This window comes from Clostridium neuense (assembly GCF_045310695.1).
Lineage (GTDB): Bacteria > Bacillota > Clostridia > Clostridiales > Clostridiaceae > Clostridium_S > Clostridium_S neuense.
Genome location: NZ_JBJIAA010000002.1, coordinates 273,497 through 331,167 on the forward strand (window position 1 = coordinate 273,497; position 57,671 = coordinate 331,167).

52 protein-coding genes and 1 pseudogene (1 of these 53 cut by a window edge) are annotated in these 57,671 nt (G+C 30.6%); 14 read left to right on the forward strand and 39 right to left on the reverse strand.

The window, feature by feature from the left end; translation table 11 throughout:
- Window positions 1–411: 411 nt before the first annotated feature.
- From ACJDT4_RS03595 to ACJDT4_RS03605, 3 genes are all read right to left on the reverse strand, one after another.
- Entirely contained in the window at window positions 412–1,773 is a 1,362-nt protein-coding gene (locus ACJDT4_RS03595; protein ID WP_406786160.1) for a PTS galactitol transporter subunit IIC, read from the reverse strand.
- 131 nt (window positions 1,774–1,904) lie between these two features.
- Window positions 1,905–2,195 (reverse strand): PTS sugar transporter subunit IIB, encoded by a 291-nt coding sequence (locus tag ACJDT4_RS03600; RefSeq protein WP_406786161.1) that lies wholly within the window; start codon window positions 2,193–2,195, stop codon window positions 1,905–1,907.
- Window positions 2,196–2,234: 39 nt separating this feature from the next.
- Window positions 2,235–2,702 (reverse strand): PTS sugar transporter subunit IIA, encoded by a 468-nt coding sequence (locus tag ACJDT4_RS03605; RefSeq protein WP_406786162.1) that lies wholly within the window; start codon window positions 2,700–2,702, stop codon window positions 2,235–2,237.
- 691 nt (window positions 2,703–3,393) lie between these two features.
- On the opposite strand from ACJDT4_RS03605, the gene ACJDT4_RS03610 reads away from it, so the two are divergent.
- Window positions 3,394–6,213 (forward strand): sigma-54-dependent transcriptional regulator, encoded by a 2,820-nt coding sequence (locus tag ACJDT4_RS03610; RefSeq protein ID WP_406786163.1) that lies wholly within the window; start codon window positions 3,394–3,396, stop codon window positions 6,211–6,213.
- A 39-nt stretch (window positions 6,214–6,252) separates the two neighbouring features.
- Here the strand turns inward: ACJDT4_RS03610 and ACJDT4_RS03615 are convergent, their stop codons facing one another.
- The 3 genes from ACJDT4_RS03615 to ACJDT4_RS03625 form a co-directional block, all read right to left on the reverse strand.
- Window positions 6,253–6,984 carry an HAD-IA family hydrolase gene (locus ACJDT4_RS03615; protein WP_406786164.1) on the reverse strand — a complete coding sequence of 244 codons (732 nt, stop codon included), beginning with the start codon at window positions 6,982–6,984 and terminating at the stop codon, window positions 6,253–6,255.
- A 20-nt stretch (window positions 6,985–7,004) separates the two neighbouring features.
- Window positions 7,005–7,814, reverse strand: coding sequence for a lipid II flippase Amj family protein (locus ACJDT4_RS03620; RefSeq protein WP_406786165.1), 810 nt, complete (start codon window positions 7,812–7,814; stop codon window positions 7,005–7,007).
- A 114-nt stretch (window positions 7,815–7,928) separates the two neighbouring features.
- The gene (locus ACJDT4_RS03625; protein ID WP_406786166.1) at window positions 7,929–8,756 is read right to left on the reverse strand and encodes an aminoglycoside adenylyltransferase domain-containing protein; all 828 of its coding nucleotides are present in this window, start codon (window positions 8,754–8,756) and stop codon (window positions 7,929–7,931) included.
- Between the two features lie 222 nt (window positions 8,757–8,978).
- On the opposite strand from ACJDT4_RS03625, the gene ACJDT4_RS03630 reads away from it, so the two are divergent.
- Together ACJDT4_RS03630 and ACJDT4_RS03635 are read left to right on the forward strand one after the other, a co-directional pair.
- Window positions 8,979–9,755, forward strand: a complete 777-nt coding sequence (locus ACJDT4_RS03630; protein WP_406786167.1) for a helix-turn-helix domain-containing protein — start codon at window positions 8,979–8,981, stop codon at window positions 9,753–9,755.
- An 18-nt stretch (window positions 9,756–9,773) separates the two neighbouring features.
- Complete coding sequence (locus tag ACJDT4_RS03635) at window positions 9,774–11,663, forward strand: sigma 54-interacting transcriptional regulator (protein WP_406786168.1); 1,890 nt, start codon at window positions 9,774–9,776, stop codon at window positions 11,661–11,663.
- Between the two features lie 351 nt (window positions 11,664–12,014).
- Here ACJDT4_RS03635 and ACJDT4_RS03640 read toward each other — a convergent pair whose 3' ends face one another.
- The 3 genes from ACJDT4_RS03640 to aiiA all read right to left on the reverse strand — a co-directional run bounded on the left by ACJDT4_RS03640 (window position 12,015) and on the right by aiiA (window position 14,507).
- Window positions 12,015–12,191 (reverse strand): hypothetical protein, encoded by a 177-nt coding sequence (locus tag ACJDT4_RS03640; RefSeq protein ID WP_406786169.1) that lies wholly within the window; start codon window positions 12,189–12,191, stop codon window positions 12,015–12,017.
- Window positions 12,192–12,412: 221 nt separating this feature from the next.
- On the reverse strand, window positions 12,413–13,735 hold the full coding sequence (locus ACJDT4_RS03645) for an MFS transporter (protein WP_406786170.1): 1,323 nt from the start codon (window positions 13,733–13,735) through the stop codon (window positions 12,413–12,415).
- Between the two features lie 13 nt (window positions 13,736–13,748).
- Window positions 13,749–14,507: a quorum-quenching N-acyl homoserine lactonase AiiA gene (aiiA, locus tag ACJDT4_RS03650; protein ID WP_406786171.1), complete on the reverse strand. Its 759-nt coding sequence runs from the start codon at window positions 14,505–14,507 to the stop codon at window positions 13,749–13,751.
- A gap of 261 nt (window positions 14,508–14,768) precedes the next feature.
- On the opposite strand from aiiA, the gene ACJDT4_RS03655 reads away from it, so the two are divergent.
- Window positions 14,769–15,371 carry a TetR/AcrR family transcriptional regulator gene (locus ACJDT4_RS03655; RefSeq protein ID WP_406786172.1) on the forward strand — a complete coding sequence of 201 codons (603 nt, stop codon included), beginning with the start codon at window positions 14,769–14,771 and terminating at the stop codon, window positions 15,369–15,371.
- A 506-nt stretch (window positions 15,372–15,877) separates the two neighbouring features.
- On the opposite strand, the gene ACJDT4_RS03660 is transcribed toward ACJDT4_RS03655, so the two are convergent.
- Window positions 15,878–16,408 (reverse strand): 2'-5' RNA ligase family protein, encoded by a 531-nt coding sequence (locus tag ACJDT4_RS03660; protein ID WP_406786173.1) that lies wholly within the window; start codon window positions 16,406–16,408, stop codon window positions 15,878–15,880.
- A gap of 372 nt (window positions 16,409–16,780) precedes the next feature.
- On the opposite strand from ACJDT4_RS03660, the gene ACJDT4_RS03665 reads away from it, so the two are divergent.
- Window positions 16,781–18,019 carry an MFS transporter gene (locus ACJDT4_RS03665; protein WP_406786174.1) on the forward strand — a complete coding sequence of 413 codons (1,239 nt, stop codon included), beginning with the start codon at window positions 16,781–16,783 and terminating at the stop codon, window positions 18,017–18,019.
- 147 nt (window positions 18,020–18,166) lie between these two features.
- Here ACJDT4_RS03665 and ACJDT4_RS03670 read toward each other — a convergent pair whose 3' ends face one another.
- The 5 genes from ACJDT4_RS03670 to ACJDT4_RS03690 form a co-directional block, all read right to left on the reverse strand.
- Window positions 18,167–19,195 carry an SGNH/GDSL hydrolase family protein gene (locus ACJDT4_RS03670; protein WP_406786175.1) on the reverse strand — a complete coding sequence of 343 codons (1,029 nt, stop codon included), beginning with the start codon at window positions 19,193–19,195 and terminating at the stop codon, window positions 18,167–18,169.
- Between the two features lie 206 nt (window positions 19,196–19,401).
- A complete protein-coding gene (locus ACJDT4_RS03675; RefSeq protein WP_406786176.1) occupies window positions 19,402–20,499 on the reverse strand; it encodes an SGNH/GDSL hydrolase family protein in 1,098 nt (365 codons plus the stop codon).
- Window positions 20,500–20,692: 193 nt separating this feature from the next.
- Window positions 20,693–21,889, reverse strand: a complete 1,197-nt coding sequence (gene fabV, locus ACJDT4_RS03680; protein ID WP_406786177.1) for an enoyl-ACP reductase FabV — start codon at window positions 21,887–21,889, stop codon at window positions 20,693–20,695.
- Between the two features lie 4 nt (window positions 21,890–21,893).
- Window positions 21,894–22,394: a peptide deformylase gene (locus ACJDT4_RS03685; RefSeq protein WP_406786178.1), complete on the reverse strand. Its 501-nt coding sequence runs from the start codon at window positions 22,392–22,394 to the stop codon at window positions 21,894–21,896.
- Window positions 22,395–22,521: 127 nt separating this feature from the next.
- Window positions 22,522–23,841, reverse strand: a complete 1,320-nt coding sequence (locus ACJDT4_RS03690) for a hemolysin family protein (RefSeq protein ID WP_406786179.1) — start codon at window positions 23,839–23,841, stop codon at window positions 22,522–22,524.
- 177 nt (window positions 23,842–24,018) lie between these two features.
- Here ACJDT4_RS03690 and ACJDT4_RS03695 point away from each other — a divergent pair, with 177 nt between their 5' ends.
- Together ACJDT4_RS03695 and ACJDT4_RS03700 are read left to right on the forward strand one after the other, a co-directional pair.
- Window positions 24,019–24,459, forward strand: coding sequence for a MarR family winged helix-turn-helix transcriptional regulator (locus ACJDT4_RS03695; protein ID WP_406786180.1), 441 nt, complete (start codon window positions 24,019–24,021; stop codon window positions 24,457–24,459).
- Entirely contained in the window at window positions 24,459–25,895 is a 1,437-nt protein-coding gene (locus ACJDT4_RS03700; protein WP_406786181.1) for an MDR family MFS transporter, read from the forward strand. Before ACJDT4_RS03695 ends, ACJDT4_RS03700 begins: the two co-directional genes overlap by 1 nt.
- Window positions 25,896–26,070: 175 nt before the next feature.
- Here the strand turns inward: ACJDT4_RS03700 and ACJDT4_RS03705 are convergent, their stop codons facing one another.
- From ACJDT4_RS03705 to ACJDT4_RS03730, 6 genes and pseudogenes are all read right to left on the reverse strand, one after another.
- Entirely contained in the window at window positions 26,071–26,580 is a 510-nt protein-coding gene (locus ACJDT4_RS03705) for a GNAT family N-acetyltransferase (protein ID WP_406786182.1), read from the reverse strand.
- Window positions 26,581–26,591: 11 nt separating this feature from the next.
- Window positions 26,592–27,125 carry a GNAT family N-acetyltransferase gene (locus ACJDT4_RS03710; RefSeq protein ID WP_406786183.1) on the reverse strand — a complete coding sequence of 178 codons (534 nt, stop codon included), beginning with the start codon at window positions 27,123–27,125 and terminating at the stop codon, window positions 26,592–26,594.
- A gap of 23 nt (window positions 27,126–27,148) precedes the next feature.
- Window positions 27,149–27,481 (reverse strand): divalent cation tolerance protein CutA, encoded by a 333-nt coding sequence (gene cutA, locus ACJDT4_RS03715; protein WP_406786184.1) that lies wholly within the window; start codon window positions 27,479–27,481, stop codon window positions 27,149–27,151.
- 19 nt (window positions 27,482–27,500) lie between these two features.
- On the reverse strand, window positions 27,501–28,022 hold the full coding sequence (locus ACJDT4_RS03720; protein ID WP_406786185.1) for a DUF3658 domain-containing protein: 522 nt from the start codon (window positions 28,020–28,022) through the stop codon (window positions 27,501–27,503).
- Window positions 28,023–28,091, reverse strand: a pseudogene (locus tag ACJDT4_RS03725) (DUF1835 domain-containing protein); the annotation flags it as partial. It lies immediately after the preceding gene.
- 16 nt (window positions 28,092–28,107) lie between these two features.
- On the reverse strand, window positions 28,108–28,344 hold the full coding sequence (locus ACJDT4_RS03730) for a DUF1835 domain-containing protein (protein WP_406786186.1): 237 nt from the start codon (window positions 28,342–28,344) through the stop codon (window positions 28,108–28,110).
- Window positions 28,345–28,543: 199 nt separating this feature from the next.
- Between ACJDT4_RS03730 and ACJDT4_RS03735 the strand changes: the two genes are divergently transcribed.
- Complete coding sequence (locus ACJDT4_RS03735; RefSeq protein ID WP_406786187.1) at window positions 28,544–29,590, forward strand: S1C family serine protease; 1,047 nt, start codon at window positions 28,544–28,546, stop codon at window positions 29,588–29,590.
- Window positions 29,591–29,748: 158 nt separating this feature from the next.
- Here ACJDT4_RS03735 and ACJDT4_RS03740 read toward each other — a convergent pair whose 3' ends face one another.
- The 3 genes from ACJDT4_RS03740 to ACJDT4_RS03750 all read right to left on the reverse strand — a co-directional run bounded on the left by ACJDT4_RS03740 (window position 29,749) and on the right by ACJDT4_RS03750 (window position 31,667).
- Window positions 29,749–30,366, reverse strand: a complete 618-nt coding sequence (locus tag ACJDT4_RS03740; protein ID WP_406786188.1) for a non-canonical purine NTP pyrophosphatase — start codon at window positions 30,364–30,366, stop codon at window positions 29,749–29,751.
- A gap of 14 nt (window positions 30,367–30,380) precedes the next feature.
- Complete coding sequence (locus ACJDT4_RS03745; protein ID WP_406786189.1) at window positions 30,381–30,782, reverse strand: ribosomal maturation YjgA family protein; 402 nt, start codon at window positions 30,780–30,782, stop codon at window positions 30,381–30,383.
- 99 nt (window positions 30,783–30,881) lie between these two features.
- Complete coding sequence (locus tag ACJDT4_RS03750; RefSeq protein ID WP_406786190.1) at window positions 30,882–31,667, reverse strand: EFR1 family ferrodoxin; 786 nt, start codon at window positions 31,665–31,667, stop codon at window positions 30,882–30,884.
- 331 nt (window positions 31,668–31,998) lie between these two features.
- On the opposite strand from ACJDT4_RS03750, the gene ACJDT4_RS03755 reads away from it, so the two are divergent.
- Window positions 31,999–32,562 (forward strand): TetR/AcrR family transcriptional regulator, encoded by a 564-nt coding sequence (locus ACJDT4_RS03755; protein ID WP_406786191.1) that lies wholly within the window; start codon window positions 31,999–32,001, stop codon window positions 32,560–32,562.
- An 89-nt stretch (window positions 32,563–32,651) separates the two neighbouring features.
- Window positions 32,652–35,018 carry an endopeptidase La gene (lon, locus tag ACJDT4_RS03760; RefSeq protein WP_406786192.1) on the forward strand — a complete coding sequence of 789 codons (2,367 nt, stop codon included), beginning with the start codon at window positions 32,652–32,654 and terminating at the stop codon, window positions 35,016–35,018.
- Window positions 35,019–35,166: 148 nt separating this feature from the next.
- Here the strand turns inward: lon and ACJDT4_RS03765 are convergent, their stop codons facing one another.
- The 3 genes from ACJDT4_RS03765 to ACJDT4_RS03775 all read right to left on the reverse strand — a co-directional run bounded on the left by ACJDT4_RS03765 (window position 35,167) and on the right by ACJDT4_RS03775 (window position 37,752).
- Window positions 35,167–36,183, reverse strand: a complete 1,017-nt coding sequence (locus tag ACJDT4_RS03765; RefSeq protein WP_406786193.1) for a CPBP family intramembrane glutamic endopeptidase — start codon at window positions 36,181–36,183, stop codon at window positions 35,167–35,169.
- A gap of 129 nt (window positions 36,184–36,312) precedes the next feature.
- A complete protein-coding gene (locus ACJDT4_RS03770; RefSeq protein ID WP_406786194.1) occupies window positions 36,313–36,834 on the reverse strand; it encodes a spore maturation protein in 522 nt (173 codons plus the stop codon).
- Between the two features lie 342 nt (window positions 36,835–37,176).
- Window positions 37,177–37,752, reverse strand: a complete 576-nt coding sequence (locus tag ACJDT4_RS03775; protein ID WP_406786195.1) for a nucleoside recognition domain-containing protein — start codon at window positions 37,750–37,752, stop codon at window positions 37,177–37,179.
- Window positions 37,753–38,077: 325 nt separating this feature from the next.
- Between ACJDT4_RS03775 and ACJDT4_RS03780 the strand changes: the two genes are divergently transcribed.
- On the forward strand, window positions 38,078–38,698 hold the full coding sequence (locus ACJDT4_RS03780) for a class I SAM-dependent methyltransferase (RefSeq protein WP_406786196.1): 621 nt from the start codon (window positions 38,078–38,080) through the stop codon (window positions 38,696–38,698).
- A gap of 275 nt (window positions 38,699–38,973) precedes the next feature.
- Here the strand turns inward: ACJDT4_RS03780 and ACJDT4_RS03785 are convergent, their stop codons facing one another.
- Window positions 38,974–39,492, reverse strand: coding sequence for a DUF1003 domain-containing protein (locus ACJDT4_RS03785; protein WP_406786197.1), 519 nt, complete (start codon window positions 39,490–39,492; stop codon window positions 38,974–38,976).
- Window positions 39,493–39,644: 152 nt separating this feature from the next.
- Here ACJDT4_RS03785 and ACJDT4_RS03790 point away from each other — a divergent pair, with 152 nt between their 5' ends.
- From ACJDT4_RS03790 to ACJDT4_RS03800, 3 genes are all read left to right on the forward strand, one after another.
- Entirely contained in the window at window positions 39,645–41,699 is a 2,055-nt protein-coding gene (locus ACJDT4_RS03790) for a DUF6765 family protein (protein WP_406786198.1), read from the forward strand.
- Window positions 41,700–42,141: 442 nt separating this feature from the next.
- Window positions 42,142–43,302, forward strand: a complete 1,161-nt coding sequence (locus tag ACJDT4_RS03795; protein ID WP_406786199.1) for an MFS transporter — start codon at window positions 42,142–42,144, stop codon at window positions 43,300–43,302.
- Window positions 43,303–43,466: 164 nt separating this feature from the next.
- Window positions 43,467–44,627: an MFS transporter gene (locus ACJDT4_RS03800; protein ID WP_406786200.1), complete on the forward strand. Its 1,161-nt coding sequence runs from the start codon at window positions 43,467–43,469 to the stop codon at window positions 44,625–44,627.
- An 84-nt stretch (window positions 44,628–44,711) separates the two neighbouring features.
- Here ACJDT4_RS03800 and feoB read toward each other — a convergent pair whose 3' ends face one another.
- The 11 genes from feoB to ACJDT4_RS03855 all read right to left on the reverse strand — a co-directional run.
- Window positions 44,712–46,502: a ferrous iron transport protein B gene (gene feoB / locus ACJDT4_RS03805; protein WP_406786201.1), complete on the reverse strand. Its 1,791-nt coding sequence runs from the start codon at window positions 46,500–46,502 to the stop codon at window positions 44,712–44,714.
- A 2-nt stretch (window positions 46,503–46,504) separates the two neighbouring features.
- On the reverse strand, window positions 46,505–46,729 hold the full coding sequence (locus ACJDT4_RS03810; protein ID WP_406786202.1) for a FeoA family protein: 225 nt from the start codon (window positions 46,727–46,729) through the stop codon (window positions 46,505–46,507).
- A gap of 588 nt (window positions 46,730–47,317) precedes the next feature.
- Window positions 47,318–48,031 (reverse strand): hypothetical protein, encoded by a 714-nt coding sequence (locus ACJDT4_RS03815; RefSeq protein ID WP_406786203.1) that lies wholly within the window; start codon window positions 48,029–48,031, stop codon window positions 47,318–47,320.
- 187 nt (window positions 48,032–48,218) lie between these two features.
- Entirely contained in the window at window positions 48,219–48,602 is a 384-nt protein-coding gene (locus ACJDT4_RS03820; protein ID WP_406786204.1) for a BlaI/MecI/CopY family transcriptional regulator, read from the reverse strand.
- A gap of 434 nt (window positions 48,603–49,036) precedes the next feature.
- Window positions 49,037–49,510, reverse strand: coding sequence for a DUF3189 family protein (locus tag ACJDT4_RS03825; protein WP_406786205.1), 474 nt, complete (start codon window positions 49,508–49,510; stop codon window positions 49,037–49,039).
- Window positions 49,511–49,576: 66 nt separating this feature from the next.
- The gene (locus ACJDT4_RS03830) at window positions 49,577–50,878 is read right to left on the reverse strand and encodes an FtsX-like permease family protein (protein ID WP_406786206.1); all 1,302 of its coding nucleotides are present in this window, start codon (window positions 50,876–50,878) and stop codon (window positions 49,577–49,579) included.
- Window positions 50,868–51,635, reverse strand: coding sequence for an ABC transporter ATP-binding protein (locus tag ACJDT4_RS03835; RefSeq protein WP_406786207.1), 768 nt, complete (start codon window positions 51,633–51,635; stop codon window positions 50,868–50,870). The genes ACJDT4_RS03830 and ACJDT4_RS03835 overlap by 11 nt, the downstream gene beginning before the upstream one ends.
- Before the next feature lie 138 nt (window positions 51,636–51,773).
- On the reverse strand, window positions 51,774–52,775 hold the full coding sequence (locus ACJDT4_RS03840) for a sensor histidine kinase (protein WP_406786208.1): 1,002 nt from the start codon (window positions 52,773–52,775) through the stop codon (window positions 51,774–51,776).
- A 25-nt stretch (window positions 52,776–52,800) separates the two neighbouring features.
- Window positions 52,801–53,487: a response regulator transcription factor gene (locus ACJDT4_RS03845; protein ID WP_406786209.1), complete on the reverse strand. Its 687-nt coding sequence runs from the start codon at window positions 53,485–53,487 to the stop codon at window positions 52,801–52,803.
- Window positions 53,488–53,565: 78 nt separating this feature from the next.
- Window positions 53,566–54,024 (reverse strand): hypothetical protein, encoded by a 459-nt coding sequence (locus ACJDT4_RS03850; RefSeq protein WP_406786210.1) that lies wholly within the window; start codon window positions 54,022–54,024, stop codon window positions 53,566–53,568.
- Between the two features lie 300 nt (window positions 54,025–54,324).
- Window positions 54,325–57,671: the 3' portion of an efflux RND transporter permease subunit gene (locus tag ACJDT4_RS03855; RefSeq protein ID WP_406786211.1), read on the reverse strand. It continues 145 nt past the right edge of the window; only the last 3,347 of its 3,492 coding nucleotides appear in the window; its start codon lies off the right edge, out of view; it ends in the stop codon at window positions 54,325–54,327.

A 57,671-nucleotide genomic window follows, 5' to 3' on the forward strand; every position in this document is an offset into this window, starting at 1 on the left:
ATAATGGGCTCTGCCCAAACCCCGTGATTTTCATTTCTATCTACTTTTGGTTTTTGCCTGTTGCTTGGACAGTGCTTAGTTTAGGTTATAGAAGGATAATGGGCTCTGCCCAAACCCCGTGATTTTCATTTCTATCTACTTTTGGTTTTTGCCTGTTGCTTGGACAGTGCTTGGTTTAGGTTATAGAAGGATAATGGGCTCCGCCCAAACCCCGTGTTCTCGATTTCTGCCTGTCTTTGGTTTTTGCCTGTTGCTTGGACAGTGCTTGATTTAGGTTATAGAAGGATAATGGGCTCCGCCCAAACCCCGTGATTTTCATTTCTAGCTACTTTTGGTTTTTGCCTGTTGCTTGGACAGTGCTTGGTTTAGGTTATAGAAGGATAATGGGCTCCGCCCAAACCCCGTGTAGGATTACTTTCCAGCTTTTGCTTCTGCGGCTTCGTCTCTCTTTTTCATGTATCTGCTGTACCAGTAGAATAAGCCAAAATATCCTACTAATAAAACTGCTGCAATTACTTCACCATTTAATACATTAAATCCATGTGCAAGTAACCATCTTAGTTCTGGCATTTCTACACCAAAGTAAGTTATATATTGTCCTGCTGGTACTTTTATAGTTCCAACTGATTTTGCGAGGTTAGTTACTATAGGTGAGAAGCTTGTTGCAACTAATAAATATATAGGAGTAGCAATTAATCCTAAGATCAACATTCTTATTAAGTTTCCACCTGTTACTATTAAAGCTGGAACGAATACTACTACGTTTATTACTCCAGCAAGAGGAATAACATTATTTAAACCCATTTTTGACATTATAACTGCAAGAGCAAGCTCAACTGGAACTAAAAGTATTGCGCCAACCCATATTTCTGATTGTCCAGCAAGGAAAGGCCAATCAAGTCCAATATAAATCTCTCTTCCTTTGAACTTTTTCTTCATAACTGCACTTGTAGCATCAGCTATTGGTGCAAGAGCCTGCATAAATAATTTAGCTACCATTGGGAATAAAACAAGAGCTGTAGAAACCTGAACTGCTGTAGTTAAGATTCCTTTTAAGTCGTATCCTGCAAATGCTGCTATAAGTGCTCCAACTATAAATCCCATAACACTGTTTTCACCAAAAACACCTATCTTAGCCTTTAACTGTTCAGCATTGACGTTTACTTTATTTATTCCAGGTATAAAATCTAAAATTCTATTTATAGGTGCAAGAAGTGCGGCCTGTATAGTCATGTAGTGAGAACATGCAACTCCAGGTATTTTAGTAATTCTATATAATTCCTTTTGAGATATATCTGCACTTTTAAGCTCTAAAACTACTTGAATTGCTGCTGCAACAAAACCTAATGGAACACTATGTGTTACTGCTGCAACCATTGTTGCTGTAAAGATTTTACCCCAAACATTCCATAAATCCACATTCAAACAATCTGTCCATTTAAATGCAAGCATAACTATGTTAATTCCTATTTGAAGCGGGAAAACAAGCAATGCATATGGCCAAGCCCATGCTATGGCTGACATTGGTGACCAACCAACATCTATAGACGTCAATTTTATTCCTGTATTATTAACAAAAGCTGTAGCAGCTGGACTTATGGCGTTAAACATAAAGCTAAGTACTACGTTCATGCCTGTAAATGCTATACCAAGTGTAAGGCCTGCTATTATTGCTTTCTTAGGTTTCATTCTCATAGCCAAACCTAAGAGTATCATGATTATAGGTAAAAATACTGCGGCACCTAACCCCAAAATATAATTGATAACAGCCATTTTTAATTCCCCCTATTTCTTTAATTTTTATATTAATTCTCTTTAATTTGTGATAAACTTAATTTGTATTGTAATAACTTATTTCAACATCTTCCCAATAGAATTTTTAGGTATTCTATTGGGAAACTTTTTTATGAATTGACATATTCTTTTAACTTTTCAAATTCTTCATCAATACCAACACCTGTTAAAAATGCAATTCCATTTATTGTAGGTTTTCCAAAATCGTGTCCTGCTGAAACTATTGATACATATATGTCGCACTGGTCTATTATATTTTCAAGAGATTTAATATCAACTGCTTCAACATTTACATTAAGTCCTTCATCCTCACACATACTTGCAATTTTTGATGCTACGGTTTGTGATGTTGCAACACCTGATCCACAAGCTACAAAAATATTTTTCTTAACACTACTCATAATAAATTCCTCCTTAAATAATTTTATATTTTATTATTTTTAATTACTGTACAAAACACCTGTTAATATATTTATTACTTCTGAATTAGTAGTACAATTATATAAGTTTATAAGTGTTTCTTTATCAGATAGAATTGACATAAGCCTGCTTAAAGTTGTAACCTGTTCCGCTGGATTTTTTACAGCCATCATAAAAATCAGTTTTGCTTCTACATCTTTTTCGCCAAAACCCATTTCTTTAAATATAACGGGCTTTTTTAACTTTGCTATTACTATTGCTGCTTTATTTACATGTACAGCATCAGTGTGTGGAAGTGCTACCTTTACTCCTTCTGTATTGAGACCTGTTGGAAAAATTTTTTCTCTATCTAAAATTCCTTTTACATACGATTCCTTTACATACCCCCTTTCCTCAAGTTCTGCTGACAAACTTCTAAGTAATTCTTCCCTGCTTTCTGCTTCATAATTCAAAAAGATTAGCTCTTCATGCAATAAATTATCTTCCAACCTTCTCCCCTCCTAGTAATTATGTCCCTTATTTTTACTGCCGTGTGCTTTTTATCATTTAAAACCTTTACACTGTTTTATATAGCAATTACCGTGCCAAACTAGTGCATAACTAAAAATATGCTAATAAGCTTGACTTTTAAAATAAAAATTATGCACTATACTTTTCACTTTTTATTAGTGCATAACTTTTATATGCAAATGCAGATAAATTTTCAAACCTTTATAAAAAACACTGCATTCCTCTTAATTTCATATATATCAACAATTACCATATAAATAACTCCAAAAATTATATTGATTTTTTATATACTTTATAATAAAGTAATATTATAGATTAGCTTCTTACAATAATTATTTCCTTTAATTCTAATTTTCAAGCCTACTAATATAATTAATCTATTTACCATCTTAACTTTCAACCTAATAATACTTTCACAAAGTTTAGTAGAATACGTTAATAAGACCATATTTTGAGAATTAGGAGGATAATTTATGAAAAAATTATATTTAAATCTACTTATATTAATAAGTTTTGTTCTTTTTGCCTTATCTTTAATTTACAGAAATATTTATTTTATATTATTTATATTTGCCGCAGTATTAATCCTTAATAAGCTAAGCCGTGCTTCAAAAAATTAACTAAAACCTTTACGAATAAATATACACTAATCTTAAGTAGGTGATTTTCTTGAAAAAAGCTGAGGTTGTTTACAATTATATATGTGACAAGGTAAATACGGATTATGTATTAAAACGTTTACTGGAAGGCACCAATTTTGGAATAGACGCATTTGAGATACAGGAAAAGCTTAATATTGTACGAAATAACGCAAGTACAATATTAAATGATCTTTTAAAAGAAGGAAAACTTATTAAAATAAACAGTAGGCCCGTAACTTTTATACCAAAAACCATATTAGATAGCTTAAACATAAAAAATACAGATAAACGAAACAGCAGCGTATTTTCTCCAGAAGAATTTAAAAATCTTGTTGACGAAAATAATAAAGAAATAGATGGTGATGATCCCTTTAAAGTTTTAATAGGTTTCAATAACAGCCTGATACATCAAATAGAACAGGCAAAAGCAGCTGTAATGTATCCACCACATGGGCTTCACACACTAATTTTAGGGGAAAGTGGTGTAGGTAAAACTACCTTTGCCTCGGCAATATATAAGTACGTTTTAACAAACAAATGTATAAGTTCAAATGACTTTCCCTTTATCTCCTTTAATTGCTCTGACTATTATAACGCTCCACAGCTTTTACTTTCTCAATTATTTGGTCATGCAAAAGGCGCCTTTACCGGTGCCGATAGTGATAAAATCGGAATAGTTGAAAAAGCTCATAATGGTATTTTATTTCTAGATGAGGTTCATAGACTTCCTCCTGATGGACAAGAAATGCTTTTTTACCTTATGGATAAAGGTGAATTTTCAAGACTGGGTGAAACTTCAAAACCTAGAAAAAGCAATGTACTTATAATCGCTGCAACCACAGAAGATCCAGGTGACACCTTTTTAAATACTTTTTTAAGAAGAATCCCTGTCACAATAACTCTTCCAGCCTTTAGAGAAAAGACCATAGACGAAAAACTTGAGGTTATTGAAAAGCTTTTTTATTATGAAACCTTAAAGCTGAATATACCAATAAATATTTCCCCAGAGGTTCTTAAAGCTCTAGCTTTATATGACTTTAGGGATGGAAATATAGGTCAGCTTAGTTCAGAAGTAAAACTCGTTTGTGCAAAAGCTTTTTTTCAGCATCTTCAAAATAATAAAGCTCTTAATGTAGAATTTAAAATGCTCAATGAAGAAATTAAAGGTAATCTTTTTAATCTCACTATTCCAAAAGATATAAAAACCTTTTTAAGCATGTTCACTGAAAACTTAACAATACATCCTTTTTCCTCCTTTGATAAAAATGACATTCTAAATCCTAATATAGAGGATGGAATGGATTTATATGATTCTATCAACAAAAAGATGGAGGAATTAAAAAGCAAAGGACTTGATAGCAGTGAAATTGAGCGTAATATAAACAACGAACTTGACAATCACTTTAATACAGTTATAGATAAATTTAACCCCGATAATTTAAATATACGTAAGCTATATAATATTATCCCAAAGGAGTTAGTAGATGCATCAGCAGGTTTAATACAGCTTGCTCAAAACGAACTTAATACAAGATTTAACAGTAAATTCTTTTTTGGCTTCACTTTTCACCTTTACTCTTTAATGAAAAGATTAGAAGAAAATAAGCCTATAAAAAATCCCAACATGGCTATCATTAAGAGACAGTATAAAGAAGAATTTAAAGTAGCCTCAGAACTTGTTAAAATGCTAAGCGATAAATTTAGTATTTCTATCCCTGAAGGTGAGAAGGGATTCCTATCAATCCTGCTTGCAAACAATAAGTCTGGAGATAGCCCTGATAATAACAATATAGGTATTGTTTTAATCTGTCATGGCGATAGTACTGCAACGAGTATGGCAAATGTAGCAAACAAACTTCTTAATGTAGAGCATATAAAAGCAATAGATATGCCTTTAAACGTTAAAATACCAGAAATTTATGAAAAAGCTAAGCTTGCTGTTTTAAATTCAAATACCGGAAAAGGCGTTTTACTTCTTGTGGATATGGGCTCCTTATCTGAATTTGGAGAAAAAATAATGAACGAAACCGGTATAAAGGTTCGAACTATAGTTAATGTTTCTACGCTTATTACTCTTGATATTCTTAGAAGTGTACTCTATCAAAAATCTGATATAGATACTATATACAATTCTATAATGAATACGGATATACCTAATGTAGAAGAAAACAAAAAGAAAAAGGCTATAATAACTGTGTGTGTTACTGGACAAGGAGCAGGACTTCTATCTAAAGACATTATTATAAAATTACTAGATGATTCTCATAAAGCCGATATTGAAATAATAACAATAAATTATTTTGATATGGAAAACAACTTGGAAGCTTTAGAGGAAAAATATGATGTTATAGCCTGCGTTGGAAGCTTGAAACCTCAATCGGATATTCCTTATTTTCCTATAAATAAACTTTTAAATACAAACTTTCAAGAGGAATTTAGAAAATTTATAGACGCAAAATTAACCTCATCGTCCCAAAAGCTTAACGCTGAAATTACTTTGCCAAAGAATGCTTATGAAATTTCAAGAGATATGCTTGAAGAATACGTAAAATACGTCAACCCTAAAATTGCTGTAATTATTATAAAAAAGTTTATTGAAAAACTGAATCTTAACAGTGAAAAAAGTTCAGAGGATAATCTCGTTGATTTAATAGTTCATATGGGTTGTATGATTGATAGATGCATTCATGGTGATTTTGCAAAATTTGAAAATATGGAAAATTTTAAATCAAAGAATTTAGAACAGTTTATGGAGTTAAAGGAAGCTGCAGCTATTATTGAAAACGAATATGACATATCAATAACAGATGATGAAATATGCTATATAATTAAAGTTATAAATAGGTAATTAGAATACTTATGAATAAACAGGTAGGTTGTACAAAGCTTAATTTTTTGTACAACCTACTTTACTATTAATAGCAGATTCTAGATCATTTAAAGTTCTAATCACCTCATAATTTGTATTAACTAATTTATTATAGATATACATTTTAAAATTTCTACACAAAATAATAGATTTAATTCCTAACCTTCTAGCTCCATCACAGTTTTTTATATGGTCATCAACAAAAGCTGCTTCCTCTGGTAAAACATTAAGTTCAGAAAGTGCGGTTTTATACATAAGTTCATCTGGCTTTGTAACCCCTTTTATTGATGATATAACAAACGATGAAAAATATTTTCTAAGACCTACCTTTTTGAAAACATTTTCTAGTGATGGCCAAGCATCTGATACAACCGCCAATTTATATTTTTCACTTAATTCTGGTATTAATTTAACAGCATCCTCATAAAAATCGTACTTGCTATAATTATATACTAAATCATGAGCAATCGCCTTAGCATCATCATCCTTTAATTTAAGCCTCGGAAGTTCCTCTGACAATATCCTATAGTACTCAACGAAACAATTATATTCATCATCTTCAGTAACAATTAACATTTTCTTGCTAATATAATTTCCAGCTCTGTAAAAGGCAGCTTTTCTATTTGAGATTGGTATACCTTCAAAAGTCTCCTTATCTACATATTTAAAAAAGTTTGGTGGTATAAACCAATGTCCTGAGACAGGCTTATTCAAAACCTTTCCTGAATCAAACAAAATAGCTTTAATCATACGGCATCCTCCTAATTAATTTAAAGACTCGAAATAAAATTTATGCCCTTTGCAGCAAATACTATAGCATAGGCTCCAGGCACCAATAAAAATACTGCAGCAAAGGTTCCAAGCATCTTACTTCCAACCATTGCTATAACACAGCTTTTGAAATCTTCTCGAGTGCATTTTCCATCCATCACATCCTCTGTCATAATTGACATTTGTGGATCTATAAAAATTGTACTTAGTATCGTTGCAGCTCCATTCACAACTGACGATAGTGTAACACAAGTAGCTCTAAGATTAGGTGCCATTCTAAATGCATATATTGGAGCAAGTGCTCCTACCGTTACAAGCGCAACTGCAACAAAATTGTACGTAACTACTCTCCTAGGTATTTTTTTATAATTTATTTTAACTACACTTTCCTTGCTGGGCTTTGTTATGCAGTATTTCATAGACGTTCTTCCTCTCCTAGACATAGCATTTATGACTAATTTAGGAATAGACCTTTCTATAGAAAAAAGTATAACACCCTTTGAAAATATCTTTTGAAAAGTTGGTATTAAAAATGCCCCAAAAATTGCAGCTGCACCTGAAACTACTATTATTAAATTAAATATATGCAACAAATCATTTGAATATAAGTTTTTTTCAACATAATTAGTTAAAAGTGGTGTCTGAAAAGTCACCGCTATTCTAGATATCAAAGTTAATATATTAAATACGCTAAATGAAATTGCTATTTTTCCCGTTCTTACCCCAACAAGTCTAACTGAGTATGCAAGCGTTCCTATTAGTGAAATAATAAAATTAAATATTAACACAAGTAAAATTTGAAAACTCAAAAGCCAGACTCCTTTCCAATCCATAGGAGGATTTAAAAAATGTATTTTAGCCTTAATTGTTTTTATTTTAATTTTAATAATTTTAAAAGTTATCCCCCAATCAATTTATTGTTATTAGCCTTCATAAATATCTTCACTATATTTAACCTTCATAAAGTAATTTTCATTAAAATATCTTATTACATATTTAATAAATTTTTTTGTTTCCTTTACTCTCTTAAATCTTGAAGAGTATTTGGACTTTGAGGAACTCATCTCCCGGATCCTTAAGGCCTCTTTTACAATAGTTTTAAAATCCTCTGGTAAATCGGGCATTATGCTTTCTGCTGCATTTACCTTAGATGTTACCTCTCCATATTTAATTGTATACATTATTCTACACATAGTTAAAACTGAAAATTCAACCCACTTATCTGAAAAGAAATTAAGCTTTGAATTAAGTTTACTTTTCCAGTAACAATTTAAATTGTAATCCATATTTTCTATAACATTATCAAAATATGTTTCTAACGAAAGCTTACTTATTTCAGGACTTTCAACTCCAATTCCGCATTTACTTAATGTCCACCAGGTAACATAATTTGCATCGTAATGACCACTGTAAAGCTTTCCTCCTGCAAAATATACATATGGCTCTAGCTCAAAATCGCATTTTCCAACCTCGTCCATTGTTATGTACATGCCTTCCATTCTCTTTGCAAATTTAAAGGTCTTTGAAAGCTTTCTGTGCATCTCTCTTAAAGCCTGTATTTCTCTATCAGTGAATTTTTCATTTAAAATAGTAATAAAATCAATATCACTTTTATTTTCATCAAATGCTCCAAGTGCTATTGAATTATATAAATAAACGCCAAATACCTTACTTCCAAAATATATTCTTAAGTTAAACACATACTCATCAAGCATTGCTCGCACAACTTCAGGGATTTTATTTTCCTTCATAATATCTCTCCTAAAATATAAACTATTTGTTAAATTTCATGGTTTATTTGACTTTGCCTAAATACAAGTCATAAAATATTATTAAAATAATAATTCATTTAATTTGTAACCTCAATATATATATCAAAATTGAAAACTATCTTGAAATATTAGATATTTAAAATATAATATTTTTATACATACTTGAAAAATATTCAACTCATAGAAAGAGGATATTAAATAATGAAGAATGATAATCTGCAAATAAAAATAATAAAAAACAATATATATGAAAAGGTATCAAAAGTTTTTGTACATAATCTAAAAAAACTAATACAATTTGAAGGGACTCAAAAAAATTTAGCAAAAAAAATAGGTGTTTCAGAGGATTTACTGTCAAAATACAAATCCTCTGAGGCTTTTCCATCAATAGAAACTATTATCTATATTTGTTCACTTTATCACATAAATATGGATACATTTTTAAATGTTCCTCTAACCTCCTCCTATTTTGAAAAATTTATAAAATACGAGGATGCTTCTCGTACCATATTTACTCAAAATTACTATTGCTACTTTCTAGTTACAAATTCATCGAAAAAAGAAAACATACATGAAGGTATTCTGAAAATCTCAGAAAGCAATGTTAATTTTACAATATTAGGTTCTTCAACCGTAATTAAAGAATTCAAAGGAAACTACACAGTTTCAGACAACCTTATATTTTTTAATCTTTACAACTCTCAAGATGGTTGTGCTTATATAACAATGATTAAACCAAGTTTAAATAAAAGTAAATACGTTGGAGGAATAGCTCTTTTATGCCTACCATCAGATGCCAACAGTAAACCTTGTTGTCAGAAAATAATAATAAGCAATATTAAGATTGACAGAGAAGAAAATTATGATACTCTAAAAGAATATCTTGACTTTACTTCGGAAATCAAAGACTTTGGCAATGTCAAAATAGCAAGATATGAGGACGAAAAGGTTTATGATTTTATTGAAACGCTACAATAAAGAAATGGAGATGCTTAAATGCCAATAATTATAGCTCTTATATCTAAAAATGAAACTCTGTCCAATTTATTTCCTATATTAGCTAAGGAGAAAGGATTTAAAGAAGTAATAAAACCTGCCTCCTTTACAAAAGCCCGTAAAATTGCACTAAAATTAGAAAATGAAGTAGATGCAATTATAAGTAGAGGTACAACGGGCGAACTAATAAAAAAGGTTGCAAACATTCCTGTAGTCTCCATTCCAATAACCTCCATGGATATCTTTAGAGCTATTTATAAGGCAAAGACAATCAGCGATAATGTTGCTATATTATCCTACAAAGAAAGTAGAATAAATAAACTTGATGCGCAAAATATGCTTAAGGTTAAGTTAACTGAATTTCACTTTGATTCTGAGTACGAAATCGAAGATGTAATTCTTAAAGTAAAAGAAATGGGCTTTAAAGTTGTTGTTGGCGGAATGGCTGTTACTGACGTGGCGATAACACATGGTCTTGTAGGCATGACTGTAGAAACTGGTGAAGAATCTCTAAGACAAGCTGTGGATGAAGCCTTAAATCTAATAAAGGTACGAAGATCAGAGCTTAGTCGTTCTGCGCGTTTCAAAGCAATTCTTGATTCAATAGGTGAAGGAATCATCGTTACAGATCAGCACAAAAAAATAATAACAAGTAATCCCTCTTCAAATAAAATGTTTAATAAAACCTATGAAAAAATGCTTGGTAAAACCATACAATCTGTAATTCCAAATTACAATGTAGATAGTGTATTAAAAAGCGGGAAACCAGAAACAAAGGTAATAAAGGATTTACACGGTTTAACTATTGCTGCAAGTAGACTTCCAATTAAAGTAGAGGACAAAATAATAGGTGTTGTAAATACTTTTGAAGATGTAACAAAAATTCAAACCTTAGAGCAAATGATAAGAAAAAAAATACACGAAAAAGGATTTATTGCAAAATACCATTTTGATGATATTTTAACTTCAGATAAACACATGAATGATTTAAAAAATTTGGCTCTTTTGTATTCTAAAACTGATTCTTCAATACTAATTCAAGGTGAATCTGGTACCGGTAAAGAGCTATTCGCTCAAAGCATACATAACAGCAGCAATAGAAAATCTGGTCCCTTTGTGGCCATAAACTGCGCAGCCCTGCCAGAGCAACTGCTTGAAAGTGAGCTATTTGGTTATGAAGGAGGATCTTTCACTGGTGCTAAAAAAGAAGGAAAACAGGGGCTATTTGAACTTGCCCATAATGGCACAATATTTTTAGACGAAATTGGAGAGCTTTCTAAACCACTACAGGCTCGTCTTTTAAGAGTTCTTGAAGAAAAAGAGATTATGCACATAGGTGGAGATAAAATAATACCTGTAAATATAAGAATAATAAGTGCTACAAACGAAAATTTAACTAATCACATAGAAAATGGAACCTTTAGAAAAGACCTTTACTATAGACTAAATGTTTTTAATATCAAACTTCCATCTCTAAGAGACAGAGGAGAAGATGTAGGCTTACTTGCTGTTCATTTTTTAAAAACATTAAATACCTTAAATGTAGATTATGAAGCTATCTTTAAAAATTTAACGCCTCTTTTAATGACATATAATTGGCCCGGAAATGTAAGAGAGCTCAGTAATATAATGGAGAGAATTGCTCTTTTTATTAAAAACAATGAATCTATAAAGTGGGGCAAAATACTGCAAATGGTTATGAACAAATCTGAAGACAGAGATGTAATAAATTTAAAAGTACCGCTCTCTGGAAACATAAAAGATATAATAAAAAATGTTGAAAAACAAATAATAGCCACAACAATCATAAGATGTGATAATGATCATGGTAAGGCAGCCGAAAAATTAGGAATAGGTAGAACAACCTTGTGGAGGAAACTTGTGAATTAACACTGCTTCGTCGCATTAAAAAAATCCTATAAATCTAATTGATGATTCTAAGCAAGTGCTTGCTTGAAGTATAGAAGGATAACGATCATATACGGGGTTTGGGATGCAATCCCATTATCCTTCTTTAATTTGTATTAGTCATCTATATATTAGCCCAAACCCCGTGCATGTTTACTCGCTGAAAAAATGCTCAAACAATTGAAATATCTAAGTATTTTACAATTTTTGAGCCAAGATTTATTAGGACTTTTTTAAACTGTTCCTTCAGCATTGTTAATTCACTCCCACAGTAGTGCAAGGAAAAAATTACTCCGCCCACCGGTAAGTAGTAAATTTTTAGATGCCTACATTTTAATACAATTTTAAAATTAGAGTTATTATAGATGACACAACTACTGAAATAGCTCCTATAAGCATCAAATGTGTACCAATATACCCACCTTTAATTCCACCCGTTAAAATACATATTACTGCAATTAATAAAGTAACTATTCTTAAGACCTTTAATAATCTATTATGCCTTCTCATTATAATTCCCCCAATAGTTATTAAGTTATTATACCATTTTCAAGTCAAATACTGTATAATAACACCAAATATTGCGTTACTAATAAATACAAAGTTGCACTATGTAGTAAAAGAAAGTTTCATAATATAAAAATCAGTTATATATGCAATAGTAATCAAACCATATACCATAAAAGTTCAATTATACTTAGTTCCACTTTGTCCCTCATTATTTTTGATATTTATAAAGCTTTGGAACTTATCCCTCTTAACGATAATGCTAAAAGAAAAGATACTACGCCTATAATTCCAAGAATAATATAAATAGCCCCAAAATCTACTTTAAAGTCAAGTAAACGTCCAATTAAAGCTGGACCAAATGCTCCGCCTAATAGATAAAACAAAGTATATAACCCCATTCCTATGCCTAATTCTGAATGATTTACTGTTAAAGAAATTGATTTTCCACTTGCAGTGAGTACTCCATTAAATCCAACAACCGGAATAATGATCAAAAGTGCAATTACTAAGGGTAACCATCTAATCGAAATACTCAAAAGAAAGAATCCAAAGATAACTATTCCTTGTGAAATTATAAGAATACGAAAGCTACCATATTTATCACTCCACTTCCCAATTGCAGGTCCCAATAATGCTGCAAAAAGTGCACCAGGAATCATCAACATTCCAACTGTCCCCATAGACATGTTAAAAACATTTTCCATAACTGTTGGTAATAAAAATGTCAAACCTGTGTTGCATAAAAAGGTTATGAGCGCAATCCCAAGTAATTTGCAATAGCTTGTATTTTTTAATAGATTTACAGATATAAATGGATGCTTTGCTTTATGATCATGTATCCAAAATCCCCAAATTAATATAAGCCCTATGAACCCAAGCAAAAAATTCACAGTAACTCCAACCATTATTAACGCCATTCCTCCTGAAAAGAATAACATACCTTTCACATCAAAATATTCTTGATGATGCTCTGTATCAGGCATATATTTTAAAATAAATGGAAGTAAAAATAAACATAAGCTTGAAACTAAAAACAATGTATGCCAACCAGTATATTCTTCAATGAATCCTCCAAACACTGGACCAAGACCTGATGCAAAAGCAATTGTAGCAGATAATATCCCCAGAACTCGTCCTCTTATATTGTAATCAAAAAAACTGGTTGCAATTCCATATGAAAGTGGAGAGATTGAAGAGGCTCCTGCTGCTTGAATGATACGTCCTATTATAAGTTGCGTAAAAGATGATGCGAAAAAACCAATAATAGAACCAGCAGCAAATATAAGCAAACCAATAACATACAAACGCCTGAACGAAAAACTATCTGTAAGCTTGCTATAAGTTCCCGCTCCAATTGCCATCATAATACTGTAGCCTACCATTATCCAGCTTGCCTCTGAAGAAGAAAGTGAAAAAGATAATGAAATAGCTGGAATCGCTAAGTTAAACATTGTAATATTTATGTTACCAAAAATGATCAGTAGACAAAGAGTTAAAATTAATTTACAATCATTTTCAGATAATGAAATTGATTTATTTTTCATATCTGATTCTCTCCTATAAAAAATTTGGATATAAAGTATGCCAGTTTTTCGCCTGTTCAGCATCATGTCCAAAGAATATAACCTCTGGTTTAATATCTTGAACAAGTTTTTTCATATTGCTAATTGATTTCGAGGCCAGCTCTGTATCTGATGACAAAAATGGAATATCATTATAAAAAATTTCTCTATTGTATGCCACATCAACAGTCAAGAGTACATATCCTGTTTGTTCAGTTCTTACAAGTACTGATTGATGACCTGGTGAATGACCTGGCGTATGAAGAATCTGTATACCCGGTGCCAATTCATAATCTCCTTCAATCAACTTGTAATTTAAATCTGGTATTCTGCATTCAAAAGGTGAATATTCATCATTGCCAATAGCAAATTCAAATTCTGTCTTCTGGATAATAATAGGTGCTTTCTTAAAATGTCCATTTCCTCCAGCATGATCTAAGTGCAGATGAGAACTTATAACTATCTGAATATCGTTGATATCATATCCAATTACTTTTAAGATATTCTCAATTCTATCATTTTCAGTCATATTAGGAACTAGTCTGCCTTCCCTTCGAGTGCCTTTATAATAATCTGGATTATTCACAAAACAATCTGGCATTCCACTATCAACCAAAACAGGGCCATCCTTTGTTTCTAATAGAAAACACCATACTGGCATTTCAACTAATTTACCTGATGGAAGATTTTTATTAACCGCTGACTGATCAAGAAAACAAGAACCAGCAGGCAAAAAATATAATTTTTTTACCATAAATAACATCACCTTTCATTTTCTTTTAATATCCTTGATTGCAAGTAAAAGAACTATCTTTTTAATTCATAATTTGTATAAAACAATATGCTTTATACTTTCTTATTTAAATTAATGCAAATCCCTCCTCCGGATTCTTGTATTTTAAATGTTAACTATGTTATAATAATTTACGGACAATTTGTTCGCTTCTGTATTTGTATTATATCGGACATTTTGTCCGCTTGTCAAGTATAAAAATTTTTTAAGGAGGTACTTTAAGTGAGTAAAGAAACAGAAGCTTCTACTACGAAGCTTTCTAGAGAAGAAAAAAATAGAAAACGAATTTTATTTGAAGCGAAAAAACTATTTATTGATAATGAAGGTACTGATGGTGTAAACATGCATCAAATTGCAAAAGCCGCAGAAGTTGGGCAGGCGACCCTCTATCGCAGATATAAAGAAATAGGTGATATTTGTATTGAAATTGTTAACGAAGAGTGCCAGCCTTTATTCAATGAACTCAACAAATATTTAGATAAAAGCTTAGAATCTGAACCTCTAGATAAACTGTATCATGTTATAGATAGATTTGTTATGTTTTTATATGAAAAAAATCCATGGCTTTGTGCTGTCAGCCGCGCTACATTAGGATATCGTCCAATGCAGACTCCTCTATATCAATGGATGCGCCATACATGCACAATGTTACTAAGTGAAGCCGAGCAACATGGAGATATCTCTGACATTGATATTACATATACTGTTGAAATTATGTTATCAGCACTTCATGATCTTGATTTTCATCTAAAGAATTCTGGACTTACCATAGAGCGAATCATGCAAGGCTTAGAACGGATTTTTATTAAAGGCTTAAAAAAGTAAAAATAATGGAGGATGGTAAGCGGTTTTGTATAATTATATGGTAGTTTGGAATAGCATACCATAAAAATATAGTAGGAATATTCATCTCTAATGCTTTCTTCAAATTTGTATACTAATAATCCTATGCATATTTACCTAAGCCATCTTCAAAATGCAAATCAATTCCTAAAGTTTGTATTTAAATCATACGTAAAATTCTCTGTTCCACAGCATTGAAATAATCTTGGAAGTTAGCCCCTACTTTCTTTTGCAACTTCAGCTATATGCAACAAATTTCACTCTCCTCCAACCATAATAATCAACAAAAGTATCATCAAATTGAAGCTGTGCATAATTTTACTTAACGAGTTAGCCCTATGTAAAACTCCAGAAAAAACCAGATGCTGCGGATAGTCAAACTCCTGCTCAATTATAATTCTATAAGCACTTTTAAAATTTTTTCGCTGATAGGCCACAGTGGAAATGGGGAATTGAGCACAAAGCTATAAATTGCAGTAAATATATATTTACTGCAATTTATAGCTTTCATCTAATATCCAAGTGTTTTTCTCCCACTTATATAAAGTTATATTATCAAAGCTTGATTTAAAATTACATTCATGTTTATTTACGTAGTCCCATATTTCTTTAAAATTTTCCCTTACCCTCTTACTTACAATCGTGCAGTGAAAAATCTTATCCTTTCCTTCATTCCTTTTCCACTCAAGCCATGGCAGCTTTTTAAGTTCATCAATTAATTTGTCATGCACCTCCTTAGCTTCCTTGGATGGCTTAACTGCCATATATATAACATCTTCTCTAAACTTATCAAATCCATTTATACTCATTTCATAGCTCTTAAAGTTATTTTGAAACTTTTCTAAAATGTTTTTTAGCTCAATTATATTTTTCTCATCTGTTTCAAATGGTGCTTTTATAGTAAAATGCGCTCCTAGCTTAGAACGTCCAGCATTAAACTTATACTTTAAATCAACTGCAAGCTTTGAATTTAATTTTGCAGCTTCTCCATTTATGTTACAAACTAAAACGTATCTCATTTAAAACGCTCCTTTAATAAAAATTTTATAATATGTTTATTATAACCTAAAAACTTTTTGTAAATAAATTTTTATATGATGTAACCTATATGAATTTATTTTCTTTCCATATAAATATTTTAGTTTCATTTTCGAAATGCATATAATATTCTTTATTAAAAGCTTTTACTACATTTACCTTCAAAGTAGTGTTCCATTTTTGCAACATTTAATTGTTAGTTTAAATTTTCCAAACTTATTTTAGTTTCTTATGCAGCTTTATTTTACTTATGTTTAACATTAGCAATAGTATTTTCAGGCTTATTTGGCACAATTTTTGCTTAATAAAACAACGTTAAGTTATTAAAACATCTATAAGACGGAGGAATGCGAATGCTTTTACTGAATAAAAATACCTTTACATCTTTACGACATAGGGATTTTAGATGTTTCATTATTGGTCAAGCAATATCGGTTATAGGGACATGGCTTCAAAAAACTGCTCAAACTTGGCTTTTATACACACTTACAAAATCCCCATTACTTTTAGGCTTGCTTGGAGTTTTTCAATTTGGACCAACTCTTCTCTTTTCCGCATTTTCTGGAGCAATAGTTGATAGATTTCCAAAGAAAAAATTGCTTTATTGTACGCAAATCACTTTTATGATTCAAGCTTTTATACTATTTATATTAGTTTATACTAATCACATAAACTACTGGTCAATTTTCATTTTAGCTGTCATTTCTGGTTTTGCAACAACGCTGGATATGCCAACAAGACAATCCTATTTTATAGAACTTGTTGGAAAAGAAGATTTACCAAATGCGGTTTCTCTTAATTCATCAATTTTTAACATTGCAAAGATAATTGGGCCTTCTATAGCTGGAATTATAATGATTAAATTTGGAACAAGTTTTTGTTTCTTTTTAAATTTTCTAAGCTTTACAGCCGTACTCATTGGATTATTTCTTATATCTGCAAAAGACAAAGTATCAGATAAGCCGCATAAAAACTTACTAAAGGAAGTTAAGGACGGTTTAGTATATATTCGCAATAATATAAAATTAGTTAAAGTATTTATAATGATGGGAATAGTTTGTACCTTCTGTATGAACATAGACGTTATTTCTCCTGTATTTTCTAAAACAATTTTAAATAGAGGAGCTAATGGGTATACATTTTTACTATCGGCTATGGGCTTTGGTTCTCTTTTAGGGACCTTCAAAATGGCCACTACACGCAAAAAGAACTTAAATTTGAAGCTTTTAATAACAGCTGCATTTTCCACAGCAATCTTTCAGCTTTTAGCCTCATTTTCAAGCAACTATTATTTATGTGCAGCTTTTATACTTGGCGCTGGTTTCGCAAATTTAGCTTTTTTAAATGGCAGTAACTCAATTCTTCAACTTAACACAGAAGATGAATATCGTGGTAGGGTAATGAGCATATATAGTCTCTTTAATGCTGGTTCAGTACCCGTAGGGAATTTCTTTGTAGGCAGTGTTATGAATGCTTTTGGAGGCAGAGCTGGATTTTCATCTGTTGGAATTATAACTATAATTTTAACAGCAGCATTTATTTTGCTTACACAGCATCACAAAAAAGTTCATCAAGCATATGCTTCAAAATAAAATACAATGTATAATTTCTAAGATTTGCCTAAGTAATACGAAAGGCAAATCTAACCTAATTGTCCTCTACTTCATAAATTCCAACTAACTGAATAAATTTGTCACCCACAACTTCTAGTTTTTAACTGGTTTATTCACGCATTATTGTTACCAATTCATCATTTTTCTTATTTTGCTTTGAAGTTTTTCAGCCATAATTTTGTGAGTTTTTATACTTGGATGTCCGCCTACTCCACATCCATTTTGCTCCTTATTTTGAGGTTCAAATTCAAGAAATGACACAAAATCCAATTCTTTATCATAAAAATGCTGTAAAATTACGTTGTTTATACATTTCTTTATAACTATTAGTGCTTCACCATCCATTAATGGTCCAACAGTACATATTACTTTTGAATTTTTGTAATATGAGTGAATTTCTTCTATGAATCTTATGTATGCCTTGTTAAACTTGTCTACATCAGGTATATGTCCAAAACTAAAATCGTTTGTACCTAAATTAATAACAACTACCTGAGGAATCCATTTTGTAAAATCCCATCTTACATCTTTTTCTGGTACAATCATAGAATATCTTGATGGTACCGTTTGAGAAATATCTCCAACATAACTCTGCATAATTCCAAATCCTGAACATCCAATTATAATTGTCTCTGCACCTAAACTTCTTCCTGCTATTGCACCATAAGATAAATATCCATTATCCAAGCTTGGCGCATAATCAACACTTTCATTTTGTCCCTCATTACCATATCCGCATGTTATCGAATCTCCTATTATCTCTATTCTTCTTTCTAAACGCTTTGGTGCTGATAATAATTCACCATCACCAAAATCAAAACCTAAAAATTTTACATATCCAACATTAAACTCATTTCTTTTTATCATCTTTATCTCATGAATTCCTTTAATCAAATTAACTGCTAAAACAAATACCCCATCTTTACTTACGTCAAGCGAATTCATTATAATTTTATCATCTAATATAACAGTAAAGTAATTGGGCCCAAAGGACTGAAACTTTGCCGAAACTTCTGTTCCATCAAACATCGCAACTATAGTAGAACATGACCACCCAAATACAATACCATCTGGATCTGAAAAATCAAATCTTCCAATATAGCTTATTCCAGATTCACCATCATGCAGCATTTGTTTCTTTATAAAATTTCCCATGCTTGCACACACTCCTTCATTCAATATCATAATATAATCTTTATACATAATTCATTATTAAATTTTCCACAGTTATATATACATAAACATTCCAACTGTTTAAATTTCCATTTTGGGCTTTAAAAAAAATAAAATATTAACCAAACTTAATAAATCTTAGCTGTAATTTTAAGCTTATAAATTTTATTTAATGCTTAAAGAAAGTATTACTTTATTACTCCTGCAAAAATGAGTCTAAAATTTGTTCCTTTGCATTCCTCTCTATTTCCATGAACAACTTCAAGTTCAAAGTTATGCTCTTTATTTTCAAGGTCATCATAAAGATTTTCTATTTTAAACCATCCATTATCTCCTACCCAAAAGGGTCTTTCACGTTCAGTTTGAATCCATTCTCCTCCATCTAATCTATATTTAAATTCAGCCGATGTCTTACCAAAATCGCAGGCAAGAGAAAGTCCTCTTCCATTAAAATTAAAGGAAAGCTTAGCTCCAACAGCAGCCGTTGCAAGTACTTGATCAATCATATTTTGGCTTCTCCATCTTCTTACTGCCCACGGTCCACTAAGGCTAAAATGCGAAAATGGTATCATAAAAGTACTTTCCCAGTTATCTTTATTAATAGCCTGTGGAAGCTTATGTCCATAAGGAACACAATTTAAATTTGGCTCATCTATCAATTCTTTTTGAAGAAAGTTACTTACACTTTGTGCATAAACTGAGCTTCCTCTTTCATCTGGGTGAAGTCCATCTGGAAGCCATTCCTCCCATCTCATCATCCCGCTTCTAAGCTCATTTAAAGCATAAAGTCCCATAAATACTGAACCAATTTTATAATACTCACCAAGCTCTTCAAATTGTCTAACTGTTTCAGGAAGCTCATCCTTCATAAGCCTCTCGTACATATCCTGACAGTAAGTGTAAGTTAACACTAAATCAACTTGATTCTTTAAAAATTTTCTTACAAGCCCTTCTCTTGTCCTCATTCTTTTTTCAACAGATGGTTCATCAGTATCATTAACTGCATATTCTATAAATACAACATCACAATTTCTATTAATTATCTCTCTTTCTGCTCTAAATACTGCAAGATCACTTCCCGTTGCCCCTATTGCAGCATTTTCAACATAAAATCTAACATTAGGAAAAGTCTTTTCAAACCATCCTATTACATATTCCGGCCATCTTTTATAAGAATCTGCATCAGTTATAGAACCTCCTATAAACCCCAATGTAACTTTTCCTTTTTTTAATGCACTAATTAATTTAGGAAACCCACTTCTATATTTATATACCTCTAGTCCCAATTTTAACATCTCCTCGATTGTATATATATACTTTATACTATAAAATAAGAACGATTTCATTTAAACAACCTTTCTTCAGTTTTATTAACAATAATTCAGAACTATAATAGCAAAAAAAGAAGGCACATAAAACATGCCTTCTTATATACATAACATACAGTTAATTTTTACACTTAACCTAAAACTGTCACTTCTAAAATTCCAACTTTTTTAATAATTCTATATCTATATCCGCATCATAATCTACTCCGTCAACTTCAAAACCATTTATCTGCATAAATTCTTTTTTATATCCCTCATAATCAGATAATTTTTGAAAGTTTTGCGGAGTAATTTTACTCCATATATTGTCCACTTCTCTTTGTACATCTTCTCTAAGTTCAAAATCATCCATTCTTAATCTTCCTGAATCGTCAAATTTTATTTCATTGTTTGAATATATTTTTTCTGAAAACATCCTTTGCATTTGCATAATACAATTTTCATGAATGCCTTTTTCTTTCATAACCTTATATAAAACCGCCGCATACAAAGGGAAAGTGGGAATATATGCACTTGCCTTAGTAACTAGAGCTTTATTTACAGAAATGAATGCTTTTCCACCAATTTCCTCTTTTAGTTTTTCATTAATTTCGTGTGCTGTCTTTTCAAGATCCTTTTTAGCTACCCCTATGGTTCCTTCTCTATATATTTTATAAGTTCTTGGCGAACCAATATAAGAATATGATATAGTAAGTGCACCCTTTGAAAAACATTTTTCTTCAAGAAGCATGTCGCACCAATTCTTCCAATCTTCTCCGCCCATAACCTTTCTAGTATCTTCAATTTCATCCAAAGCAGCACTATTAACCTTTTTTGATATCATTTCATCTTTTTCAATATCAATAGTTGGTCCTTCAAATTCTCCCGAAGTGGTTTTTATCTTCGAATTATATACTACTCCAGTTTTATAGTCCTTCCTTCTTGGTGCAGCAACACTATAAACAAATAAATCTATCTTTCCAAATTGTTCTTTTATATATTTAATTACCTTTTCCTTAGCCTCATCTGAAAAAGCATCATCAATAAAGTTTTTTGCTATTAAACCTTCTTTTTCTGCAAATTCCTTAAAAAATATATTATTATACCAGCCTGGTGTTCCAAGCCTTCTATCTGTAACTCCTGTTTCATATGATAACCCAATTGTATCAGCCTTTGCACCTCCAAACGCTAATGAAATTCTAGTGGCAAGACCAAACCCAGAGGATGCCCCTACAATTAAAACTTTTTTAGGTCCCGTGAACTTTTTAGAATTCTTGCAATAATTTATTTGATTTAAAACCTCTTGCCTGCAACCATATGGATGAGTATTCTTCACAAATCCCTTTATAAGTTCTTCTTTTATTATCATTTTCTCACCTTCCAAGCTTGTCCTTGTTAATTCTAAAGGACTTATTATCAATAGCTCTCTGAACAGCTAGTATTCCATCTAAATGATCGTACTCATGCTGCAGAAGTTCAGATAAATCTCCTGTACATCCAAGCTTACAGTCCTTCCAATCTAAATTCTTATAATAAACAGTACATTTCTTTTGTCTTAGTACCTTTACTTCTAATCCCGGAAAACTCATACAGTCATCCCACATCTCAAATTTATCATCCTTTTCAAACTCAAGTCTTGGATTTATAAATGCTATAGATTCATTATTGTAATACATGTATATTATTCTAAAGGGTTCATCAATTTGTGGTGCTGCTATAGCTCTTCCAAAACCATGCTCTTTTCTAAACTCCATTATGGTATCGTGTAAATCCTCTACTACTTGCTTTGCTTTATCCATTTCACTTTTAGAAATTTCACTGCAAACCTTGTACAGGCTTTCATTTCCTAATAATAGTATTTCCCTATTCGCCATAATCGCCCTCCAATATTATCATTTATAGATATACCACTATATAAAAACAAAGACTGAAATCTATTGAGTAAGTCTCAATATTATATTTCAGCCGCGAAACCTTCCATATTCAGTCTTAATTAATATTTTATTTTTCTATGCAAACTTTAACCTTCTCTATTCTTTTTTCTTTAACTTCTTCTATCTTAAATTTAATATTTTCATATTCAATAACATTTTCTTCTTCATTCTCTGGTATATGTCCCATAAGTTTAAATAAGAGACCACCTAAGGTATCATAATCCTCCGAGTCCTCATCTAACTCTAAATTAAGTTTTTCATTTAATTCCCTTATAGTAACTATACCTCGAACTATATATACATTATTATCAAGCTCTTTTATATTAGGTTCATCTTCATCATATTCGTCATTAATATTTCCCATTACTTCTTCTATCAAATCCTCTATGGTTACTATTCCAGAAAAACCTCCATATTCATCTATTAATATAGCCATGTGATTTTTAGAACTTTGAAGTTCCTTAAATAGCTCATCTATATTTTTTCTTTCTGGTACAAAATAAGCTTGATGGAGAATATTTTTTATATCAACATTTTCAAAGCCAACTTTACGGGCCTCAATCATAAAATCCTTCATATATAAAATACCTATTATATTATCACTATCACCTTGAAAAACCGGTATCCTGGAATACTTTTCTTCAAGAAGTTCATCTAAATATTTAACAAGTGGCTTGTCAATATTAATTAAATATACCTCTGTTCTTGGTGTCATAACCTCTTCTGCAGTTCTATCATCAAATTCAAAAATGCTATTAATCATAGCTTTTTCAATTTCATTTATAACACCGTATTCTTGACCAGCTTCAACAACAGATCTTATTTCTTCTATTGATACCTTTTCTTCTAAATTACTAATATTCATTCCAACAATTCTTATAAGAATATTGGTAGAAGCTGAAAGCAATTTAACAAAAGGCAATGTAAGCTTGGAAACAAAAAGTATGGGCCTTACAGATACCATAGCAATTCTTTCTGATTTTTGAAGTGCAACCCTTTTGGGGAATAACTCACCAAATACAAGTGTAAAATAAGACAAAACAATTGTTACAATAATTAAAGAAATTTGCTTTGCATAAGGAACATTTACTTTTTCTAAATAACTACCAAAAGTATTTGAAAGTCCTGTAGCTGCAGATGCACTAGAAAAAAATCCTGCCAAGGTAATTCCTACTTGAACAGTTGATAAAAACTTAGTTGGCTCCTCAGTTAATCTTTCTAGTAATTGTGCTTTTTTATTTCCTTCTTCAACTAAAAGCTTTAACCTCGTTTTATTTAAAGATACAATTGCCATTTCTGCCGAAGAGAAAAAAGCATTTATTAAGGTTAATATTAAAATTAAAATCAATTGTGGAATTATAGTAGCAGGATCCGGGTCAGATTCCATTTATTTCTTTCCTCCTAAAAATTAAAAATTATTGTTTAATTTTATCATAATTAAGTATCAATATCAAATGTAGTAAAATATTTGACATTTTAGTTCATTAGTCGTACGATTAGTATATCAATTATATTTTAGCTAACTATATGTATATCATATAGTTCTTAATGGAGGTACATGCTTATGAAATACCTTGATAAATCTATTGGAATGTATATGAACTATATCAACAGAAAAGTATTAAGATTTTTATCCTTAAATCTAAAAAAATATAACATTACCACAGAACAATGGTCCGTACTACTGCACTTAGTGGAGGAAGACGGTATTAATCAAAAACAATTGGCTAAAAAAGTAGATAAAGATCAAGCTACATTAGTTCGAATACTTGATATCCTCGAACAAAAAGAATTGATAGTAAGAAAAAAAAGCCCTGACGACAGGCGTTCATTTTTGGTTCATTCTACATTAAAAGGTAAACAATTAAAAAACGAAGTATACCCTTTTATAGAGAGTATATTTGAACGTATTACAAATGGTATACCTGATGAGCAATTGAATTTATTTATAGACACACTAAATAAAATGGAAAAAAATATACTTACTGAGGAGGCAAAAAATTAGTGGAAGAATTAAAAGAATTAAATTACGAACAAAAAAGTTATAATGTAACACCAATAAGTGTTGCTTTAATACTAGCAGGCTTTTGCTGCATGCTAAGCGAAACATTATTAAATATGGCATTAAAGAACTTAATGATTCAATTTTCTGTATCTGCAACCACTGTTCAGTGGCTCAGCACTGGTTATATGCTTATCATGGGAATATCAATTCCTGTTTCTGCGCTGCTTATTCAAACTTTTACAACAAGGCAATTATTTTTAACTTCTGTAGTTATATTTTTAGCAGGAACTATTGTGAGCAGCCTTTCAATAGCCTTCCCTATGCTGCTTATAGGAAGACTTATTCAAGCTGTTGGAACTGGAGTGTTAATACCTAATATAGTAAATACTTTATTAATTATTAACCCAATCGAAAAACGTGGAAAAGCTCTTGGAACCTTTAATCTTGTAATGTTTTGTGCTCCAGCTATCGGCCCAACCGTTTCCGGATTAATAATTCAATCTCTTAACTGGAGATGGCTATTCTTTGTAATACTACCGCTTTCAGTTATATCTTTAATTTTAGGTTATAAGTATATTGAAAATGTAACCGAACTTACAAAACCATCTATAGATATTTCCTCTATCATACTTTCTACAATAGGCTTTGGCGGCTTTATATACGGAGTTAGTAATATAGGGACTTCAAATACAGCCTTAGTAGCAGCTCCTATAGTTGTTGGCTGCATATCACTCGCTGCCTTTGTTCTACGACAATTACGTATGGATACTCCAATGCTGGACATGCACCCATTTAAAGAATCTATGTTTAGTCTTGGCTGCATACTCATGATAATTATGCATATGATTAACTTTGCAACAATGCTTATACTTCCAATGTTTCTTGAAGGAGCTTTAGGTTTAACAGCCTTCGCCGCTGGTCTACTTATGTTACCTGGTGGCTTTCTTAATGGGCTTATATCACCAATTGCCGGGCATTTATATGACAAATTTGGTCCTAAAGCATTGATTTTACCTGGATACATAATTTCCGCTGTTTCATTCTTATTTCTTTCACGTTTAGTATCCACTGTTATAAGTACATCTACTATAGTTGTTTTACACTGTTTATCTTTAATAGCTGTAGGATTTATAAATACTCCTGTACAAACTAATAGTTTAAACCAGCTGTCACCAAAATACTACCCTCACGGAACTGCTATAATGAATACCCTTCAGCAAATAGCAGGTGCTTTTGGAACAGCAATGTTTGTAGCTGTTATGACTTCATATCAAAAGAAATACCTAGCTAGCGTTAACAATCCATCTAGTTCAAAGCACCAAGCCTTAAGTTTAGTATTTGGAGTACATAATACCTTTATGATTGAAACAGGAGTTCTCGTTGTTGCTGTGATATTATCCTTATTTATAGCAAACAAGAAAAGTAATGCGAAGTAACAGTGCTTTGCAACATTAAAAAGAATCCATAAATCTAAGGTAAAAAAATCACAAAATCCTAAGATATTTCAATAACTCGCTGAAAAAATGCTCAGACAGATTGAAATATCTAAGTGTTTTGTAATTTTTCTACCAAGATTTATTCGATTCTTTTTAAATCCTTTCTTCAGCACTATTACTTCACTCCCACGGTAATGCAATGAATTGTTTTTTCCATAAGCATTGTACTAAATTTATCTCCATTAAGGTCATAATTGTTTTCACGAACGGCTTTAAAACCACACTTATTATAAAAATTACTTCCCTTAATATTATCTTTTTCTACCTCTAGATAAATCCTACTTGCCTTTTTAAAACTCTCTATAACCCCCGATAAAAGTTTTATGCCAATCCCATTTCTCTGGCAATCAGGATGTATATACAATCTTTTTAAAAAAATTCCATCTTCCTCCTCCTGCGCTGTGGCTAGTCCAACTACCTTGCTTTCACTATCCTTAGCCACAAGAAACAATATTTTTTTATCTTGAATTTCTGCTTTAAATTTACTAACTGTTTGGGACTGGTTTATAATATAATCCACTGTTTTCTGTGAAAAGAACTCTCTATAAGTATCAAGCCACACTAAATTTAATAGCTTTTTAATTTCATCCGCCTCATTTTCATTTGCTCTAACTACGCTTATCATAGTAACATCCCCTATTTTTCAAACTCACCCTTAAAAATGGCCATAAGTATTTCATCATAATATTTTCCCTCTTTAAATATTTCATCCTTTAAAGTACCCTCTACCTTAAATCCACATTTTTTATATGATTTTATGGCTCTCTCATTGAAAGAAAAAACATTTAATTTTACTTTATTTATATTCATATTTTGAAAAATAAACTTTAAAAGCACCTTCATTGCATCAGTTCCATAGCCTTTTCCCCAGTAATTCTTGTCCCCAATCATAATTCCAACTTCTGCCTTGCGCACAAGCCAGTTTACCTCTTGAATGCCGCAACCGCCAATGTATTTCTTTGTCTTTATGTCTTCTATTGCAAAATTGAACTCACCATTTTGATCTGCTTTTTGTGATTTCACCCATTCTTCTTCTCCCCACGGACTCATTGGAAAAGGAATTCTTGGCGTTAAAAATTTTTGCAATTCCGCATCATTTACAAGTTCTGTTGCTACCTTTATATCCTCTTCTCTATATGCTCTTAAGCAAACCTTTTCTCCATAATACATTTTTAAACATCTCCCTTAATTATTTACTCAAATAATTCATTCATAATTGGAATGACATTAATTACTGGCTCTTCATAAGGATGAACTTTTCTTATAACTTTAAGTGCATCCTTAACATACTCACGTTTGCACCTTATTTCAACTTTGCATTCTTCACCTTCACATATCTTTCCTACCTCACCATTAAAAGGATTCGATCCATCAAGTGGTCTCCAGTAACCTCTAGTTTTATTTATAGACATACAATTATCATAATCTCCAACCCTGCATGCATTAACCTTATTAAGCTCATCTCTTAACTTAACTATATATTCCTCTGGTACGTAAATTTCAATTTTAAATTCTGTAAATTCCAAAACAATACCTCCTTATTAATCATAAGTTTTTAATCTTTTCTTCAGATAGCCCTGTCTTTTCTGATATGATTTTTATATCAAGCACATCCATAAGCTTTTTTGCTATCTCTATTCTTTCTTCCATTCTTCCTTGATTTTTAGTATCATTTATAAATGCAATGTCTTCATCCTTTTCTCTGTTATTCCAAAATTCAATTGCTTCTTTATAATTACTTAAATACTTTAATCCTTCTTTTGTTATAGATTTCAATATATCAACATCAAAATAATCCTCGGAAACACTTATTACTTTTCCTTCTTTAAAAATGCGAAGCTGCGAGTTTTCATTTTTTAAAGCTTTCCACTGCTTCAATATTTCTTCTTGCTCATTTTTATCTATTCTTTTTGCTAACTTAATATAGTCTCCTAGTTTTTCTGGTGGAAGCTCTGCTACTGCCCTTGGTACATATATTCCTGATGAATATTTATAAATTAAATCAGACACATTAATAAAATGCAAATTTTCTGATTTATTTTTCAAAAGTTCTAAAGCATACATCATACCACACATTTCACTAGCACAATTGCCATACCAAATATAAATTTCATCTTCACTTTTTATCTCTTTAATATCTTTGTAAAATTTATTATAAACTGTTTTTTAAATCATCTAAGCTGTAATAAGGAACACAATCAAATTCATCCTTAAAATTATCCGACCACTTTATTCTTTCACAAATATCAACTAAGTTTGAAATTGGACCTTGAGAAAGATTATCAAATAAACCTATTACTTTTTGTCCATTTATTATTTTTAGCTGAACAGCCATTTTTATTGTACATCTCGCTGATTCTGAAAAACATACATTTATAACCTTTCGCATAATCACCTCCCAAAATTAAACCATCCCTTCCAATTATCTTACACTAAATCGCTCTTTATATAAAGATATTCCAAATTATTTTTCAAGCCACAAAATAATTTCTATTGCTTTTTACCTATATACATAACACGTTGTGAATAAATAAGAATATTATTTATAGGTCTGTGAAAAAATAAAAAAAAATAATGGTGGTGATATGATGAAAAAATTCAAATTAATAATTTGTACCTTTCTTATAAACGCTTTACTTATTTCTGGACTCACAGGCTGCAAAACCACTACTTCTAAAATTAACAATAACGAAACTGCAAATGCTCAAAATAATACAGCTTCAGCTAATTCTCAAATAACAACTGCTGCCGAAAAAGTAATGCCATCAGTTGTAAGCATTACTGCTACCTATGTCGATAACAATGGTAACACAGTGCAGGGCGTAGGTTCTGGAATGATAATTGATAGCAATGGTTATATACTTACAAATAATCATGTTGCAAATGCAGGCAGCAATAATATTACCGTTTCTCTTTACAATGGAAAGGATACCTCCGCAAAGCCAGTATGGTCCCAACCCAGCTTAGATCTTTCCATAATTAAAATAAATGCCCCAAACCTCACTCCTGTGAAATTTGGGGATTCTTCAAAGGTTAGAATTGGTGAAAACGCTATAGCTATAGGAAATCCATTAGGATTAAATTTTCAAAGGACTGTAACTTCTGGAATTATAAGTGCAGTAAACAGAACTATAGAAGTGAGTGAAGGAACCTTTATGGAAGATTTACTTCAAACAGATGCTTCAATTAATCCCGGAAACAGCGGCGGTCCCCTTATAAATATATATGGAAATGTAATCGGAATAAATTCAGCAAAGGTTTCAAGTGCAGAAGGAATTGGATTTTCTATACCAACAAATATAATTAAGCCAGTCATAAAAAGCATAAAAGAAACGGGAGGCTTCAAAACACCAGTCATGGGAATAGTTGGCTTTGACAAATCAATGTCTGGATACTTAAATACAAATTTTGATAGAGGTATTTATATTTACAGCGTATCAAGCGGAAGCAGTGCATATAATGCAGGAATAAGGAAAGGTGATATTATACTTTCTATGAACGGAAAAAATATTACAACTGTAAATGATTTGAGAGTAGCATTATACAACACAGGTGTAGGAAACACTGTAAAAATAAGAGCTATAACCTCTTCTGGTGAAAAAGACTTTAATGTTACACCTAAAGCTGCCAGCTAAATAATAGCCTTATATAATGTTAGAACCAAAATCTTAAAATTTAGGCTCTAACATTTATTTTATGCTTATTTAAAGCTATTCCAACAACGTAATCATTATAAAAGCTTTTCAATCTTTAGATATTATTAATTCAAATAGCTACACGTTATATATTCATATTAGACACCTTTCTTAAATAAACTATTTACAAAAAATCTTTTATAACCCTTTGCAACATTTTTATCCTCTTCATTATAATCAACCATATCCATATAATATTTTCCCGATTTCATATCTATAGAAAGCGAATCTAACGGAAATCCTACATGTTTCTTAAAATGTGGCCTTGAAGTTATTATAAATTTCTCTCCTGCTATATCATCTTCGTCATATTCAAAAATATGTTTTTCATCAATTACCAAACATATTGCATTTTTGTATCTCGCTATAGCTTTTCCACCTAATCTTGCTGATAGCTTAGAATAATGATCTATCATTCCTTCATCGCTTAATACTTTACCATGTACTCTTCTAACGTGTGTACCTGGCTGTTCTTCTTCACTTAAACCATCTATGTACAAACCAGAATCACAGGAAAATACAGGTGTTTTAGCTGCTTTATAATATGCAATTGCCTTAATTCTAGCATTTTCTAAAGGATTATTTCCGCTTTCATCTATATTCTGAGTAATTAAATTTATATCCTTTAAACCAATTAATTCTATGTCTAATCCATAAAGCATTCTTTTCATATATTCAAGCTTTGATGGATTTGTTGTTCCATACAAAATCTTCACATAAAACACCTTCTTTATACATATAAACTACTACACTTCTTCAAAAGCATTTCCAAAATTATTGCTGCTCCTATTCCAAGAGCATAGGCAATTAAGTCATTCCATGAAAATGTATACCCTAACACTAATTTGCCTAAAGTTGTATTTCTTATATTATCTATCCAACCAGCATGATATATCTGACTAAATTCAATAATATAACAAAATAATATTGAACCTAGTGCAACTTTCCCCGTCTTCATTGTATCAAAAACAAATCCAAAGCCAAAGAAAATCATTGCTGCCCACAGTGAATCTCCTATGGAATCATTAAAAAAAGTAGGAATAAAAGTATGAGTTTTTTTTGAAAATATTCCTAACACAATTATAACTATTACAATCAGACTATATATAATCCTATTCCTTTTATATCTCACAGTTCAGTACCTCTTTCGTAAGTTACCTATCCTTGAATCAAACAATGTACTCTGTACTCTAAATAAAATCTTAGTTTTCTACGATAAATTTAGTGTTAGTCATTTCAAACTTTCAAGTCGTCTATCTATATTAGGGTTTACGTATCTCCCCTTATTTCTAGTTGACTTTCCATATTGAATTGCCTTAACAGGACATCTATTAATGCAAGCCAAACATGAAGTACAATTTTCACCCCATTTTACTACTTTATCATTTACAGTTATGTTTTTCGTTGGACATACCCTTTCGCAGGTTTTACAGTCTATGCATTTATTATCAGCATAAAACTTCTTAGGCTTCATACTAAATTTAGTAAAAAGCGGATTGATTACACCACTTAAAAACCAAGGCATAGTCCCTTTTTCAACATCTATTATATTGTTTTTTCTTTGAGCTAAAATATTACTTATGTCCTGCAATCTAAGTTCCGCAGCCTTAAGCTTCTTATCTTCAACCTCTTTAGAATCAACATCTCCCATAAGCATATAATTATTTGGCATAATCAAAGAAAACCCACTATTTAAAATCAGACCTTTATGCTTTAATACATTTTTCATAGTTTCCATAGTATTACCAATATTCGCTCCACAAGTAGCTATTGAAAATATATAATTTTTATCATAATTTTTTAATTTTATACTTTTTATAAAATCAATTACTAGCTTAGGTGCTCCCCATGCATAAATAGGATAAATAAAACCTATCACTTCATTTTGTTCTAAACAATATTCTTTCTTAGTTTTTAAAGCTTCTTCTGCAATTGATATTACCTTTTCAGATAATACCTTTCCAATATATTTAGCTGCATATTCTGAATTCCCGGTTCCCGAAAAATAAAATATCACTTTTTATCCCTCCAATTAGATTTATTTTCAAAAGTGCTTTTATCTAGTTCAAGAATAACATCTGCTAAATCCCCATAAGTGTATATTACTTCTCTTCAACTAAAAAAACAATGTAGAATTTTTTCTTTATTTTCAAGAGCTAATTGTACCTTTGAAATTGTGTCATAAATACCTTGTACAGCCCTGAGGATTGTTTGTTCTGCAAGATTTCTTACTTCCTCTAAAAACATCAACATAATTTTATATTTATAGATTGTTAACACAAAATTCTTTTAAAATCGTTTGACAATAAACGAATAATCATTTATTATAAGTCTAAAGAGGTGGGCAAATGAGAAAAAAAGATGATAAAAAGCAGGAAAGCATAAAAAAAGCAGTAATTAAATTAATTTTAGAGGAAGGTTTTCACGGTACATCTATTTCTAAAATAGCAAAAGAAGCAGAAGTATCCCCTGCTACAGTCTATATCTATTATGAAAATAAAGACATAATGTTTCATAAAATTTACCTTGAATACTCTGAAGAAATACTAAATCATTTGCTAAGTAAGGTTTCAGAACACATGACTGGGCAGGAACTTATAGAAACCCTTATAAAAGCTTATTACAATTATATAATAGATAACAAAGAAATATTTTTATTCGTAGAGCAATTTTCTAGTTGTCCTGCTTTGATAAGCAGCTGTAAAGAACGTAAAGGGATAAAAAAGTTTGATGCTTTACTGGAAAATATGAAAAAAGATAAAATTATTAAAAACTATAGTAACAATACAATTATTTCTTTAATATTCTCTCCTGTTAAATCCATATGCATGAATCACTGTATAACTAATGAGGAGAAATTAGTACTATTAAAGGAATTAATACAAATTATGCAAAAAGCCTTAGCCATTTGATAATATAAATTGCAACTTTTCATTAAAATTTTAATAATTATTAAACGAATATTCATTTAAGATTTAAAATCAAGAAGGGAGAAATAATTATGCAAACTATGAATATAGGGATAATTATCCCAATTTTAGATATTACTTTACTTCCAGGTATGGAATATACACTAAATTTAAGCAATCTTAACGAAACATCTCTAAACTATTTAGGCGATGATAACATTACAAATATAGCACTTCCCCTAAAAAATAAAGCTGATGAATTATCAGAGAATAATTTTCATGAAGTTGGAGTTAGCTTTGAAATTTCTAATATAGAAAAAAACCATAAAGGACATGATTTAAAAATCAAGGTAATTGACCGTGTAAAAATAACTTCACTTCAATTTAAAACTGGATTTATCATAGGTGAATATGAAAAAGCTTCTGATATTGTAGATTTGTCGGAAACTGATATAAAGGAAATACTTGTCTCAATTAAGAAAACCACTTATGATTTGGCAAAGGATTTTAACGGTTCTGAAGTATATATAAATAAAATAAACAAGATAGACAATCTAAATGAATTAATAGGCTATATAGCTCAGTTTATTCCGCTTTCCTTAGAGGAAAAATACGAACTTTTAAAGCTTCAATCTTTAAAAGAAAGAGGTTTAAAGTTTTTAGACTGCCTTCTAAGGGAAAAAGAATCAATTAAATTTAAATTTGAGGTTGCAGAAAAACTTTCTGAAAAAGCTAATAAGCATTACAGAGAGTCTGTTTTAAGAGAACAGTTAAAAGCAATACAAAGCGAACTAAATGAAGATGAAGATAAAAACTCAAAAAAAGATAAAGACTATTTGTCTAAAATTGAGGCTGCTGAAATGCCTGATGACATAAAGGAAATCGCTATGGATGAACTTAATAAACTTAAGAATCAGAATCCAAACAGTTCTGAGTACAATATTACAAGGAATTATCTAGATTTATTAGTTAAACTTCCTTGGAAAGCTCCTGAGGAAAAAGATATTGATTTAAAAGAAGCTAAAGATATTTTAAATAGAGAACATTACGGTCTTGAAAAGGTAAAAGAAAGAATAATTCAGCACCTTGCTGTTATGAAGCTGAAAAAGGATAAAAGTGGTTCTATTCTTTTACTTGTTGGTCCTCCCGGAACTGGTAAGACAAGCCTTGGAAAAAGTATTGCAGAAGTTTTAAAAAGAAAATATATAAGATTGAGCCTTGGTGGAGTAAGAGATGAAGCTGAAATAAGAGGTCATAGAAGAACCTATATTGGTGCAATGCCGGGAAGAATAATTCAAAGCATAAAGAAAGCTGGAGAAAAAAATCCTGTCATGATATTAGATGAAGTGGATAAACTTGCAAGCGATTATAATGGTGATCCTGCCAGTGCTTTGCTCGAAGTTCTAGATCCTGAGCAAAATGATACTTTTACAGATCACTACCTTGATGCTCCTTACGATTTATCAAATGTGTTCTTTATAGCTACAGCTAATTCCTTAAGCAGCATACCTCGTCCACTTTTAGATAGAATGGAAATTATAGAAATTTCAAGCTATACTGCAAATGAAAAATTTCACATTGCAAAAGAACACTTAATTCCAGAAATTTTGGAGGAACATGGACTTACATCAGATAACTTAAGTATAGACGATGAAACTTTAAAAAATGTAATTAGTGATTATACTTTAGAAGCTGGGGTAAGAGGTTTAAAGAAACAGCTAGCTGCTATTGCAAGAGTTGCCACTGAAAAAATTGCTTTAGGTGAAATAGAAGGTACTTTTTCAGTTAAATCAAAAGACCTTGTTAAAATATTAGGCAGAAAAGTTTCTAATCATGAAAAAGCCCAAAAGGATAACCCTTCTGGTGTTGTAACTGGACTTGCATGGACATCTGTTGGTGGTGAAATTTTATTTATTGAAGCAACTCACATGCCTGGTAGTGGACAAACTATATTGACAGGACAGCTTGGAGATGTGATGAAGGAATCAGCAAGAATTTCTCTAAGCCTTTTAAAATCAAGACTTCCTTTAAATAGTTTTAACTTTAAAGAAAGAGATATTCACATTCATGTTCCTTCTGGTTCCGTACCAAAAGATGGTCCTTCTGCTGGAATAACAATGTTTACTGCTCTTGCATCACTTACAACTGGAATAAAGGTAGACCCAAAACTTGCAATGACTGGGGAAATAACCTTGAGAGGTGCAGTACTACCTATAGGCGGATTAAAAGAAAAGCTTATAGCTGCTGATAGAGCTGGAATAAAAAAAGTATTAATTCCAAAGGACAATTTAGTTGATTTAAAGGATATTCCTTCCGAAGTAAAAGACAACATGGAAATTAAAGCTGTTGAAACTGTTGAAGATGTTTTAAAGGAAACCTTGGGTATATCGCTTCCAAAAGCAAATGCTTTAATTGATAGTAACGAATTACTTGAAAAAACTTTTAGCTTGGCAAAATAATTGTTGCTTCAGATATAAAATAATTCTAAGGTCTCAAAACGACTATTTGCCTTTACTAGAAATGATAAAATACGATAGTAGATTATTTAATATGCGTTAAGTAATCTACTATTTTTTTGAAGACGCCTGCTAAGTACTATACTGTTTATTATAGCGATTTAGAAAGTTCTTTACTCTTATTATTCCTGTATTCCTTAGCAAATAGAAATGGTACAAATAAAACAGCTTGTATTGCTATTCCTATTATTAGGTCCTTTGGTGTTGTTATTACATTATACTGTCCACCATTAGCTGTTACTGCAAAAGAGTTATTTACCATATGAAGAATTATTGTAGACCACAAGTTTCCTGTTTTCATATACGCAAGTCCAAAAAATATAGCAAGGAATGTACAACTAAACGGATAAGATATTATAGAACAAATTGGAGTTGTAGTTCCATATAACGTAACGCAAAGTGGTAAATGCCATATTCCCCATATGACTCCAAGTAGTATAACACCAAGCTTTTTGCCAAATAAAATTTGAAGCCTTGGTTGTAAGTATCCTCTCCATCCAAACTCCTCACCAAAATATGTTATAAAACCCATTATAATATTTAATGGCAGCATTATTGGCAGTGATACAATAGCCCCTATAAGATTTCTTATTTGATGACTTGAAGTTCCAAAAACACAAGCTAAAATTCCAAATGATATTAAAATAAGACCAATAAGAATCAACGCCATTAACGTAATAGTTTCTAGTTTTTTGTTAAAGACCATATTAATATCTTCAAAATATCTTCTCTTATCAGAAATAATTTTAATAAATGCAATTAAACTAAATACTCCAATTAATATATTCAGTACTGATTCTATGTATTTTTTATATACAAAAATTCCAACAAGCAAAACAACCATAGACAGTACAAAAAATAAAATATATGCTTTAAAAAAATTTATTAATTCTTTTGACATTTTCTCTTTTTCATAATATAACTTCACACAAATAACCGCAAAGGCCGGATAAAGCATTTGAACTAATGCAAAGTATTGTCCTGCAGATTTATCTAGATTTTTATATACTAAAAATAATATTATTCCCATAAAATAAGTAATTGAAAAAATAATAATCAAAATTCCAATTACTTCTTTTTTAACTTCCTTTAAATAATCTTCTTTCATTTATAACTCCCTCACTGTACTAAAGTTTTAACATTAGTTATTTTAAGTTTTTAGCTTGCTTATTTTTAGCAAAACTGGATAAAAATTTAATAATAATTATATGATACAACTTCTTTTAATAATCTTCAATTAAAATCCTATAAGCTTTGCCATTGCAGTTGCCATTATAATTCCGCTTAAATCTGCCATCACAGCTGCCCAAAGAGTATGTCTTATTTTTTTAATCTTTACAGCTCCATAATAAACAGTTATTGTATAAAAAATAGTCTCCGTCGATCCCATCATTATAGAAGCTACAAGTCCCGTATAAGAATCAGCACCATATCTTTTTAAAACTTCTGCAAAAATGCCTAATGCTCCACTTCCCGACAAAGGTTTTACTATAGCAAGAGGCACAAGTTCTGGTGGAAAGCCAACAAGCTTTGCAGCAGGTGTAACAAAAGCTATAACATAATTCATAGCTCTCGACTCCCTAAAAACGGTAACTGCTAAAATCATAGCTAATAGGTATGGAAATATGCCAATACATATTTTAATTCCATCCTTGGCTCCTTCAACAAAGCACTCATAAACCTTTACTCCTTTGAGCATTCCATAAAGAACTATAGAAGCTATTATAATCGGAATCAATGCTTTTATAATATAATCCAATAACTTTCACCACCCACTTATAAATAGTACTTAATATAAAAACATTGCGAACTAACCCAGTTCACAGTTCACAACGCACAGTCCACAGTTTAGGATGATTTTCTTCCGCTTTACTACAGAAAATCTAAAACTTATTGCTGACGCCATTTTGAGATAATGCTTTATTATCTTCGCTTTGCCAGCTGAACATCATACCAGTTTTCTATATAATTTTAGATTTATCCGACGAGAGGAAGATAATCATATGCGAGGTTTGGACAAAGTCTATTATCCTTCTATAACTAAATATTTGTAATCTTTTTATTCCTTCACTGTGAATTGTGAACTGTTTACTGTGAACTGCTAGAAGTATTTCTCAAGTATTTTGCAATAAATTATTCCAAGCACTGCCGCGGTTACTGAAGTTGTAATTGCTGCTGGAATTATAATTGCTGGATTCTTTGAACCACATGCTGCTCTCACAGATAAAACTGTAGTTGGAACAAATTGAATACACGCTGCATTAAGTACCAGAAATTTTGCCATATCATTACTAGCTGTGCCTTTATTTTTATTTATTTTCTCCATTTCTTCCATAGTCTTTATGCCAAAAGGGGTTGCTGCATTACCAAGTCCCATCATATTAGAGGTTATATTCATTATCATTGGTCCCATAACATTGTCATTTTTGCTTGATTCCTTAAAAATCAATTTAAGTATTGGCCTTAAAACCTTAGATAGCTTGTCTGTAAGTCCACTTTGTTGAGCAATCTTCATTATGCCGCACCATAAACACATTATTCCAGCAAGTGATATTACAAGTTCAACCGTCGAACCAGAAGAATTTACTATAGCCTTTGACAAAGCTTCTCCCCTGCCACTTGCAATGCCAAAAACCGCTCCAAAAACTATAAATAGAAACCATATGTAATTTATCAAATTATCACCCCTATTATTAATATTTTACCCTTACATAAAATATCACTTTAAATATTAAATTTATTAATTTAAAGCTTCTAAAGATAACAGATTATGCTGTAAGAATAATTTTAATTTGCTTTGGACTTGCTATAGCTTTCAATTAATGCTATATTTTATAAAATGTTCTCTTTATATGGATGAACAACTTGAAATTTATGTTAAAACCAGTTCAACTACAAACTATCTATGCACCATAGCTCCCTGAACATTAGTATTTTGGAACATATACAGTTTAAGTTCCACAGTAGTTCTGCTATATTTACACAATAGGAAGGTGAAGAAGATGAGCAATCCTTGGGAAAAGGTTTCTCTCGAAGACTATGAGAATCATATGAAATTAGCATCAGTAAAACAATTACAGACATTAAATAAAATTATGAAATCGCAGATATATAAATATAACATTTCAACAATTGCCATTTTAGGTATAGCAGGAGGTAATGGCTTAGACCTCATAGATAATTCACGAATTAAGATGGTCTATGGAATCGATATAAACAAAATTTATTTAGATGTATGTAGAAAAAAATATGAAAACTTAAAAGATTGCCTTGTGCTAAAAAGATTAGACTTGTCTAACTTATCAAATGATTTACCTAAAGTAGATATCGTAATTGCGAATCTATTCATTGAATACATTGGAATTGATATATTTGTAAAACAATTATCCAAAAACTTTCCACAATATGTGTCCTGTGTAATTCAAAAAAATTCTAATAATGATTTTGTATCAGACTCACCTTATATCAAAGTTTTTGATGAAGTTTCATTATTACATAAAGATGTGGAAAAAGCTTCTCTTGTGAAAGCTATGAGTACTATAGGCTATAGATTAATTTTTTCTGAGGAACATTCATTACCCAACATGAAAAAATTTATCAGATTAGATTTCACTAATAATTAAAATTAAATGCGAAATAACAATACTTCGTCGCATTAAGAAAATTCTATAAATCTAAGTGGTGATTTTAAGCGAGTGTTTGCTTGAGGTATAGAAGGATAACGATCATGTAGTCCCATTATCCTTCTTTAACTTGTATTAGTCATCTATATATTAGCCCAAACCTCGTGCATGTGTACCCGCCGATGGCTCAAACAAATTTAAAACTCTAAGTATTTTATTATTTTTAAGTGAAGATTTATTAGAGTTTTTTTTAACTGACTTTTCATATAATAAATTTATTTTTTTTCATTCTCTAGCCTATTGATTTTCTCCATTATATATTTTTGACTTTCTATAATCTCGTCCATCTTTAAATGCAAATCCTCTACAATTATTTCCGACTTTAAATTAACCTTGTAATCATTTCTAGCTTTTATCCTGTCTTTATCTCCTTCCCTATTTTGAGACATCATAATTATAGGTGCTTGTATTGCAGCAACACAAGATAAGAATAAATTAAGAAGGATAAAAGGAAAAGGGTCAAAGGGCTTTATTATGTATGAAATATTAATTATTATCCAAATTATAATTAATGACACTGAAACTATTATAAATGGCCAACTTCCTACAAAAGATGAAATTTTATCAGCCATTTTATCCCCAATACTTAATTTATTTTCATCTACTGTATTGGCATCTTCTGAAACTTTTCCATGTATCAGCTCATGTATAAGTTCCTCTTGTATATCATCAAATTCTTCTTTATTTTCTAATATTTTTTTAGTAATTTCCTTATAACTATACTTATTTTTCAACTCACTACCACCTTTTTTATCTTTCGTATATATCTAATAAAACAAAATATTTCCTAACTGTCAATATATATAATAAAAAAGTTGTAATCTTTTCATGATCTTCTAAATATAATAAAAATGAGAGTATCAACCTAAAAGTAGGGGGAATTTTCATGAATATGGATTTTCATTACTATGCTACGTATGTTGCTGCAAGGCTAGCAGGATATAAATTTAATGATTCTCAAATAATTGCTTATGCCTCTCAATATGTTAACGATTACACTAAAAACAAAATAAATAAAGATTTAACTCCAGGTCTTGTTCCAATACCAACATCTCAAACTTATAATGAAATTGCAAAATATGATCTTGATAGAACTTGGTCCGAGACCCATCTTATTGAAACTTCAAGAATATATATACCTTTTCACTTTTTACCTGGTAATTATGGCTCAAACTTAAATAAAAAAATATATACCGGCAAGAAACTTGATGAGAGCCATATTAACTACAAATTCCAATACGACGCCGAAGCTGAGGAACAGTTTAAGTTTCTTTGTCTTCCAAATAGCATTTTAGTTTCTAAAATAATAAATGATATAATAGATAATCACACAGAAAAACCCTATCTACTAGAACTTATAGGCCTAAGACTTCACGCTATGTCAGATACTTGGTCACATGCAAATTTTGTAGGAATTCCTGCATGGTTTATCAATAATACTGCAAGCAATGTATATGAGATTGACAATGAAAGTATTAATTCAATAAAACTTACAACTTCATGGCCATTAACTACAGTAAGTAAATATGAAGGATGTGAAGAAGCAAGTCCAAACAAACCATCTTATGTTTCTTATGTTTACTTCGGTCATAGACGTTTAGGCCATATACCTGACTATCCATATATTAAATACAAATATAAACCTCAATGGTCAAACGAATTTATAGTACGTGATAATTTTTCAGATTTTATTAAAGCATTTAAACAAATGATTTGGGCTTTAAAATGTATAAAAAACAAAGAAACTTTTTCTGTAAATATATATGAAACTCTAGATAAAGAAGTAGAAAATATAATAAGGAAAATATTAAAGACAAAAACCCATAATCAAACAAATATCTGGAAGGAAAATATAGCAAAAATAAAAGTAAATAATAAACCTCTAGAAGTCCCTGAAGATTATGATGAAAATAAATGGCTCAAAACTGCGGAAATGTCCTCTAACAAAATATCAACAAATTATTATAACTTTAATGCTTCAGCCATACTTCATCTTGACTTCGTAAAAAATGCTTTAAAAGATGAAAAAATATTTATAGATGAAATTCCTGAAGAAAACATCTTAGATGTAACGATTCAAAATAAAAATGGAGAATTTATAGGTAATTCAGAGAATGACTATTTGATATATCCTAAATTAGGAAACACCCAAACAAAATTATCTATTATAAAACCCAATAACGAAGTTTTAAAGTCTGGTGATATAATAAAAATTAAAACAAATGACCATACAACAGGCGAATATTGTTATTTAGGTGCATGGACAAAATTATCTTTCTACTATTATAAAAAAGATTTTAATACGAGTAAACAAAAATGGAGAATTGAAAAAGTCGACCACTCTATTGACGATGTAATAAGATCTGGTGATCCAGTTTATATAGAAAATCTTTATTTTTCTGAGCAGCCTTATATGGCTTATTACAAATATCTTAACGGTAACTTCTATTTAAACACAGTATCAAAAAAAACTGAAAGAACTGTATGGCACATTAATTCCTATATACAAGAAGATAAATACTACAATATTGTTGTTAAGCATAGTAGAAAGTATCTAAAGGTTCAAAATGATGAAACAAAAGACTCTGCTAAGATCGTTCAATTTCATCAAGACGAAAGCGACAGTGAAAAGTTCAAATTTATACCATGTGGAAATGGATATTACTATATTGTAGCAAAGCACAGCCAGAAATGCTTACAAATTGAAAATAATAGTACAAATGATTGGTCCTCAGTTGTACAATCTTCCTTAAAAAGAAGTGAAAATAATAAAAGATTCAAACTTATACCATGCGGCAATGGCTACTACAACATTCTAGCTAAGCACAGCCAAAAATGCCTGGAAGTCGAAAATAATGCCTTAACTGATTCCGCCCATATAGTGCAGCAGCACTTTAAAGCACTAGATAATCAAAAATTTAAGCTAAAACTAGTGAAGTAACAATGCTTCGTCGCGTTAAAAAAATCCTACAAATCTAAGACTTAAAAATCATAAAACCCTAAGATATTTCAATAACTCGCTAAGAAAATGCTCAAACAGATTGAAATATCTAAGTATTTTATGATTTTTAAGCCAAGATTTATTAGGATTTTTTTAAATTGTTCCTTCAGCATTGTTACTTCACTCCCACGGTTGTGAAAGGAATTGTAAAAATAATGAAGTCATTGTAGCAATATCTTTTTCAGTTGGTATCATTTTCATTTATGTATGATTTAATTAATATTCTTGCACACTTATTTTCTAATTTGATATTTTAAGTTCATTATATATATGATATAATATATTCATTGTAAACAATTAAACTGTGGAATTTATATATAATGTTTTATACGTAAACGTATTTTTACTCCTTATGGTAAATAAAACCCCCAAGGAGGAAACTATGAACAAAAACTTAAAAAACATGATAATAATATTTATAGGTTTCTTTTTTTTGTCTTTATTTTCAAACACACTATCCCCATTTATAACTACAATAAAGGCTACCTATAAAGTGTCAAACGATCTTATAGCAATACTTCCATCTGTTGTATATTGTGCATCCTTTATTATGAGTATACTAGGTGCAAAGCTTATGCTCTCACTAGGACTTAGAAAAAGTCTTCGTTTAGGCTTTACTTTTGCAATTTTAGCGAGTTTGACAATTTTATTTTCAAAATCCTTTTATGTACTTTTGATTGGATATTTCTTATCTGGTTTAGCTGTTGGAATGGGTTCTCTTATATTAAACACTTACATTTCAATGCTACCAAAAGAATATCAAAAATTTAGTCTTGCAAATGCTTGCTTTGGACTTGGTGGAATTTTAATTCTCCCAATTGACAGATTTATTTTAAGAAATGGAATAAATTTTAGCTACACATACATAATTCATATTGTAACTATAGTTCTTTTTCTATTCCTAACATTTAAACTTGATCGTATTCCTGTAAAAAAGGATGAAGGTGAAGAAGAAAATGTAGGTACTTTTTCTATATTAAAAAATCCTATGGTACTATTGTTATCAATAGCAATATTCTTTTATGTTGGAGCAGAAATTTCAACCACAAACTGGACTGGTAATTTTCTTGAAAAATATTATGGTTTAAGTAAAACAGAAGTTCCAAATATTTTATCAGGCTTTTGGATTTTATTTACCCTTGGAAGAGCTGTAGGCGATAAGTTCCTAGATAAAGTTGGTCAACTTAAATTTTTGTCTATTTCTCCTTTAATATCAATCATAGGAATATTTGTAATATTATCTGGTAAAACTGAACTTCAAGCTATTATAGGTGTTGCAATTATAGGTATAACTATATCTCTAATATATCCTGCCATTCAAGGTTATATTATTCAGCATGTTTCAAAAAAAGATGTACCTTCTGCTTCATCAATTATAGCAATTTTTAATAACTTAGGTGCAACATTTCTAACTTATATAATAGGTTTTGCGGGTGGAATGAAGATAACTTATGTATTTATTATTCAGATAATTTTTTATGCATATATAATATTAGTTTCAGTAAAATACTTAATGTTTAGTCCAAAGGATATAAAAGCTTAATATTCTAATCTTTACTTTTCAAAGGACTGCTGTAAAAACTTTCAACGTTTACAGCAGTCCTTATTATTTATGCATATACGTGCATGTACTTATATGCTATAATATATAAATATGTAAACGTGTGTATTACTCGATTTATTCACCCTATACCAAGGAGGAAAAACATGCACAAAAATTTCAAAAACATGGTCATAATTTTTATTGGCACCTTTTTTTTATCTTTATTTTCTAATACCCTTTCTCCTTTTATAACAACAATAAGAAGCACCTATAATGTATCAAATAGTGTTATTTCAATGCTTCCATCTGTTGTATATAGTGCTTCGTTTATTATGAGTCTACTAGGTGCAAAAATCATTTTAAAGTTAGGACTAAAAAAGAGCCTTTACTCGGGGCTTTTGCTTCTCATTTTATCAAGCACTATAATAATATTTTCAAGATCCTTTTATATACTTTTGGTAGCCTATTTTTTTTCAGGCCTTGCATTAGGGCTATCTGGTTTGAGTCTTGTTACTTTGCTTTCTCTGCTTCCAAAGAAGTATCAAAAATATGGTCTTTATAATGCTTGTTTTGGACTTGGTGGAATTTTAATACTACCACTTGATAGATTTATATTAAAAAGTGGAATAAACTTTAATTACACATATATATTCCACATACTAACTATTACGGTATTGATATTTTTAGCTAGTAAAATAGAGGAAGTTTCTATAATAAAGTTTGGTTCTAAAGAAACTAGCTTTATATCTGTTGTTTCTAATCCTTTTATTTTAATGCTTTGCATAGCGATATTCTTTTATGTTGGAGCAGAAATTTCTACAACAAACTGGACTGGTAACTTTTTAGAAAAATATTATGGCTTAAGCAAGCTTGAAGTTCCAGGTATACTTTCAGGCTTCTGGATACTATTTACCATTGGAAGGGCTATTTCCGATATTTTATTAGAAAAAATCGGTCAGCTTAAATTTTTATCCATTTCACCTATAATATCAATTTTAGGCGTACTAATTATGCTTTTGGGAAAAACTAAAGTCCATGCCATAATTGGTGTTTCAATTATAGGTATAACAATATCTGCAATATATCCAGCTATTCAAGGCTACATAATGCAGCATATTTCAAAAAAACAAATACCTTCCACTTCCGCTGCAATGAGTATGTTCAACAATCTTGGAGCAACGCTTTTAACGTACGGAATAGGCTTCGCTGGAGGAATAAAAATAACCTATGTATTTATAATACAAATTTTCTTCTATCTATATATATCTTTAGTTTCTATAAGATATTTAGTGTTGAAACCGAAAAATCCAAGTGAAGAATTATAGCTGCTACATAGGATGATGCTTTGTTTAAATCTAAAAAGCAGCAGTACCTTACAGTTTATGCAAGGCACTGCTGCTTGATATTTTTTACAATAAACTTCCAATCCTATACACTGCAAAAGCTGCAATCCATGCAACACCAATCTGATAAGCCATCATAGACAGCATCATTTTTGTTCCATACTCTTTTTTTATAGTTGCAAGTGCAGAAATGCAAGGAGGATACAAAAGTACAAAAACCAAAAATGCATAAGCTGTAAGTGGTGTAAATATTGTCGGCACTATAGTTGAAATACTTGCTCCATACAATACACTCATAGTACTTACAATTACTTCTTTAGCTGCTAGTCCACTAATTATTGAAACAGAGTTTTGCCATGTTCCAAAGCCTAAAGGTTTAAATATAGGTGTTAGTACTTGGCCTATAATTGCTAAAAAACTATCTTTGATACCCACCATACCGCTAAAACCAAAATGTGAAAGGAACCAAATTATAACTGAAATTGAAAATATTATAGTTCCTGCTTTCTTTAAAAAATCTTTTCCCTTATCCCAGGTATGAACAAATAAATTTTTAAGCGTAGGAACTTTATACTCTGGTAATTCAATAACTAATGGTTCCTCGTCCTTTTTAAACACAGAATTTCTAAGTACTTTTCCCATTATAAAAGCAATAATAATTCCAAATAAATAAAGTGATCCAATAACTAGTCCCTGATTTTTAGGAAAAAGTGCTGCTGTAAGTAATGCATATATAGGTAATTTAGCATTGCAGGACATAAAAGGCACTAATAATGCTGTCATTTTTCTATCCTTTTCACTTTCAAGAGTTCTTGATGACATTATTGCAGGCACAGAACATCCAAAACCCATTATAAGTGGTATAAACGCCTTTCCTGATAGCCCCATTTTTCTCATGACTATATCCATTAAAAATGCAGCTCTTGCCATATATCCACTGTCTTCTAGTATTGATATGCAAAAAAACAAAGTAAGAATTATTGGTAGAAAAACAATTATTGAGCCAACTCCTCCTACTATTCCATCTATAAGTAAAGAACTAAACCACGAACTAGTAAAAGATAATAGAGAATGCAAATATGGTATTAAAGAATTGTTTACAAAATCATCAGCTAAATTTTGAAGTGGTCCTCCAACCCATGAAAAAGTACACTCGAATATAATCAAAATAATAAGTGCAAATAACGGATATGCCAAAAACTTATTTAATATTATTTTATCTATTTTTTCTGTAGAAGACTTCACTTTATCATGCGGTTTGCTTAAACAATGCCTAAGCACTATTCCTATGTATCTATAGACTGCTCTTTCTGAATGACTGTGGTGGTGATGCTGATGGCTATGGTTATGGTGATTATGATTAGTGCTAAAATTTTCTAAGAATTTCCCTTCTATTAAAGTTTCTTTAACCTTGTCTATATTTTTATTTTTTGCCGCTACTATAGGTATAACTTGTACTCTTAACATTTTCGATAGTTTGTCGTAATCTATAGTAATTCCCTTTTTCTCAACTACGTCTATCATATTTAAAACTAATATAATAGGTTTGTTAAACTCTCTAAGCTGTGTTGTAAGATATAAATTTCTATCTAAATTTGAAGCATCTACTATATTTATTATTACATCAACTTTTTCATTTAACAAGAAATTCTTAGCTACTTTTTCCTCATTTGAATAGGTATCCATAGCATATATACCAGGTAAATCTACTATTTGAACTGATTCATTTAAAAATCCTATGGTTTTATCAACAGTTACTCCTGCCCAATTGCCTACATATTGATTTGATCCTGTAAGTAAATTAAACAAAGAAGTTTTTCCAACATTAGGATTACCAATAAGTGCAGCAGTTATCATTTTTAAACCTCCCTTAAGAAAATATTCTTTGCATCATTTCTTCTTATTGCAATATCATATCCTCTTACACTTACTAAAATAGGATCTCCAAATGGAGCAAAATTTTTAACTTTAATTTCAGTACCTTCTGTAAATCCAAGTGCTGATAACCTTTTTGCTAACCTTTCATCTCCGGATATACTTTTTACTTTTCCCTTTCCATTAAGACTCAAATCATATAAACTCATGCTAAACACCTCCATATATAAAAATATCTATAATATATTGGTAACTTGTCTCTAAAATTATTATATAGCAAATGATAATCATTGTCAATGAAATTTAATACATTAGAAATATTCTTGAAACTCAGCAGCATTTACTATAAATAACTATAGAGAGCTTGAGTAATTATATAAAGCTGTATGTTAAATAAGTGCCAATTCTTAAACCTATTTAACACACAGCTTTCTTTAGTTTATAGAAGGATAACGATCATATACGGGGTTTGGGATGTAATCCCATTATCCTTCTTTAATTTGTATTAGTTATCTATATATTCGCCCAAACCCCGCGTCCTCACTTCAGCAATTACTTTAGGTTTTTTCCTGTTGCTGAAACAGTAGTTTCTTTGGGTTATAGAAGGATAACGATCATATACGGGGTTTGGGATGTAATCCCATTATCCTTCTTTAATTTGTATTAGTTATCTATATATTCGCCCAAACCCCGCGTCCTCACTTCAGCAATTACTTTAGGTTTTTTCCTGTTGCTGAAACAGTAGTTTCTTTGGGTTATAGAAGGATAATGGGCTGACGCCCAAACCCCGCGTAGGATTACTCTATTTTAAAGAATACGCCGTCTATTTCGGTTATCATGGTTCCGTTACTTGTAATGTATAGTAAGGATTGAGTAACGTCATTGCTTGATTTTACTTCTATTTGTTGTACTGAATTGCCTTCTATACCTAATTTCTTTAAGCTTGTTTTATTTTCAGATAAAAATTCATCAGCAGAAACTGTTCTTCTAACATACTTAGGATTATTTATAACTCCATTAATTGCATCGCTAAAGCTTTCTTTCGAAATTTTTATCTTTGTGCCCATACAATTTTGCATTTGCTTTTCATCCATAGCAGTAACGGGTGTGGTTCCTAAAATCTTAGACAAATGCCAATTTCCATAATACGATTCATTTTGATTATTTGCTTTGGATACATTTTCGGCTTTTGCAATTTTATTTGCTTTCTTTTGTGCATTTGGAACACGATTATTTTCATTTTCATTTTTATTATTAGATTTTGCAGAAGCGTTTTCTGATTGATTTGTTTTATTTAATGCTTCACTGTTCTTTACATTATCAGCTTCCTTTTCATTGTTTGTAGGTTTATTATCAGTTGTTTTCTTAGCTTCTGTAGTCTTGGTGCTGCTATTTTTTCCTGCTAAGCCTACATTTTTAGAATTTATAGCCACAATGGCTCCTAATATAATTATAATAGCTACAGCTGCTATTGGTAACTTGTACGATTTTTTATTAAATTTCGAAATCATTTTAATTCTCCTCTTAACTTTGATTTTTTTATACCTTTTATTTTTATACTTCTTAATATATTAATTTCCCTAATCTTACTATAGATAAGCTATATGAAAACTAAGTTCATATTAAAATAAAATAGATGTAAATAAAGGCTAAAATTTAAGAATAAAAGCTATTCATCAAAAGCCCTAAATATATCACTTACTTCTTCTTTTTATCAAGAATATCTTTTAATTCTTGTATTTCTTTCTCTGTAAATTCGCCTTCTTTAACAAAATTAGCCATCATAGCATTCAATGAACCTTTGAATACACGTCTTATAAATGAATTGCTTGCTTCCTTAACGCATTCCTTTTCAGATACATTTGAAAAATAGTGATAAGTTTTTTTATCTTCACTATCTATCTCATAAGAAAGTGCTCCCTTTTTAACTAATCTATTTAGCATAGTTTTTATTGTTTTTGGTTTCCACGTGGTTTTAACTGACAAAATATCAACAATTTCATTTGCTGTGCATTTTTCATTTTCCCAAACTACGCTCATTATATTCCACTCAGCGTCAGATATCTGAGGTAATATAGGCATATTAATCACTCTCCATAATTTAAAAACTTTTTATGTATTACAATTGTAATTTACACTTACATATTACATCTGTAATCTATTTTTGTCAACAAAATAATTTTGCTTGAAGTTTTAGCCACTTCTCCAATCAAGGATAATACAACATATGTCCTCTAGTTGAAATTCCTGTTATGAACTTATAAATACAATGCTGCATTATATTCAAGGTACAAAAGTCGAATTTACTATATAGTGAAACTAGCTGGACTATAAACTATTTATGCACCATAATCCCCTTGAAAATTGGTATTTTGGAACATAAATAGTTTAGTGTCAGAGTAGTTTATGCTTAGAGGAACTTCTCATAATTAATACACAAACAAATTTCCCCATCTTTAAAATTTATAAGTAGGAATTTTAAATGAATTTCGCAGATGCTAGACTAAAAAATATCATTAACTATTTTTTATAGGATTTTTCAAATTATTTTTTACACTTTTAACTATATTAACTATATCCATATAAGCATCTTGTGTCCCTTTAGTCACTATTGGTCTTCCAAAGCTTACCCAGTGCAGTCTTCTAGAACTAAAACCTCCAATTTTCATGAGCAAATTTACAGTTGGCATGGTATCAACTATCATAAGATCATCTATATTAGGCTCTAAAATAGAATGCATATCCTTAATTGCTGGTATTACCAAATTAGGCTTATACTGCCTTCCTATAGTGTAAATCTTATTTTTGTGTTCGTCATCACCAATATAAATAAGATGCCCCATATCCGATTTTTTCATCTTATCAAACGTTGGCAAGGCTAATAACTCTTCTTTAGTTGCAACTCTGTCCATTGGCAATTTATTTATATGTATATTTGCCGCAGTAGCAGTTGAATGTGCTCCTCCTACATCATGGTAAACAACTATCATATTCTTCACCTGCTTTATTTAAATATATTCAATATGCTTAGTGTTTAACCAAACCCAAAAATTATTCTACCGCTTAAAAATTTCTTCTTCATATTTTCTTTTAGCTGCAAAATATCCTACTAAAAGTAATAAAAAGTACAGCAAACAAATAAGTACCGTTCCAAAATAAAATGTAAATTTTAAATTAGAAATTTCATTATATACTGCACTCATAAATAGACTTAATATCAAAGGTTTAAAAAAGACTGATAGGAGCTTAATTTCAATGAGTTTCTTAAATTCACCTTTGGTAATCCCTATTTTAAATAACTTGTCATATAAACTTTTGACAGTACTTATGCCAAGACATGCTTTATAAAAAATTATTGTTGAAAAAATTATGAAGCATAAAATTACAGTAAAAAGATATATAAAGGTTATGAAATTAACTTTATTCACTACCAATAAACTTCCTACGCTCATATGCAATTGTATATTATATACGTAATTAATTCTAGCGTAGGATATAATCATAAAACTTAGAATCGTAATTAAAAATGTAAGTCTTCCACTTGTATTGAATATACTCTTAATGCTTTTTATTTGTATGTAGGTTTTAAACCTGCTTTTTTTTATCAGCTTGTTTGCAAGCCATATAACTGGTGCAAAAGATAAATGAACTATAATCATGCTTATAAAAATATTCGTTACATAAAATTCCATACTTTTAGAAAAACCTACTGACATCTTTTTATAAAACATGTATCCTACTATTATTGCTGCTAATATTCTTAGTTTTCTATTTCTTAATTTAATAGGTATAGGTCTATTTTTATACTTTAAAAGTTCATTAACATTAAGACGCTTAGAAATATTAGACACCTTATAAATTATCAACAAAAGTATCCATAAAAATAATAAAAGCACATTAATATAGTTCTTATGTGTAATCTCAAAAGGCACATTTTTAAGTTTATACAGCTTAATTATTGAAAGAAAAAATATCTTAGAAAATATTATACCAAAACAAGTTCCTAAAATTACTGCTGTTGTAAGTAAAACAAAGCTTTCCATCAAGAGTAACTTCTTAAGTTCTCTTCTAGTTATACCAAGCAAAATAAAAGTTCTAAATTCACCAGTTCGCCATTTCATATAATTATTATAAGAATATACAATAAATATAGCTATACATATCATTATGTATACAATAGAAAGCTTTGCTATATAACTTATAAAAATATTTTCATTATCTTTTAATATATATGGATTTAAGATTACTGTAGAGTATATAAAATTTATCATTATAGCAAAGCTTGCTGATAGTATAAAGCCCACATATCTAAAAAAGTTAATCTTTAAACTTTTGGATAAAACTTTTTTATATTTCATCTGCTTCACCACCAATTATGGCAAGGCAATCTAGTATCCTATTAAAAAAATCCTTTTTTCCTTCTTTTCTATAGATTTCCGTATACATTTTTCCATCCTTTATAAAAAGCACTCTTTTACAGAAGCTTGCTGCATAGGAATCGTGTGTAACCATTATTATGGTGCTATTTTTATTTTCGTTTATCATCTGCATATACTTCATAAATTTTGTAGATGCTTTTGAATCCAAGTTACCAGTAGGTTCATCTGCCATTATTATTTTAGGATTTGTAATAAGTGCTCTACAGGCAGCCGCTCTCTGCTGCTGTCCTCCCGATACATTGTATGGATACTTATCTTTTTGTTCCCATATATTAAAAAATTGAAAAAGCTCTTTAACTTTATCACTCATACCTTCTTCATCAACATCATCTCTCATAAAAAGAGGTAAAATAGCATTTTCCTCTAAAGTCAGATCATCGAGCAAATCAAAATCTTGAGATATTATACCTAGATTATCTCTTCTAAAAATAGCCATATCATCTCTTGTAAAGTTAGTTATATCTCTCCCCATTATTTTTATCTTTCCAAGAGTTGGTTCATCTATACCACTCAATATATTTAAAAGAGTCGTTTTTCCGCTTCCTGAAGGCCCCATAATTGCAGTAAACTCTCCTTCTTCAATATTTAAGGTTATTCCATTTAAAGCATTATTAGAATTAATTTCAAACTTACCGCCGTAAACCTTTGTTATATTTTCCGCCTGAAGTATATACAAAAATTTCACATCCCCTGTATAAATAATACTATAACCTTATTATAAAAAAGTCTTTTTATAATAAAAATCTTTTTATATTAATATTTACTTACATTTTTGTAAGCAACTAAAAGTAAAGTCAGGTTATCTATATAGAATTCACTTAGAAATATATGTAATTTTAACCAAAGTCCCTTTCCCAACCTCAGACTCAACAGAAATTTCATGCCCCAAATTTTCAGCTATCTTTTTGCATATGTAAAGCCCTATTCCAGTAGAATTCTCAAAGTTTCTTCCATTTTCTCCTGTGAAAAACGGCTCAAAAACTCTCTTCAAATCATATTTAGGGATTCCAACACCCTCATCTCTTATAACTACATGTGTTTTATTATCATCTTGAATTATATTAAAAAATATATATCCTTTTTTATTCTTCTTAGAATACTTTATTGAATTTGATACTATTTGATCTATTATAAATCCACTCCACTTTTTATCTGTAAGAGCTAATGCTTTATCCATAGTAAATTCAACTTTAGGAAATACGTTTCCGTATATAAATTGATTTTTTCTTGAATTGATTGTTTTTTTTAGAAGTGCTACAAGATCGACCACTTCTGGTTCGTAATCTCTTGAAAATTGATCTAATCTTATTACGTTAAGTACTTGATCAAGTCCATTTTTTATTTTATAATTTTCTTCTTCAATATTTTTTATAACTTCTGTATCTATATTTCCTCTCTCTCTTTGAGTTATTAAGTTTATTACAGAAACAGGAGTTTTCATATTATGAATCCATTGAGAAATAAAATATTTTATATCAGAATTTTTATAGTTTATTTTACTTATTTCCTCCGAATAATTTTTGTGTATTTTAAAAATAGCCTCCGCCGCCATTTTTTGCTCTGGAGTTGCTGCTTCAAGATCGTAATATTCTCTTTCTATCCCTCTAGTTAAATTAATATTAAATCTGTAGTACTTAAACCACTGAACAACTATAAAAATAGCATATATAGAAAATACCAAAAGAAATGGATATAAAAAATCTGTTATATCTCTAGAAACGTAAAAATAAAAAAGTATTATTCCAGAACTTAAGAAAAAGCTTATACTGTAAAAAAGGTTTTCCTTTAAAAAGTTTTTAAAGATTTTTTTATACATTTAAATCTCCTAATCTATGCAATATTTATTCCTGAAAAGTTATGTAATATCCAATACCACGCTTATTTTTAACAACATTTTCTACGCCAATTTCATTTAGCTTATTTTTTACTCTAGTTACATTTACCGTAAGTGTGTTATCATCTACAAAAGAAGACTCATCCCATAATTCCTCCAATAGCTCCTCTCTAGTAACAACCTTATCTACATTTTTTAAGAGCTTGCTTATGAGTTTAAGTTCATTTTTAGTGAGGTCTATAGATTTATTGCCATAACTCATTTTAAATGTGTTTTTATCTAAGGTTATACCATTAACCTCAAATACTTGCAAGCTATCCTCGGAATATTCACCATATATTCTTCTAATAGATGCTTGAACCTTCGCTAAAAGCAATTCAAAGCTAAATGGTTTTGTTATATAGTCATCTGCTCCAATTTCAAGTCCTCTTATTTGCTCGACCTCACTGCCTCTAGCAGACATAAATATTATTGGTGCCTTTGATTTTCTTCTAAATATTCTGCATAAATTAAATCCATCATAATAAGGTAAATTTATATCAAGAAGCACAAGATCTGGCTTTACCTTTTCAAATTCTTCCTCTACCTTCTTAAAATTATTTATACTAAAAACCTCGTAATTATATCTTCCAAGATACTCCTTCGTAAATTCACAAAGTTTTTTGTCGTCTTCTATCACTAAAATTTTGTACATAACTTCCTCCAGATTTGCAATTCTTCCTTTAAGTATACCTCTATTATATACTCAAACAAAATTTTAGGATATATACATTTAATTTTTTCTATAAATCTTCTTTATAGAAGTATATTTCATAACTATATATACCTTTCTTGTTACAATTGTACTGCAAGTCATGCACAGCAAAGCATCACTAATTATAAGTGGATTGATTCCACCTATCAAATCTGTAACATTTCTTCTTATATAAAATTTAACAAGCATTATTACAATCATTATGCCTAAGCTAATTATGGAATTATAGTATACAACCTTGCCGGTTTGCTCATCATTTTCAAATCTTAAAAACTTTGATCTTAGTATTCCAAAAATTAATCCAATACCAGTGAAAAGCAAAAATATAAAGCCATCCACAATTGTAACATTTGATGTTCTAAAAATATCTTCTGCTGTACTTACAATAATTAAAAGCGGCATAATCCAAATAGTTTCTAGCTTTACCCTACTTGATTTTCCTCTTATAGTTTTTATTAATAAAAGTATAATAATCACAAAAGTAATATTTCCATACATATCTATCTTACTAAATCCACCATATTATTTAAATATCACTTAAGTAATCATTTTTACTAAAAAAGTAGGTACTTATATTACTTTAGTAACATAAATACCTACTTTCACTATATATAGATAACTTGTAATATTAAAGTAGCTGATGTTAAAACTTTACAAGTAATATTGGGGACGCTTTAATCAGTTGACAATGGACAGAGGACAATTGATATATGTTCATATAATTAGCATGTTCCAAAATAGAATTCAGCTAATTTTAATATTTCAAGTGGTTTATCTTTAGTCTCTCTCTAAAATACTGTACATTACAGGAACTATTATAAGCGTAAGCATTGTTGATACTACAAGTCCTCCTATAACAACTATACCAAGCCCCTGAGAAATTACCGCTCCTTCAGAGAAACCTGCGGCAAGTGGCATAAGCGCCATTATAGTTGCTATTGCTGTCATAAATATAGGTCTCATTCTTATTGAACCGGCTTCTAAAAGTGCTTCCTTTACCTTCATACCTTTCTTCCTATTGCTTTGCACTCTATCTAAAAGAACTATAGCATTAGTTACAACTATTCCTATAAGCATTAACATTCCTATAAGTCCTGGAATACTCAAAGGCTGTCTTGTTATAAATAAGGCAAATATAGCCCCTATAGCTCCAAATGGTAAAGAGAATAGTATTGCAAATGGTGCTTTAGGTTCTCCAAAGGCAAGTACCATTACTATATACACCATAAATATTGCTACAAGCATTGCCATACCCATCTGTGAGAAGCTGTCACTTATGCTCTTAGCACTTCCATTTTGAGTAAAAGTAACTCCACTTGGAATTCCTTTAATTGATTTTATCTTTTCCATGGCTATTTTAGAAGCAGCCTGAGTATCCTTTATCTTTATATCTGCCGTAACCGAAGCGTACTCATTTCCGTTGAGCTCAGCTACGCTTACAGGTCCATCTGCCACTTTAACCTCTGCTATATCACTTAAATTAAAATTGCCTGATGCCCCTTGAAGCTGTATTGCTTTAACTTTATCTAAAGAGTTGATATCTTTAGTATCATATCCTAAATATACATTTATATTATTTTTTCCAGATTGGATCGTAGTAACACTTGTGTAATTCATAATACCTTGAACCATTCCAGCAGCCATCATTGGGGAAAGCCCTTGTTTTGCAGCTTTTTCACTATCTATAGCAACAGATATTTCTGGCTTTTTAGCTGAAAGAGTATTGCTGACATTGGTAAGTTCCTTTAAACCTTTAAGTGCATCTGTAGCCTTATTAGCAGCTATTGTTATGTCATTTATATTATTTCCATTTACTAATATTTCAACATTATCCTTGCTGCCACTGGTAAAGCTTTGAACTGCAACAGAAATTTTAGCATTCTTGTTGGACATTTCTGAAGCTTTCTTTATAATCTCATCTGCTGCCTTATCATTGTTAACTCCATCTTTAAGAACTATAGTAAATTTACCAGAGTTACTTCCTTGAATAGACATTGCTGAAGCTGAGCTTGAACTGTTATCTCCAATAGAGCTTACTACGGTTTTAACGTCTTTTCTATCAACTAGATACTTTTCAAATTTAAAAGCTTCCTCATTAGTTTTCTCTGCTGAAGTTCCTGGTGTCATAGTTATTGTTCCATTTAATACATTTGATGTATCAGATGGCAAAAATTGAACTCCAACCCCTTTAATTAACAAAAGTGACAAGGCAAATATAACTATTGAAACACCCATAACTGCCGCCCTATGATTAAGCGCTCCACTAAGTATCTTTTTATATAATTCTACTACAGCACTTTCCTTCTTTTCTGGCTTTGGCTTTTCATTTAATATCATAAGCTTGCTCATTACAGGGACAACCGTTACTGCAACTAAAAGAGAAGCTAATATACATATTACAACCGTCAAAGCAAATGGAACAAATATTTTTCCTACTATTCCGCTTATCATTGCCAAAGGTAAAAATACTGCAACAGTTGTTATAGTAGAAGAAGTTATTGCAGACGAAACCTCATCCGCCGCTACCTGAACTACTTTATCTTTGGCGACGTCGTCTTTTAAAATTCGCCTATGAATATTTTCAATAACAACAATAGAATCGTCTACTATACGTCCTACAGCTACTGCCATTCCAGAAAGAGACATTATATTAAGTGTTATTCCGAATCTAGGGAGAAGTATTAATGCTATAAGTATTGAAAGTGGTATAGACACTACAGCTATTATGGTAGCCCTTATATTTTTAAGGAACAAAGCTATAACTACTATAGCAAATACTGCTCCTAAAACACCTTCTCTAACCATTCCATTTACAGAATCCTTAACATACTTTGAAGAATCGCTTATTTTGTTAAACTTAATTCCACTATTTGATTTTTGTAAATCTTCAAGAGAATTCTCCACATCCTTAGCAACATTTACAGTATTTCCATCATCAGTTTTATAAACGTTCATTATTATACTATTTTTTGTATTAGATCTTATAAAATAAGTACTATCACCATTTCCTCTTGTTACAGTCGCTACATCTTTAAGGTATACAACCTTAACCTGAACAGAAGGACTTGAACTATCAGTAGACGTACTTGTCTGACTTGAGCTACTTCCTGACTTCATAGATCCTGAAGATGATGATGACTTTGCTCCACTACCAGCTAGTGCCTTGCCACTTTGTATTTGTGCATTCATTAGCTTATCAAGTTGAGCTTGTGCTCCTTGAAGAGCCGCTTGTGCAGCTGATATGGTAGCCTGAGCTATTGCCTTGTCTTTAGCCGTTGCATTTGGATTACTTAAAACTGTCTGCTGATAAATTATTTGGGCTTGCGCCTTTTGCATTTGGCTTAATATGGCAATAGCTTCAGTATTTCCTCCAACCATCTGTCCCATTTGTCCCATACCTTGACCTAATTGGCCAACTGCTTGTCCTAGCTGTCCCACGCCTTGTCCTAGTTGTCCAACTGCCTGTCCTAGTTGAGTCATTCCACCTTGTACTTTTTGAAAAGCTTCGCCAACAACCTTAGTTTGATTCGGAAGTACTGCTATTGGCATTGCTTTTACATCATCAATTGTATAAAGCTTTTTAGTCATTTGTATAGGAAGGGTGCTGCTGCCTATATCAACATTGCCTGCAGGAAAAGATATGTTATTTCCCTGCAGTGCATTCTTCACATCTGAAATTGTAAGACCATTCTCTTTAAGCTTATCATTATCTATTTTTACATATACATCATCTTTAGAGGTTCCTTCTACATCTATACTAGACACTCCAGAAATACCGCTAAGCTTAGGTTCAATCTTATCATTAACTATTTTAGTTAACTCATCTATGCTTTTACTACTTTCAATAGAATATGTCATTACAGGAGCGCTGCCCATACTTACTCTTGATACTGTTGGCTTCTTAGCACTATCTGGAAGTTTAACTTTATTGACAGCATCCTCCATATTTTTTTCAGCCTTGTCCATATCCGTAGAATAATCAAATTGAGCTATTACCACAGATACATTTTCATTTGATGTAGTTCTTACATCACTTATTCCTTTTATACCAGAAACCGATTTTTGAATTGGTCTTGATATATCACTTGCAACATCTTCTGGTGACGCTCCCGGATATATTGTTA

Coding starts and splice junctions, on each gene's coding strand:
- ACJDT4_RS03595 (WP_406786160.1), bottom strand. CDS start 1,773: ATGGCTGTTATCAATTATATTTTGGGGTTAGGTGCCGCAGTATTTTTA.
- ACJDT4_RS03600 (WP_406786161.1), bottom strand. CDS start 2,195: ATGAGTAGTGTTAAGAAAAATATTTTTGTAGCTTGTGGATCAGGTGTT.
- ACJDT4_RS03615 (WP_406786164.1), bottom strand. CDS start 6,984: ATGATTAAAGCTATTTTGTTTGATTCAGGAAAGGTTTTGAATAAGCCT.
- ACJDT4_RS03625 (WP_406786166.1), bottom strand. CDS start 8,756: ATGAAGGAAAATAAAATCCCTGAAGTTGTGCGAGCAATGCTTGATGAG.
- ACJDT4_RS03630 (WP_406786167.1), top strand. CDS start 8,979: ATGAAGAATGATAATCTGCAAATAAAAATAATAAAAAACAATATATAT.
- ACJDT4_RS03635 (WP_406786168.1), top strand. CDS start 9,774: ATGCCAATAATTATAGCTCTTATATCTAAAAATGAAACTCTGTCCAAT.
- ACJDT4_RS03640 (WP_406786169.1), bottom strand. CDS start 12,191: ATGAGAAGGCATAATAGATTATTAAAGGTCTTAAGAATAGTTACTTTA.
- ACJDT4_RS03645 (WP_406786170.1), bottom strand. CDS start 13,735: ATGAAAAATAAATCAATTTCATTATCTGAAAATGATTGTAAATTAATT.
- aiiA (WP_406786171.1), bottom strand. CDS start 14,507: ATGGTAAAAAAATTATATTTTTTGCCTGCTGGTTCTTGTTTTCTTGAT.
- ACJDT4_RS03660 (WP_406786173.1), bottom strand. CDS start 16,408: ATGAGATACGTTTTAGTTTGTAACATAAATGGAGAAGCTGCAAAATTA.
- ACJDT4_RS03665 (WP_406786174.1), top strand. CDS start 16,781: ATGCTTTTACTGAATAAAAATACCTTTACATCTTTACGACATAGGGAT.
- ACJDT4_RS03670 (WP_406786175.1), bottom strand. CDS start 19,195: ATGGGAAATTTTATAAAGAAACAAATGCTGCATGATGGTGAATCTGGA.
- fabV (WP_406786177.1), bottom strand. CDS start 21,889: ATGATAATAAAAGAAGAACTTATAAAGGGATTTGTGAAGAATACTCAT.
- ACJDT4_RS03685 (WP_406786178.1), bottom strand. CDS start 22,394: ATGGCGAATAGGGAAATACTATTATTAGGAAATGAAAGCCTGTACAAG.
- ACJDT4_RS03690 (WP_406786179.1), bottom strand. CDS start 23,841: ATGGAATCTGACCCGGATCCTGCTACTATAATTCCACAATTGATTTTA.
- ACJDT4_RS03695 (WP_406786180.1), top strand. CDS start 24,019: ATGAAATACCTTGATAAATCTATTGGAATGTATATGAACTATATCAAC.
- ACJDT4_RS03705 (WP_406786182.1), bottom strand. CDS start 26,580: ATGATAAGCGTAGTTAGAGCAAATGAAAATGAGGCGGATGAAATTAAA.
- ACJDT4_RS03710 (WP_406786183.1), bottom strand. CDS start 27,125: ATGTATTATGGAGAAAAGGTTTGCTTAAGAGCATATAGAGAAGAGGAT.
- ACJDT4_RS03720 (WP_406786185.1), bottom strand. CDS start 28,022: ATGATGTATGCTTTAGAACTTTTGAAAAATAAATCAGAAAATTTGCAT.
- ACJDT4_RS03730 (WP_406786186.1), bottom strand. CDS start 28,344: ATGCGAAAGGTTATAAATGTATGTTTTTCAGAATCAGCGAGATGTACA.
- ACJDT4_RS03735 (WP_406786187.1), top strand. CDS start 28,544: ATGAAAAAATTCAAATTAATAATTTGTACCTTTCTTATAAACGCTTTA.
- ACJDT4_RS03755 (WP_406786191.1), top strand. CDS start 31,999: ATGAGAAAAAAAGATGATAAAAAGCAGGAAAGCATAAAAAAAGCAGTA.
- lon (WP_406786192.1), top strand. CDS start 32,652: ATGCAAACTATGAATATAGGGATAATTATCCCAATTTTAGATATTACT.
- ACJDT4_RS03765 (WP_406786193.1), bottom strand. CDS start 36,183: ATGAAAGAAGATTATTTAAAGGAAGTTAAAAAAGAAGTAATTGGAATT.
- ACJDT4_RS03780 (WP_406786196.1), top strand. CDS start 38,078: ATGAGCAATCCTTGGGAAAAGGTTTCTCTCGAAGACTATGAGAATCAT.
- ACJDT4_RS03790 (WP_406786198.1), top strand. CDS start 39,645: ATGAATATGGATTTTCATTACTATGCTACGTATGTTGCTGCAAGGCTA.
- ACJDT4_RS03795 (WP_406786199.1), top strand. CDS start 42,142: ATGAACAAAAACTTAAAAAACATGATAATAATATTTATAGGTTTCTTT.
- ACJDT4_RS03800 (WP_406786200.1), top strand. CDS start 43,467: ATGCACAAAAATTTCAAAAACATGGTCATAATTTTTATTGGCACCTTT.
- feoB (WP_406786201.1), bottom strand. CDS start 46,502: ATGATAACTGCTGCACTTATTGGTAATCCTAATGTTGGAAAAACTTCT.
- ACJDT4_RS03810 (WP_406786202.1), bottom strand. CDS start 46,729: ATGAGTTTATATGATTTGAGTCTTAATGGAAAGGGAAAAGTAAAAAGT.
- ACJDT4_RS03815 (WP_406786203.1), bottom strand. CDS start 48,031: ATGATTTCGAAATTTAATAAAAAATCGTACAAGTTACCAATAGCAGCT.
- ACJDT4_RS03820 (WP_406786204.1), bottom strand. CDS start 48,602: ATGCCTATATTACCTCAGATATCTGACGCTGAGTGGAATATAATGAGC.
- ACJDT4_RS03825 (WP_406786205.1), bottom strand. CDS start 49,510: ATGATAGTTGTTTACCATGATGTAGGAGGAGCACATTCAACTGCTACT.
- ACJDT4_RS03830 (WP_406786206.1), bottom strand. CDS start 50,878: ATGAAATATAAAAAAGTTTTATCCAAAAGTTTAAAGATTAACTTTTTT.
- ACJDT4_RS03840 (WP_406786208.1), bottom strand. CDS start 52,775: ATGTATAAAAAAATCTTTAAAAACTTTTTAAAGGAAAACCTTTTTTAC.
- ACJDT4_RS03845 (WP_406786209.1), bottom strand. CDS start 53,487: ATGTACAAAATTTTAGTGATAGAAGACGACAAAAAACTTTGTGAATTT.